General features: G+C 57.6%; 45 protein-coding genes and 4 pseudogenes. 27 read left to right on the top strand and 22 right to left on the bottom strand.

Features of this window, described 5'->3' with window-relative positions; genetic code table 11:
• A pseudogene (locus C7476_RS24805) lies at positions 1-456 on the top strand (homoserine dehydrogenase); the annotation flags it as partial.
• A 229-nt stretch (positions 457-685) separates the two neighbouring features.
• Positions 686-1,045 carry a hypothetical protein gene (locus C7476_RS24810; protein ID WP_114432611.1) on the top strand — a complete coding sequence of 120 codons (360 nt, stop codon included), beginning with the start codon at positions 686-688 and terminating at the stop codon, positions 1,043-1,045.
• On the opposite strand, the gene kynA is transcribed toward C7476_RS24810, so the two are convergent.
• Both kynA and kynU read right to left on the bottom strand, forming a co-directional pair.
• Positions 1,042-1,881, bottom strand: coding sequence for a tryptophan 2,3-dioxygenase (gene kynA, locus C7476_RS24815; RefSeq protein WP_114432612.1), 840 nt, complete (start codon positions 1,879-1,881; stop codon positions 1,042-1,044). The two genes, C7476_RS24810 and kynA, sit on opposite strands and share 4 nt — an antisense overlap.
• The gene (gene kynU / locus C7476_RS24820; RefSeq protein WP_114432650.1) at positions 1,878-3,125 is read right to left on the bottom strand and encodes a kynureninase; all 1,248 of its coding nucleotides are present in this window, start codon (positions 3,123-3,125) and stop codon (positions 1,878-1,880) included. Before kynU ends, kynA begins: the two co-directional genes overlap by 4 nt.
• Before the next feature lie 143 nt (positions 3,126-3,268).
• Here kynU and C7476_RS24825 point away from each other — a divergent pair, with 143 nt between their 5' ends.
• From C7476_RS24825 to C7476_RS24840, 4 genes are all read left to right on the top strand, one after another.
• Positions 3,269-4,243, top strand: coding sequence for an ABC transporter substrate-binding protein (locus C7476_RS24825; RefSeq protein WP_114432613.1), 975 nt, complete (start codon positions 3,269-3,271; stop codon positions 4,241-4,243).
• A 151-nt stretch (positions 4,244-4,394) separates the two neighbouring features.
• Entirely contained in the window at positions 4,395-5,177 is a 783-nt protein-coding gene (locus C7476_RS24830) for an ABC transporter ATP-binding protein (RefSeq protein WP_114432651.1), read from the top strand.
• 4 nt (positions 5,178-5,181) lie between these two features.
• Positions 5,182-6,093, top strand: a complete 912-nt coding sequence (locus C7476_RS24835; RefSeq protein WP_114432614.1) for an ABC transporter permease — start codon at positions 5,182-5,184, stop codon at positions 6,091-6,093.
• A 35-nt stretch (positions 6,094-6,128) separates the two neighbouring features.
• Positions 6,129-6,962 carry an alpha/beta hydrolase gene (locus tag C7476_RS24840; protein WP_114432615.1) on the top strand — a complete coding sequence of 278 codons (834 nt, stop codon included), beginning with the start codon at positions 6,129-6,131 and terminating at the stop codon, positions 6,960-6,962.
• An 87-nt stretch (positions 6,963-7,049) separates the two neighbouring features.
• Here C7476_RS24840 and C7476_RS24845 read toward each other — a convergent pair whose 3' ends face one another.
• Positions 7,050-7,316, bottom strand: coding sequence for a helix-turn-helix domain-containing protein (locus C7476_RS24845; protein WP_114432616.1), 267 nt, complete (start codon positions 7,314-7,316; stop codon positions 7,050-7,052).
• A 266-nt stretch (positions 7,317-7,582) separates the two neighbouring features.
• Here C7476_RS24845 and C7476_RS24850 point away from each other — a divergent pair, with 266 nt between their 5' ends.
• From C7476_RS24850 to C7476_RS24860, 3 genes are all read left to right on the top strand, one after another.
• The gene (locus C7476_RS24850; protein ID WP_114432617.1) at positions 7,583-7,765 is read left to right on the top strand and encodes a hypothetical protein; all 183 of its coding nucleotides are present in this window, start codon (positions 7,583-7,585) and stop codon (positions 7,763-7,765) included.
• Positions 7,766-7,849: 84 nt separating this feature from the next.
• Complete coding sequence (locus tag C7476_RS24855) at positions 7,850-8,116, top strand: type II toxin-antitoxin system ParD family antitoxin (protein WP_114432618.1); 267 nt, start codon at positions 7,850-7,852, stop codon at positions 8,114-8,116.
• On the top strand, positions 8,109-8,399 hold the full coding sequence (locus C7476_RS24860) for a type II toxin-antitoxin system RelE/ParE family toxin (protein WP_114432619.1): 291 nt from the start codon (positions 8,109-8,111) through the stop codon (positions 8,397-8,399). The genes C7476_RS24855 and C7476_RS24860 overlap by 8 nt, the downstream gene beginning before the upstream one ends.
• 33 nt (positions 8,400-8,432) lie before the next feature.
• On the opposite strand, the gene C7476_RS24865 is transcribed toward C7476_RS24860, so the two are convergent.
• Both C7476_RS24865 and C7476_RS24870 read right to left on the bottom strand, forming a co-directional pair.
• Positions 8,433-9,074 (bottom strand): 3-oxoacid CoA-transferase subunit B, encoded by a 642-nt coding sequence (locus C7476_RS24865; RefSeq protein ID WP_114432620.1) that lies wholly within the window; start codon positions 9,072-9,074, stop codon positions 8,433-8,435.
• 1 nt (position 9,075) lies between these two features.
• Complete coding sequence (locus C7476_RS24870; RefSeq protein WP_114432621.1) at positions 9,076-9,798, bottom strand: CoA transferase subunit A; 723 nt, start codon at positions 9,796-9,798, stop codon at positions 9,076-9,078.
• 79 nt (positions 9,799-9,877) lie between these two features.
• On the opposite strand from C7476_RS24870, the gene C7476_RS24875 reads away from it, so the two are divergent.
• Positions 9,878-10,465: a helix-turn-helix transcriptional regulator gene (locus C7476_RS24875; protein ID WP_245426562.1), complete on the top strand. Its 588-nt coding sequence runs from the start codon at positions 9,878-9,880 to the stop codon at positions 10,463-10,465.
• Here C7476_RS24875 and C7476_RS24880 read toward each other — a convergent pair whose 3' ends face one another.
• Together C7476_RS24880 and C7476_RS24885 are read right to left on the bottom strand one after the other, a co-directional pair.
• Positions 10,466-11,575 (bottom strand): Fic family protein, encoded by a 1,110-nt coding sequence (locus C7476_RS24880; protein ID WP_114432623.1) that lies wholly within the window; start codon positions 11,573-11,575, stop codon positions 10,466-10,468. It lies immediately after the preceding gene.
• A gap of 69 nt (positions 11,576-11,644) precedes the next feature.
• Entirely contained in the window at positions 11,645-12,859 is a 1,215-nt protein-coding gene (locus C7476_RS24885) for an ROK family transcriptional regulator (RefSeq protein WP_114432624.1), read from the bottom strand.
• A gap of 180 nt (positions 12,860-13,039) precedes the next feature.
• On the opposite strand from C7476_RS24885, the gene C7476_RS24890 reads away from it, so the two are divergent.
• From C7476_RS24890 to C7476_RS24915, 6 genes are all read left to right on the top strand, one after another.
• Positions 13,040-14,278 (top strand): extracellular solute-binding protein, encoded by a 1,239-nt coding sequence (locus C7476_RS24890; protein ID WP_114432652.1) that lies wholly within the window; start codon positions 13,040-13,042, stop codon positions 14,276-14,278.
• A gap of 76 nt (positions 14,279-14,354) precedes the next feature.
• Entirely contained in the window at positions 14,355-15,236 is an 882-nt protein-coding gene (locus tag C7476_RS24895) for a carbohydrate ABC transporter permease (protein ID WP_114432625.1), read from the top strand.
• A complete protein-coding gene (locus tag C7476_RS24900) occupies positions 15,236-16,081 on the top strand; it encodes a carbohydrate ABC transporter permease (RefSeq protein WP_114432626.1) in 846 nt (281 codons plus the stop codon). Before C7476_RS24895 ends, C7476_RS24900 begins: the two co-directional genes overlap by 1 nt.
• Entirely contained in the window at positions 16,078-17,100 is a 1,023-nt protein-coding gene (locus C7476_RS24905) for an SIS domain-containing protein (protein WP_181872598.1), read from the top strand. Before C7476_RS24900 ends, C7476_RS24905 begins: the two co-directional genes overlap by 4 nt.
• 5 nt (positions 17,101-17,105) lie before the next feature.
• Positions 17,106-18,041, top strand: a complete 936-nt coding sequence (locus C7476_RS24910; RefSeq protein ID WP_114432628.1) for a carbohydrate kinase family protein — start codon at positions 17,106-17,108, stop codon at positions 18,039-18,041.
• The gene (locus tag C7476_RS24915) at positions 18,038-19,114 is read left to right on the top strand and encodes an ABC transporter ATP-binding protein (RefSeq protein ID WP_114432629.1); all 1,077 of its coding nucleotides are present in this window, start codon (positions 18,038-18,040) and stop codon (positions 19,112-19,114) included. The genes C7476_RS24910 and C7476_RS24915 overlap by 4 nt, the downstream gene beginning before the upstream one ends.
• Before the next feature lie 2 nt (positions 19,115-19,116).
• On the opposite strand, the gene C7476_RS24920 is transcribed toward C7476_RS24915, so the two are convergent.
• The 4 genes from C7476_RS24920 to C7476_RS24935 all read right to left on the bottom strand — a co-directional run bounded on the left by C7476_RS24920 (position 19,117) and on the right by C7476_RS24935 (position 21,572).
• Positions 19,117-19,491 carry a YbaN family protein gene (locus C7476_RS24920; RefSeq protein ID WP_114432630.1) on the bottom strand — a complete coding sequence of 125 codons (375 nt, stop codon included), beginning with the start codon at positions 19,489-19,491 and terminating at the stop codon, positions 19,117-19,119.
• A gap of 67 nt (positions 19,492-19,558) precedes the next feature.
• Positions 19,559-19,984 carry a hypothetical protein gene (locus C7476_RS24925; protein ID WP_114432631.1) on the bottom strand — a complete coding sequence of 142 codons (426 nt, stop codon included), beginning with the start codon at positions 19,982-19,984 and terminating at the stop codon, positions 19,559-19,561.
• A gap of 109 nt (positions 19,985-20,093) precedes the next feature.
• Complete coding sequence (locus C7476_RS24930; protein ID WP_147274731.1) at positions 20,094-20,786, bottom strand: hypothetical protein; 693 nt, start codon at positions 20,784-20,786, stop codon at positions 20,094-20,096.
• A gap of 321 nt (positions 20,787-21,107) precedes the next feature.
• Positions 21,108-21,572 carry an Lrp/AsnC family transcriptional regulator gene (locus C7476_RS24935; RefSeq protein ID WP_114432633.1) on the bottom strand — a complete coding sequence of 155 codons (465 nt, stop codon included), beginning with the start codon at positions 21,570-21,572 and terminating at the stop codon, positions 21,108-21,110.
• A gap of 104 nt (positions 21,573-21,676) precedes the next feature.
• On the opposite strand from C7476_RS24935, the gene C7476_RS24940 reads away from it, so the two are divergent.
• From C7476_RS24940 to C7476_RS27935, 3 genes are all read left to right on the top strand, one after another.
• Positions 21,677-22,288, top strand: coding sequence for a LysE family translocator (locus C7476_RS24940; RefSeq protein ID WP_114432653.1), 612 nt, complete (start codon positions 21,677-21,679; stop codon positions 22,286-22,288).
• 1,155 nt (positions 22,289-23,443) lie between these two features.
• A complete protein-coding gene (locus C7476_RS28395; protein ID WP_181872599.1) occupies positions 23,444-23,734 on the top strand; it encodes a hypothetical protein in 291 nt (96 codons plus the stop codon).
• Between the two features lie 296 nt (positions 23,735-24,030).
• On the top strand, positions 24,031-24,216 hold the full coding sequence (locus tag C7476_RS27935; RefSeq protein WP_147274732.1) for a hypothetical protein: 186 nt from the start codon (positions 24,031-24,033) through the stop codon (positions 24,214-24,216).
• A 150-nt stretch (positions 24,217-24,366) separates the two neighbouring features.
• Here the strand turns inward: C7476_RS27935 and C7476_RS24955 are convergent.
• The 3 genes and pseudogenes from C7476_RS24955 to C7476_RS24965 all read right to left on the bottom strand — a co-directional run.
• Positions 24,367-25,087 (bottom strand): annotated as a pseudogene (locus tag C7476_RS24955) (recombinase family protein); the annotation flags it as partial.
• 41 nt (positions 25,088-25,128) lie between these two features.
• Positions 25,129-25,422 carry a type II toxin-antitoxin system RelE/ParE family toxin gene (locus C7476_RS24960; protein WP_114432635.1) on the bottom strand — a complete coding sequence of 98 codons (294 nt, stop codon included), beginning with the start codon at positions 25,420-25,422 and terminating at the stop codon, positions 25,129-25,131.
• Positions 25,422-25,727, bottom strand: a complete 306-nt coding sequence (locus C7476_RS24965) for a type II toxin-antitoxin system RelB/DinJ family antitoxin (protein ID WP_114432654.1) — start codon at positions 25,725-25,727, stop codon at positions 25,422-25,424. The genes C7476_RS24960 and C7476_RS24965 overlap by 1 nt, the downstream gene beginning before the upstream one ends.
• 448 nt (positions 25,728-26,175) lie before the next feature.
• Here C7476_RS24965 and C7476_RS24970 point away from each other — a divergent pair.
• A pseudogene (locus C7476_RS24970) lies at positions 26,176-26,883 on the top strand (IS6 family transposase).
• A gap of 188 nt (positions 26,884-27,071) precedes the next feature.
• Complete coding sequence (locus C7476_RS24975) at positions 27,072-27,308, top strand: hypothetical protein (protein WP_147274733.1); 237 nt, start codon at positions 27,072-27,074, stop codon at positions 27,306-27,308.
• 704 nt (positions 27,309-28,012) lie between these two features.
• Here C7476_RS24975 and C7476_RS27940 read toward each other — a convergent pair.
• Both C7476_RS27940 and C7476_RS28940 read right to left on the bottom strand, forming a co-directional pair.
• Complete coding sequence (locus C7476_RS27940; RefSeq protein WP_147274734.1) at positions 28,013-28,168, bottom strand: DUF982 domain-containing protein; 156 nt, start codon at positions 28,166-28,168, stop codon at positions 28,013-28,015.
• Positions 28,169-29,032: 864 nt separating this feature from the next.
• Positions 29,033-29,161, bottom strand: a complete 129-nt coding sequence (locus C7476_RS28940) for an ABC transporter (RefSeq protein WP_114432639.1) — start codon at positions 29,159-29,161, stop codon at positions 29,033-29,035.
• A gap of 784 nt (positions 29,162-29,945) precedes the next feature.
• Here C7476_RS28940 and C7476_RS24995 point away from each other — a divergent pair.
• Both C7476_RS24995 and C7476_RS25000 read left to right on the top strand, forming a co-directional pair.
• Positions 29,946-32,675 (top strand): aminotransferase class I/II-fold pyridoxal phosphate-dependent enzyme, encoded by a 2,730-nt coding sequence (locus C7476_RS24995; RefSeq protein ID WP_114432640.1) that lies wholly within the window; start codon positions 29,946-29,948, stop codon positions 32,673-32,675.
• Positions 32,676-32,688: 13 nt separating this feature from the next.
• A complete protein-coding gene (locus C7476_RS25000; protein ID WP_114432641.1) occupies positions 32,689-34,386 on the top strand; it encodes an aspartate:alanine exchanger family transporter in 1,698 nt (565 codons plus the stop codon).
• Positions 34,387-34,989: 603 nt separating this feature from the next.
• On the opposite strand, the gene C7476_RS25010 is transcribed toward C7476_RS25000, so the two are convergent.
• The gene (locus C7476_RS25010) at positions 34,990-36,084 is read right to left on the bottom strand and encodes a porin (protein ID WP_114432655.1); all 1,095 of its coding nucleotides are present in this window, start codon (positions 36,082-36,084) and stop codon (positions 34,990-34,992) included.
• Between the two features lie 506 nt (positions 36,085-36,590).
• Here C7476_RS25010 and aspT point away from each other — a divergent pair.
• Positions 36,591-38,282: an aspartate-alanine antiporter gene (gene aspT, locus C7476_RS25015; protein WP_114432643.1), complete on the top strand. Its 1,692-nt coding sequence runs from the start codon at positions 36,591-36,593 to the stop codon at positions 38,280-38,282.
• A 22-nt stretch (positions 38,283-38,304) separates the two neighbouring features.
• Here aspT and C7476_RS25020 read toward each other — a convergent pair whose 3' ends face one another.
• Together C7476_RS25020 and C7476_RS28945 are read right to left on the bottom strand one after the other, a co-directional pair.
• Positions 38,305-38,994, bottom strand: coding sequence for a MarC family protein (locus C7476_RS25020; protein ID WP_114432644.1), 690 nt, complete (start codon positions 38,992-38,994; stop codon positions 38,305-38,307).
• Positions 38,995-39,478: 484 nt separating this feature from the next.
• Entirely contained in the window at positions 39,479-39,760 is a 282-nt protein-coding gene (locus C7476_RS28945) for a hypothetical protein (RefSeq protein ID WP_245426564.1), read from the bottom strand.
• A gap of 1,597 nt (positions 39,761-41,357) precedes the next feature.
• Between C7476_RS28945 and C7476_RS25040 the strand changes: the two genes are divergently transcribed.
• Entirely contained in the window at positions 41,358-44,261 is a 2,904-nt protein-coding gene (locus C7476_RS25040) for an autotransporter family protein (protein ID WP_114432647.1), read from the top strand.
• A gap of 146 nt (positions 44,262-44,407) precedes the next feature.
• On the opposite strand, the pseudogene C7476_RS25045 reads toward C7476_RS25040, so the two are convergent.
• A pseudogene (locus C7476_RS25045) lies at positions 44,408-45,100 on the bottom strand (IS6 family transposase).
• A 150-nt stretch (positions 45,101-45,250) separates the two neighbouring features.
• A complete protein-coding gene (locus C7476_RS25050; RefSeq protein ID WP_114432648.1) occupies positions 45,251-45,508 on the bottom strand; it encodes a hypothetical protein in 258 nt (85 codons plus the stop codon).
• A 995-nt stretch (positions 45,509-46,503) separates the two neighbouring features.
• Here C7476_RS25050 and C7476_RS25055 point away from each other — a divergent pair.
• Complete coding sequence (locus tag C7476_RS25055; RefSeq protein ID WP_114432649.1) at positions 46,504-46,872, top strand: SpoIIAA family protein; 369 nt, start codon at positions 46,504-46,506, stop codon at positions 46,870-46,872.
• A 113-nt stretch (positions 46,873-46,985) separates the two neighbouring features.
• Positions 46,986-47,684 (top strand): MarC family protein, encoded by a 699-nt coding sequence (locus C7476_RS25060; RefSeq protein WP_245426566.1) that lies wholly within the window; start codon positions 46,986-46,988, stop codon positions 47,682-47,684.
• Positions 47,685-47,861: 177 nt separating this feature from the next.
• On the opposite strand, the gene C7476_RS28570 is transcribed toward C7476_RS25060, so the two are convergent.
• Positions 47,862-48,041, bottom strand: a 180-nt coding sequence (locus C7476_RS28570; RefSeq protein ID WP_210207817.1) for a hypothetical protein, incomplete at its 5' end; no start/stop codon positions are given.

Raw genomic sequence — 48,041 nt, forward strand, 5'->3', positions numbered from 1 at the left:
CCGGGCGTCTTCGTCGTTGCCGACATGTCGCATCCGCGCATCTCGGAGCGCATGGAAGACCTGAAGATGGGCAAGGGTCCGTATTTCACCTTCCACAGGCCCTATCACCTGACTTCGCTCGAGGTGCCGCTGACCTGCGCCCGCGTCGTGCTTTACGGCAAGGCCGACATGGTGCCGCTGGCGAAACCCGTGGCCGAGGTCTGTGCCGTCGCCAAGAAGGATCTGAAACCCGGCGACAGGCTCGATGCGATTGGCGAATATTGCTACCGCGCGTGGATCATGACCGCTGAAGAAGCACGAAGCGCCGGTGCCATCCCTTGCGGCCTGTTGCAGGGCGGCAGCGTCACGAAAGCCATCAAGAAGGGTGAACTCATCACCAGCGCCAATGCCGCCCCCGCGCAAGGCTCGAAGATCGTTGAACTCAGGGCGCGCCAGGACAAACTGGTTTATGGATAAGTATCGGCGTTGATGATTTACTCAGCCCCCCGGGCTGGGCTCTGGCAGCTTTTATTTCGTTTTCGTAACGAGATGTATATTGGGTAATTAAAACAAGCACTTGGATAAATCGCGCTCTTTTGCAAAACCGCAAATTTATCTGTGCAAAACTTCCTTCTCCTTGAAAAAGACCGGTTGGCCAACAATATTAATCAATGGTTAACGCTTGAGTCTTTGCTAGGAGCATGGTGTGCCGGCATATCAGGTCAAATTCGCTTATCTGACAAAGTATAAACAGACACGTCATCTGTTTCACCAGCTTGTCATCGCCGATGACGAGGCAATCGCGCTGGCGCGCGGCCGCCAGATGATGAACAAGCGCTCTCCCAATGCGCGTATCGTGCACGAGTCATGCATGCTGCGTCCGGACAGTTCCGAAGTGGAAAGCGCCACGGCGCAAGGCTGGACGCTCAACGACAATTGGTGGTCCCGTCCGATCAAGCCCGACGATGATCTTGCCGCAATCGCCAAGCACGGTTTCGCCCATAGCAACCATATCCACGCCAAGTCCGCGATGGACTGTGTCGCTATCGACAAACGAGCGGCCTAAAGGTTCGTTCTCACGCTCCACAATTCCGGGAACAGAACTACCTCGAGCATTTTGCGCAAGTAGTTGACGCCGGATGTTCCGCCGGTGCCGGTCTTGAAGCCGATGATACGCTCGACGGTCGTCACGTGGTTGAACCGCCAGCGGCGGAAATAATCTTCGAAGTCCACGAGCTTTTCCGCCAGTTCGTAAAGAGGCCAGTGCGCTTCCGGATCGCGGTAGATCACCAGCCACGCGTCGCGCACGCTGTTGTTCGGCTGGTAGGGCAGCGAGCAGTCACGCTCCAGCACCGGCTGGTCGATGACAAAGCCCTTGCGCGCCAAAAGCCGGATCGACTGGTCGTAGATGCTCGGTGCATGCAGGAATTCGGCAAGCCAGGCATGAATATCCGGCTTGTGCTCGTGCGGGCGCATCATCGCGGCATTCTTGTTGCCGGCGAGAAACTCGATCGCCCTGTACTGGAATGACTGGAAGCCGGAAGACATGCCGAGCGCTTCGCGGAAGGTCGTGTATTCGCTCGGCGTCATTGTTCTCAAGACGTCCCATGCCGAATTCAACTGGTCGAGAATGCGCGAGACCCGCGCCAGCATCTTGAAGGAGGGCGCGAGCTCATCCCTTGCGATGTGCTGGCAAACCGAGGTCAGCTCGTGGATAACGAGCCGCATCCAGATTTCGGACGCCTGATGCTGTACGATGAACAACATCTCGTCATGGGCCGCGGAAAGCGGCGCCTGCGCTGTCAGTATCTTGTCGAGCCGCAGATAGTCGCCATAGGACATGCGCCCCTCGAAAGCCATCTGCGCGCCGTCAGTTTCCGGATCGTAGGGTGTACGTGTCATGTGACAGCTCCCCTCACCTGATATTCAGGTTGGTCCCAAGCGCGCGTCGCAACGATTTCCTTGAGAATCGCTGCCGCCTGCGCCACCTCCGCGAAGCTCAGGTAAAGCGGCGTCATGCCGAAGCGAATGATATCTGGCGCGCGGAAATCACCGATCACGCCGCGCGCAATCAACGCCTGCATGATTGCATACCCATTGTCGCAGGAATAGGACACCTGGCTGCCGCGCTGGCCGGAGTTTCGCGGCGTCACCAGTTCCAGCCCAAATTGCTCGGCGAATTCGCCCACTTCCTGAATGAAGAAATCGCAGAGCCCGATGGATTTCGCGCGCACGGCTTCCATGTCGACGTCATCCCACAGCGACATTGCCTCGTCCATGGCTACCATCGCCAGCACCGGCGGTGTCCCGCACAGATATTGTTCGATGCTGCTCGATGGCGAATAGACGGAATCGAAATCGAACGGCGCGCGATGCCCGAACCAGCCGGAAAGCGGCTGGCGGAACCCGCCCTGATGGCGTGGATTGACATAGAGAAATGCTGGAGCACCGGGCCCGCCATTCAGGTATTTGTAGCCGCAACCGATGGCGAAATCGGCCTGCGTTCCGGTCAGGTCAATTGGCATCGCACCTGCCGTATGCGCGAGATCCCAGATGACGAGGATACCCTTGTCATGCGCCGCCCTGGTCAGCGCCGCCATGTCGTGACGATAGCCGTTGCGGTAATTGACATGGGTCAGCATCAGCACGGCAACATCTTCGTCCAGCATGTCCGGGATATCTTTTGGGGTATCGGCAAGCACCAGCCCGTGACCCTTGCCAATCTGCTTGGCCACGCCTTCCGCGATATAAAGATCGGTCGGAAAATTATCGCGCTCCGAAACGATCTTGCGACGTTCCTGATTGAGGTCGAGGGCTGCCGACAATACCTTGAACAGGTTGATAGAGGTGCTGTCGGCTGCGACGACCGTTCGCTCCCCAGCGCCGATCAGCCGGGCGATCTTCTCGCCGACGCGCTGCGGCAGGTGCACCCAGTCAGCGGTATTCCAGCTACGGATCAGCTGCTCACCCCATTCCTCGGCGATTGTCTTCGCCACCCGCTGCCTGACGGACTTCGGCAGTGCGCCGAGCGAATTGCCGTCGAGATAGATCACGCCTTCCGGCAGTTCGAATCTGTCGCGGTATGCGCGCAGCGGATCGGAAAGGTCAGCTTGTGTGGCGTCGATCTTGATAGTGGTATTGTCCATTTCTTCTTTCTTGATCATGCATGTGGTGGCGCCAATTCACGGCTTTGCACAAGTCGCTTAACGGCTACAATTTACTTTGGTATGAACTTGTCAATATAACCAGACCCTGCTCGATAGTGGGGCATAAAAGGGAGAATAACAAAATGATCGGCGCAACATATGCAGTGCGGACCGCGCTGGCTGCAGCACTTGGCCTCGGGCTTGGACTTGGAGCCGCCTCGGCCGAAACCAAAATCGGCATCGCACAATTCGGCAAGCACCCGCAGCTCGACGAAACGGTCACCGCATTCAAGGCAGAACTGACCAAGCTTGGTGTGACAGATGCCGTCTATGACGAATTGCAGGTGAATTTCGATGCGACGCTTATCCCGCAAATGGTGACCAAGCTGGTTTCCAGCAATCCAAAACTTATCCTCGCCATCACGACGCCCGTTGCGCAGGGCGCACGGCAGATCGTCGGCAATTCCGGCACGCCAGTGGTCTTCGCCGCCGTCACCGATCCGGTTGCGGCCAAGCTCACCCCCTCGTGGGAAGCAGGCGATACCGGCATGACCGGCGCTTCCGATCTGCAGGACGTCAGCTCGGTCGTCAAGTTCATCAAGAAGCTGCTGCCGGACGCCAGGCGTCTCGCCTATCTCTACAATCCCGGCGAAGACAATGACGTTGCGGTGCTGAAGCTCATCACCGAAGCCGCCAAAGCTGAAGGCCTGGAACTGGTTGAAGTCGGTCTCGACAACACCAACGACATTCCGATCCGCGTCAGTTCGCTCGCCGGCAAGGCCGATGTGATCTATGTTCCGGGCTCCAATCTGGTCCAGCCTGCGGTTCCGGCCGTGGCTGCAGCCGCGCTGGGCATCAATATTCCTATCGTCAATGCCTCGGCGCAGGCGGTACGCGATGGCCTCGTCGCGGCGGCTTTCGAGGTCTCCTACACCAAGGTCGGCCAGAATGCGGCCAAGCTCGCATCGGAGATTATCGCCGGCAAGTCACCGGCAAGCCTTGCACCGATCAAACCGACCTATGAGGACCACACGGCGCTGATCAACGAGGCTGTTCTGGCAAAAACAGGCCAAAAGGTACCCGATAGCCTCAAAGATTGTGAATGCCTCGTGAAATAGGCCTTCTCCTTTAGCCTGCAAACATATAGTTCCTGCGCCAGCTATTCCAGGAAAAGTGCGAAGCGGTTTTCCGTGAAAACAAAAGAATCTGGCGTGGGAACTATTAACGCAAGCTGTGCGCCGGTTTGAGGGTCAGACCATGACAACCGACATGCTGTCCGTGACGGGCGGCACCAAGATTTTCTATCGCGGCACGCTTGACGAGCGCCGGGCGCTCGATGGCCTCGACGTCTCGCTGAAGCCCGGAGATTTTTGCATCGTCATCGGCAGCAATGGTGCTGGCAAGTCGAGTTTTCTCAATGCTGTCTCCGGCAAGCTGCCGCTGGACTCGGGTCGCATTTCCATTGATGGACAGGATGTCACCCGGTTGAACGCCCATCGCCGTGCCCAGTTCATTGCCCGCGTGTTCCAGGATCCGATGGTCGGCACCGCGCCGACCATGACCATCGGCGAAAACATGCTGCTGGCGGAATTGCGCGGCAAGCCTCGCGGCTTTTCCTATGGGCTTACCGCCGCCCGCCGGGCCAGATACAGCGAGCAACTGGCGGAACTCAATCTCGGGCTGGAAAAGCGTCTCGACATGCAAGTCGGCCTTCTCTCCGGTGGCCAGCGCCAATCCCTGTCTCTGGTCATGGCGGTGTCGACACGGCCGAAACTCCTGCTACTGGACGAGCACACGGCGGCGCTCGATCCGCGGACGGCAAAGCTGGTAATGGATACGACCGTGCGGGCTGTGGAAGCGTTGCAACTGACGACACTGATGGTCACGCACAACATGGAGCATGCGATCAAATACGGTAACAGGATCATCATGATGGATACGGGCAAGGTTCTCGTGGAGATCGGTCAGGAGGAGAAGAACGGCATTACCGTTGCGGATCTTATCGAGCGCTTCCACACCAAATCCGACGCTATCGCGTTGCAGGGGGCTTGAGGCCATGGACGTATTCAACAGTTTCTATGGCCTGATCCCTGTCACCATTGCCCAAAGCCTGATCGTCTCCTTCGTGGTGCTCGGGGTCATGCTGCCTTTCCGCATCCTGAGCTTTCCCGATCTGACTTCGGAAGGCGCCTTTCCACTCGGCGGGTGTGTCTGCGGCACGCTGATTACCGCTGGTGTCAATCCATTTCTCGCCTGCTTCATCGCGCTGCTTTGCGGCTTTGCTGCCGGCTGTACGACCGCGTTCATTCATCTGCGTTTCAAGATCAACACGCTGCTCGCCGGCATCCTGGTCATGACGATGCTCTACAGCATCAATCTGCGCATCATGGGCCGCACCAATATTCCGCTCTTCACCTATGATACCGTCTTCACCATCCTTGCCGGCCCCTCCGCCAATTTCCCCTGGACCAAGATTCTGATCGTGGGTTTGCTGGTTGCGCTCGTCCTCGGCGCCATGCTGTATTTCTTCATGTCCGAGAAGGGTACGGCGATGCGCGCGGTCGGGGCAAGCCCCGATATGGCCGAGGCACAGGGCATCGACGTCGGCACCGCGACGATTATCGGTGTCGGTGTTGCGAGCGCACTTTCCGCGACAGGCGGCAGCATCATGGTGCAGACGCAAGGTTTCGCCGACGTCAATATGGGCTTCGGCATACTCATTAATGGTCTTGCTGCGCTGATCATCGGCGAGGCCATTACCGGCCGCCAGACGATACTTCGGCAGGTTCTGGCCCCGGTTATTGGCTCGCTGGTGTACTACCAGCTGATCTCGTTCTGTCTGACGCTTGGTCTTGCGCCTGCGGATCTGAAATTTGCCACCGGAGCGTTCGTGCTCTTGATGTTGGCTCTGCCGAACTTGCGCAGGACCGGCGGCGGTGTGCAGATAAGGGAAAAGATTCGGGAATAAACATAACTTGCTCTGAGGGCGCGACCGGGGGAGACATGGGTACGACTGCAGCTATCGACTGGGACGACGCCTATTCGAACTTCGCATATATTCCGGACGGCTTCGAATATCCGGCCAGATGGCTGGCGCAGGCCGCGCAATTCCGCGAGGAAATGCAAGAGAAAGGCCTGCTCAAAGCCGACGTCAGCTACGGCCCGCATGCGCGTAACCGGCTTGATCTGTTTATGCCCTGGGGCGACCTGAAGGGTCTCGCGGTCTTCGTGCACGGCGGGTACTGGATGGAAGATTTCGACAAGTCCGCGTGGTCGCATCTGGCAAAAGGCGCCCTCACCCATGGTTTCGCCGTGGCCGTGCCGTCCTATGCGCTGTGTCCGGAGGTTCGCGTCAGCGATATCACCGTACAGGTCGGGCTCGCTATCACCCGCGCTGCGAATGAGGTTTCGGGCCCGATCCACCTGACAGGACATTCCGCAGGCGGGCACCTCGTTGCCCGCATGGTGACGGCGACGTCACCGCTGACCCAGGCGATCCGGCATCGCATCCGCAAGACGGTGCCGATTTCGGCGATAGCCGATATGCGTCCGCTGATGAAAACCGAGATGAACGATACGCTGCATCTCGATGCGGTGGAAGCGCGGCTGGAGAGCCCTGCCCTGCTCGAACCGCAGGAAAGCATCGACGTCACCGCATGGGTTGGCGCAACGGAGCGGCCCGAATTTCTGCGGCAGAATGCATTGCTCGCCAATATCTGGTCGGGGTTTGATTGCCTGGTAGATGCTGTAGAAGAGCCTGGCAAGCACCACGCCAATGTCATTGAAGGATTGAGCGAGCCCGACCACCCGCTGACACGCACATTGTTGTGTTTGTAGCTCGTAGCCCGGAATCAAAAAGCTGTCAGAGTTGGGATATCACTCTGACAGCTTTTTGGGTGCCGATTTATCAGGGGTAGTAGCGTTTCAGGCGCTGAGGCGCTTGGAATCTTCAAGAATCATTGCGTTGCTCGGGAGACCAAGCGCATGTGCAATGCGTTCCAGTTTGTGCGGGTCCGAATTCTGGCCGCTTTCGATCGTTTCGATTTCGAGGGACGTCAGTCCGCATGCAACGGCTAAATCCTCGATGGAATATCCGAATTGTTCGCGAAATGCTCTGACAATATTTGTACCATTGGCAAGCGCCGTGGAAATCGTTTCTGGCAATGAATAGTCGCCGGCGGTTTTGTTCATCGCTTTGCTCCTAACGTGAAAGGTTTAGTTAACAAATCGGAAGGCAGAACTTATACGTCCATCGTCGCGGATCAACCCCTTTATGTCACTTCACATAAAACGTGATCAGGAAACGGAGCAGGAGCCTGCCTTATTGTGGCACCAGATTTCCGTAAGATGTCAAAGATGCCGATCGTAAACTCGACCAATTACTGAAGAATATCAGTGGATTGTTACGCTACTGTGTCACTCGTAACTGGCTATATATAGGAGCGAAGCGAGGAAAAATGAACCCTCTTTATCGAAAATATTCCACAGCTCTGTTTCTTGTGCTTGTAACATTCGCTCCGGTGCTCTCCGGCTGCGCCCGCGTCTATTATGGCAGCTTCCGCTATGATGCCACCTGCGTCGATCGTGATCCCCGCTATCCTGGCGACGGCCCGGTTTGCGTGGTCAGGAAAACGAGATAGCAATTTCCCATTTTCGGTTGCATTAAGAATATTTGTGAATTGTACTTATGCCTGATATTCTCAAGTGCACCAGGAGGAATCAGGATGGCGACCATGACGGTATCATTGCCCGATCAAATGAAAGACTGGATAGAGACGCAAATCCAGAAGGGAGAATATGCCAGCACCAGTGACTACGTGCGCGATTTGGTGCGCCGGGATCGTTCCCGCCGAGGAAAGGAATTCACGCTGGATGAACTGCGTCAACTGGTGGCCGATGCAAAGGCTAGCGGCGTTGGAACACGGAGCATGGACGATATTTTTGCTCAGGCGGAACAGATTGCCAGCGCCCGTGGCTTAGGACGTGAGTGAATATCGGCTGACGGAGCGAGCCGAGACCGAAATTCTCGAAATATTTCTTGATAGCATTGAGATGTTCGGGGTGATTCAAGCTCGGCGATACAAAGACGAACTGGACTACTGCTTCAAATTATTGGCTGAAACGCCGCATATGGGACGATTGGCCGAAACGTTGGGATCTGGTGTAAGGCGGCACGAGCACAAGAGTCATGTTATCCTGTACGAACAGGAAGCAAATGGCATCTTGGTTTTGGCACTTGTACCCGGTCGGAGCGTTCGCCAACTGAAATTATAGAGCGTCATCCGCGAAAGAATGACGCCCAATTCATCAAACCGCGACGTCGAACACCGCCTGGGTTTTCGCCTTGATTTCCTCGACCGTTACGCCGGGCGCAATCTCGATGAGTGTCATCTTGGGCTCGCCGCGTCGCTCCACTGTGAACACGCCGAGGTCAGTGATCACCAGATCGGTGACGCGCTGTCCGGTCAATGGCAACGTGCACTGCTCCAAAAGCTTGGCTTCGCCCTTGGCCTCGTGTTCCATGACGACGACGACCTTCTTGACGCCGGCGACAAGATCCATCGCGCCGCCCATTCCCTTGACCATCTTGCCCGGAACCATCCAGTTTGCGAGATCGCCATTGCGGGCAACCTGCATTGCGCCGAGAATTGAAAGATCGATATGACCGCCGCGGATCATGCCGAAACTGTCGGCACCGTTGAAATAGCTGGTCGTTGGCAGCTGGGTGATCGTCTGCTTGCCGGCATTGATCAAGTCGGCGTCTTCCTCGCCCTCGTAGGGGAAAGGCCCCATGCCAAGCATGCCGTTCTCGCTCTGCAGCTGCACGCTCATTCCCGTCGGGATATAATTGGCAACGAGCGTCGGTATGCCGATGCCGAGATTGACGTAAAAACCGTCTTCGAGTTCCCGTGCGGCCCGTTCGGCCATCTGATCGCGTGTCCAGGCCATCTCAGTTTACCTCACTTGCTGCGACAAGGCGCGGACGGGTCGTCCGTTGTTCGATATGTTTGACGGGGTTGGGCACATGCACGATCCGCTTGACGAAAATACCGGGCGTATGCACCTGGTCGCCATCGATCTTGCCAGCCTCGACCAGATGTTCGACTTCGGCCACGGTGAACCTCGATGCGGTCGCCATGATCGGATTGAAGTTCCGCGCGGTCTTGCGGTAGACGAGGTTGCCTTCCGTATCGCCCTTGAAGGCATGGACGATGGAAAGGTCAGCGAATAGTCCACGCTCCATCACGTAGGATTCACCGTCGAATTCGCGCACGTCCTTGCCCTCGGCGATGATGGTGCCGACGCCGGTTTTGGTGAAGAAGGCCGGAATACCTGCCCCTCCGGCGCGAATCCGTTCGGCGAGCGTTCCTTGCGGGTTGAATTCCAGTTCGAGTTCGCCCGACAGGTACTGCTGGGCAAACAGTTTGTTCTCGCCGACATAGGACGAGATCATCTTGCGGATCTGCTTGGTCTCAAGCAGTACGCCAAGTCCGATGCCATCGACGCCGGCATTGTTGGAGATGACGGTCAAATCCTTGACGCCGGAATCGCGGATCGCGTAAATCAGCGCCTCGGGTATGCCGCACAGGCCGAACCCGCCGGCCATGATGGTCATGCCGTCGAACAGGACGCCATCCAGCGCTTGCGCGACGTTTGATTGAACTTTTTTCAAGAAAAATCTCCCATTTCTCTATCCTCTGCATGAACCGTATGGCTTGTACCGGCGCCGCAGATAGTCGTATTAATACTGCATGACAGCACCCGACTTATCCAGTTCCGCTAGTATTGAACCCGGAGGCGGGAAACTGTTCCGGCTGGCGGACCTGCCGGTGCCGATGGTCTATGCCACGCACCGTATCATACGTGATTGCAATTTCGAATTCGCTGAGACTTTCGGTTATGAACGTCACGAACTGATCGACCAGAGTTTTTCAAGACTGTATCCGAAAATCAGGGATTTCGTCCGCACCGGCGAAATGTGGCGCACGAACTTTGCCGGCGGCAAGGTATATCATGATGAGCGTGTCATGCGGCGGCGGGACGGTTCGAGCTTCTGGTGCCGGGTGCGCGGGCGCAGTCGTAATCTGGCGGATCCCTTCGCCGAAGCGCTCTATTGCTTCGAGCCAATGAATCGAGCGATTGCCGGTAACGCCAGCCTGATTTCCGACCGGCAGAAACAGGTGCTGACACTGGTATCGCAAGGCAAGACCAATGCGCAGATCGCCCAGGAGATCGGCCTGTCGAAGCGGACCATCGAGGCACACCGCGCTCGCATCATGCGCGCCTATGGTCTGCGCAACAGCGCCGAGCTGATCGCCTGGTTTTCATCCTTGCGTTAGTCAAACTCCGTCGAGATCGAGGTGGTAGCGTGTGTGTCTTCGCTCTCCGGTCTTGGTTAACGCTCCTTTGACAACCAGATCTGCCAGGTCCCTCGTTGCCGTTGCGCGTGAGGTTCCGGTGATGCTGATGTAGTTTTCGGCGCTGAGACCGCCTTTGAAACCGTCGACCCCGGCGCGAAACATGCGGGCAATGACTTTTTCCTGACGCGGGTTGAGTTGCCCGCGCACCCGATCGTAAAACTTGGCCTTGACGATATAGAATTCCACCCGCTTCAGGGTCGTACGCTGTGCTTCCAGCACAGTCTCGGCAAAATAGACAAGCCACGCGGTAATCTCGTTGGTTTTGTTGCTGCGTTCGAGCATGTCGTAATAGGCTTTGCGTGCACGCTGAATGGTATAGGCCAAAGCGATGAGGCTAGGCTGGCCGAGGTTCTGGGCGAGAGATTTTTCAGAGATTGCCCGGCCGACACGGCCATTGCCGTCTTCAAAAGGATGAATGCTTACGAAGTACAGATGCGCCAGCCCGGCTCGGGTCAGCGCAGGCAGAGCCGTCTTCCCCTTGGGCGCCGTCGCGTTGAACCAGCTTGCAAAAGCATTCATCTCTTGTGGAATGCGCATCGATGGCGGTGCCTCGAAATGGATTGTCGGTTTGTCGGCGCGGCCTGACACGACCCGCTTCGGCTCCTCGTGCGTGCGGTAACCGCCAATCTGGATGGCATCGCTCTCGCCAGCCATCAACATCCTGTGCCAGTTGAACAATGTATCGTGCTGGAGCGGATCGGCGAAAGTTCGGTAGAGGTCGACCATCATCCCCGAGATGCCGCGCTCTGCAGCGGGAATACGTTGATTGCCGGCCGCCAGGCCGAACTGTTGCCGAAGTGACGTCTGCAAACTGTCGCGGTTGAGGAATTCTCCCTCGATCTCCGAGGTTTTCAATGCCTCGTCGCCGATCAGCTCGATTCGCAGCGTGTCGCGGTCATCGGTATTCACATGGCGAAATGCGCCGAAGAACTCGCCGGAATGCAACAGGAACTGGCGCTCCAGAGGTTCAAGCGCTGTCGCGTCATAGGTAAAATTGGGCCAATCGGCCTGCTGCCAGTTCCAGATCATGAGCGATAGGCCGCCTTTCTATAACTCATCCTGACGCAGATCATGAGCTATAGCAAGGTTTTCTATGCCTCATACCGTCTTGAGTATCGCCGAAAACCTTGGATCGAAAGTCCGCGCGATGGGCTCGGCGGCGGCGCCCAGTGCGGCGGACCACGGATCGGCCAGCCCTGCCTGCAATCGTGCTTCCGGGTAACGGCGGGAGCGCTCGGCGATCGAGGGCAGCAGCGGCTCGACTTTCTCGACAAGGCGATCGATCAGCACTCGCGGCGCGCCACCACAGAGAATGATCGTCTGCGGATCGAAGATCGATTCGAGAATTTGCACGGTCCGGCGCAAGCGCTCGGCGACACTGTCCATCCACTGTTCCAGCTTTGGGCCGCCGCGCAGAATGGCATCGGTGATCATGGCGAAAAGCTCCGGCTCGGATGGATCGAAATCGAGCAATTTGCAAAGTGCCGCCATGGAGGCGTAATGCTCCAGGGGCTCGACGTCGGGACCGTCACCCGGCACCAGCGCGAGAATCATACCAATCTCGCCGGCGTTGGCGTGCGCGCCGCCATAGAGTTCCCCGTTGAGGATCAAGCCCGCCCCGAGACCGTAGCCGAAGTAGATGCAGATTGCATGGTCGAGCCCATGCGCTGCGCCAAGCAATCGTTCGGCAGTTGCTGCGGCTGCCGCGTCGTTCTGCAAAGCAGCTTCAAGCCCCGTTCCTTCGGCGATCCTGTCCATGAGCGGGAAGTTTTGCCACGCCGTCATCATCCATGGGTCGTCGTAGAGCGTGTTGATGCCAAATGGCCCCGGCATGGCAACGCCGAGACCAACGAGCCGTTTTTCGGCCTCTGGCGCCTGTGCCGTCAGCGCGTTGCGCGCCTTCCTGATCAAGTCGAGAATAACCACAACGCCTTGGGCCGGCCCGCCGGGAGGCAGCTTGGCTTCCATCTGGACCAGAACATCGCCGACGAGGTTGACGATGACCGTGCGCGTCACGTGGCGGTCGATCTGCAGGCCGATAGCAAAGGCGCCTTCCGGCACGAGCTGATAGGGCGTGGCAGGCTGGCCCCTGCCCTTGCGCACGCTGGCCTGCGAACGCACCAGACCGTCGCGCGCCAGCTCCTCGATGATATTGGAAACGGCCTGCGGGGTCAGTCCGGTGGCGCGCGCAAGGTCGGCCCGCGACAGCGCACCATTGACGCGCAATGCATCGATCATGATGCGGCGGTTATGCGCGCTGGCACCGCCGAGATTGGTTCCACTCTTTGCCCGTATCGATCGTATGCCGTCCATCCGTCATCCCTCTTGACACCAGAAGAATATTCATCAACTAATAAGTCAAGCGAATTGATTTAATAAAAATCGATCAGGGGAATGTGAGCACAGGTTTGGCGAACGCGTCACGAAAGGCTCTCGATTGCAACGACCAGGCGTCTGTCCATGACGGCCAGCGCTGTCAAACAGGAGGTAATGATGTTGAAATCCGTGACGAGCGCGCTTCTGGGCGCCACACTTCTGGGAGCGGCGCTGTCTTCGCCTGCCCACGCAGAAACCAAGATCAACGCGCTGTTCATGGCGCAAGCCGCCTATAGCGAGGCCGACGTCCGCGCCATGACGGAAGCCTTCACCAAGGCAAATCCAGACGTGACGGTCAATCTCGAATTCGTTCCCTATGAAGGCCTGCACGACAAGACCGTCCTCGCTCAAGGGTCGGGCGGCGGTTATGATGTCGTTCTCTTCGACGTGATCTGGCCGGCCGAATATGCAACCAACAAGGTCCTTGTGGATGTAACTGACAAGATTATGCCGGAAATGAAGTCGGGCGTGCTTCCGGGTGCCTGGACCACCGTTGAATATGACGGCAAGCGCTATGGCATGCCCTGGATTCTCGACACGAAATATCTGTTCTATAACAAGGAAATCCTGGAAAAGGCCGGTATCAAGACCCCGCCAAAGACCTGGGCCGAACTTGCCGAACAGGCGAAGACCATCAAGGACAAGGGCTTGCTTGCAACGCCCATCGCCTGGAGCTGGTCGCAGGCGGAAGCCGCGATCTGCGATTACACCACGCTGGTCAGCGCCTATGGCGGCAGCTTCCTCAAGGACGGCAAGCCGGTATTCGCGACGGGCGGCGGTCTCGATGCGCTCAACTACATGGTGGACAGCTACAAGTCGGGTCTCACCAATCCGAATTCCAAGGAGTTCCTCGAAGAGGATGTCCGCCGCGTGTTCCAGAATGGCGAAGCGGCCTTCGCCCTTAACTGGACCTACATGTACAACATGGCCAATGATCCGAAGGACAGCAAGGTTGCCGGCAAGGTCGGTGTCGTCCCTGCTCCCGGTGTTGAAGGCAAGAGCACCGTATCTGCAGTCAACGGTTCCATGGGTCTCGGCATCACCACGACCAGCAAGCATCCGGATGAAGCCTGGAAATACATTACGTTCATGACGTCTCAGGCAACGCAGAACCAGTACGCCAAGCTCAGCCTGCCGATCTGGTCCTCTTCCTATGACGATCCCGCCGTTTCCAAGAATCAGGAAGAATTGATTGCGGCGGCCAAAGTCAGTCTCGCCGCGATGTACCCGCGTCCGACGACACCGAAATATCAGGAACTTTCGACGGGACTGCAGCAGGCAATTCAGGAAGCTCTTCTGGGGCAGGCCGCCCCGGAGGACGCATTGAAGACTGCCGTCGAGAACAGCGGTCTCTGATAGCATGATGAAGGCGGCTGGCAGTCCCGCCGCCTTCACTTTTCCCAATGATTGATTTTGTGGCAGGCTTCATTTCATGACGAGCACCTGGATCACCACCCGCGCATGGCTCCTGATGCTGCCGCTTCTGATCGTCATGGTTGCGATTATCGGTTGGCCGCTCGTCGATACGGTGCGGCTCTCCTTCACCGATGCCAAGCTCGTCGGCACCGAAGGCAGTTTCGTTGGCATTGATAATTATGTGAAGATACTTTCCGGTTCGAATTTCCAGCGCACACTGATCACCACATTCTGGTTTGCCGTTCTGTCCGTATCGGCGGAGATGGTTATCGGCGTCCTTGCAGCTTTGCTGCTCAACCAGCAGTTTTATGGCCGCTCCATCCTGCGCGCGCTGATGATCCTGCCTTGGGCTCTGCCGACCGTGGTCAATGCCACGTTGTGGCGGCTGATCTATAATCCCGAATATGGCGCACTGAACGCGATGCTGATGCAGTTCGGGCTTATCGATGCCTATCGTTCCTGGCTGGGCGAGCCTGGCACTGCCCTCGCCTCGCTTATCGTGGCCGACTGCTGGAAGAATTTTCCACTGGTGGCGCTGATTGCGCTGGCCGCCCTGCAGGCCGTGCCGCGCGATATCACCGCCGCGTCCATGGTCGATGGTGCCGGTGCCTGGTCGCGCTTCCGCTTCGTCATCATGCCCTATCTCGCCGGGCCCTTGATGGTGGCGCTTGTTCTGCGCACCATCGAGGCGTTCAAGGTCTTCGACATCATCTGGGTCATGACGCGCGGCGGTCCGGCCAACAGCACGCGGACACTGTCGATCCTCGTCTACCAGGAGGCTTTTTCCTTCCAGCGAGCGGGATCGGGCGCATCATTGGCGCTGATTGTCACCCTGCTCGTGACAGTGCTGGCCGTCGCCTATGCCGCCCTGATCCGCAAAAGCGCGGGAGCGTCATAATGGAACGCCGCAGCCTCACCGCAACGATCCTGGTACATTTGGCAGCGCTTCTGCTTCTGGTCGTGATCCTTGCCCCCGTGGTGTGGCTCTTCATCATGAGCATTTCATCGACGCCGGACCTTATCGCCAAACCGTTGCACTGGTGGCCCGATACGGTCGATCTGTCCCGCTACGGTGTCCTGCTTTCTTCGGTCGCCAACAGCGCCGGGGAAGCCTTCGTCGCCTCGCTGTTCAACAGCATCAAGGTGGCCGGCATGGCGACTGTGGCGGCGCTCTTCGTAGCGGTCCCATCCGCCTGGGCCGTCTCGCGCACGCCATCGGTCGGCTGGTCGCTCTATGCGGTTATCGCCACGTACATGCTGCCTCCGGTAGCCTTGGCCGTACCGCTCTACATGACGCTCGCCTGGGCAGGCCTCCTCAACAATGTCTTCGGTCTGGCCCTGGTCTACCTCACAATCCTCGCGCCGTTCACCACATGGCTGATGAAATCGGGCTTCGATTCGATCCCGCGCGAGATTGAAAGCGCTGCAACCATGGATGGCGCACGGCTCGATCAGATCCTGCGGCTGATCACCCTGCCGCTCGCCGCACCCGTCATGGCGACCGCTGCACTCTTCGCGTTCCTGCTTGCCTGGGACGAATTTTTCTATGCCCTGTTGTTCACTTCGGATCAGCGGGCCAAAACCTTGACCGTGGCCATCGCCGACCTCGCTGGCGGACGCGTCTCGGATTACGGATTGATTGCCACAGCGGGTGTGCTTGCCGCCCTCCCCCCGCTACTCGTTGGTCTCTTCATGCAGCGCGCGCTGATCGCGGGCCTGACAAGCGGCGGCGTCAAAGGATGAGCATGTCTTCGCAAATGAACAAACCCATCGGCCTTGTCGCCATCGAGAAGGAAATGGCGCGGCAGAATGCCGATGCGATTTCTTCCTTCGAGGCGGCAGCGCCACTTGCCGTGACCATCGCCCAATCCCTGCGCATGACCGGGCGTCTGCTGCTGCTCGGCATGGGTGGCTCGCATGCGGTTGGCCGTGCGGTCGAACCGCTGTACCGCAGCCTTGGGATCGATGCCGTGGCACTGCCGCTGTCGGAACAGCTCGGACAGCCGCTACCATTAGTCGGCAAAACAATTCTCGTGACCTCGCAGTCGGGTGAAAGCGCCGAAGTCCTGCGCTGGTTTGCCGAGGCTGGCGTGCGGGCCGATACTTTCGGCCTGACGCTCGAAGACGGCTCCACCCTTGCCCGCACCGTGCCGTCACTGGTCGGTTCCGGCGGTACGGAGAATGCCTTTGCGGCAACGCGCAGTCTGACTGTCAGTTTTGCCCTGCATCTCGCCGTGCTCAGTGCGCTTGGCGATGATCCGACTGAGGCGCTCGCCATCCTGAATGCAGAGAGCACGCCGAATGTCGATGCTGCAGTCGCCGCATTGTCCGGCGTATCGGCTGTCGTAACCTCCGGTCGCCGCATGCAGGGTGTCGCGGAAGCCATTGCGCTCGGCCTCACCGAACTTTCACGCATCCCGTGCTTTTCGCTCGAAGGCGGACAATTGCGCCACGGTCCGATGGAAATGCTTGGATCCAAGGTCGGCGTCGTCCTGTTCCGCGCCAAGGATGCGACGTCGGAATTGGTCGCACGCATGGCGGCCTCCGCACTGGACGCGGGGTCTCCGGTTGTGGTGTTCGATGCATCCGGAGAGCCCCCTGTCGAAGGCACGACGACGATTAAAGCGGGCGTGGCGAGCGGGATAGCGGGTGTGTTCGCACTTCTGCCCGCCGCCCAGCACTTCATGCTGGGCTTTGCCGGCGCGCGCGTTGCCGATGTCGGCACGCCCGTGCGCTCGTCAAAGATCACGCGGGACGAGTGAGAGTGATGCAGCCACTCGCCGTCATCGGAAACGTCAATGTCGATTTGATCCTCGGCCCGGCCGATCCATGGCCGACGCCCGGAACCGAGATCATGGTGGACTATGACGAATTGCGCGTCGGCGGTTCCGCCGGCAACGCGGCTCTCACCTGGGAAGGGCTCGGTCTCGATTTCCAGATCGCCGCCAATGTCGGCAATGACCAGTTCGGCGAATGGCTGCGACAGGGTTTCGGCAAGCATTCGGCGCGCTGGCCGGTTGCCCCCATGGGCACGACCCTCTCCGTCGGAATTACTCACCCGAATGGCGAGCGTACTTTCTTTACAACGCGCGGTCACATCGCGGCGTTGTCCTGGCTCGACGTCATTACGACGCTCGACACCGAGCGGCTGAAGGGCGGCACCGCAATCCTTTGCGGCTCCTTCCTGACCGACGCCCTCGTTGCACAATATGACGAGTTGTTCGATTGGGCCGATGCCAATGATATCCGCATCGCGCTCGATACCGGCTGGCCGATCGATGGCTGGACCGCGGCCAACCGCAGCAGGGCCCGCGGGTGGCTGGCGCGCTGCCACATCGCCCTGTTCAATGAGGTCGAGACGACGCGCCTCGCCAACAGCGTCGAGCCTGCCCAAGCCGCGCACAGGCTCAAGGCCCTGATGCCGAGGGACGCCATCGTTGTCGTCAAGCGGGGACCCGATGGGGCGTTGGCAGTCGGCTCCGATGACAAGCTCGTATCTGTACCTGCTCCCCTGGTGCAGGTTGCCGATACGATTGGTGCCGGCGACGTCTTCAATGCCGCCTTCCTCGCCGCGCTCGCAAACGGCCAAACGCTCGGGACAAGCCTTGCGGCTGGTGTTCGCGTTGCGTCCAAAGCCATCTCCACCATTCCCCGCCGCTATGATGGAGCGGATCCGCAAACACCACCGGAGGAAGCTCCATGAGTGCGCTCGAGCTGATCAATGTTCGCAAGCGTTATGGCACCGTCGAAACGCTGAAGGGCATCGACCTGTCGCTTGCCAGCGGCGAGTTCCTCGTCCTGCTCGGCCCCTCCGGCTGCGGCAAGTCAACGCTTCTCAACATTATTGCAGGGCTCGCCGAAGCGACAGAGGGTGACGTGCGTATCGGTGATCGTTCGGTCACCGGCGTGCATCCCAAGGACCGCGACATCGCCATGGTGTTCCAGTCCTATGCGCTTTATCCGAACATGTCCGTGGCGCGAAATATCGGCTTCGGCCTTGAGATGCGCAATGTACCCGCGGTCGAGCGCACCGAGGCCGTGCAAAAGGCGGCAAAGATCCTGCAGATCGAAAATCTCCTTGGCCGCAAGCCATCCGAGCTTTCAGGCGGACAGCGGCAGCGCGTTGCCATCGGCCGTGCACTGGTGCGCGATCCGCAGATATTTCTGTTCGACGAGCCGCTGTCCAATCTCGATGCGAAACTGCGCATGGAAATGCGCACGGAGTTGAAGCGCCTGCACCAGATGCTGGGCACAACAATTGTTTATGTAACCCACGACCAGATCGAGGCGATGACGCTCGCAACCTGCATTGCTGTCATGCGCGACGGTCAGATCGAGCAGCTCGCCACTCCGGATGAGATCTACAATCGACCGGCCACCCGCTATGTCGCGAGCTTCGTCGGTTCGCCGCCGATGAACATGCTGGATGCGACGGTCGCCGACGGCATCGCGCAGATTGTTGGCTCGGTCAGTGGCATCCCCCTCCCCCAAGCATTACGGGAAAATGCCGCAAGGGCTCGCGATGTGATCATCGGCATACGCCCCGAGAGCCTGACGCTGGCGTCATCGGAAGACGCCGGCCTTGCCATCGAGGCGAAGGTGGAAGTGGTCGAACTGACAGGCCCGGAGCTGGTCGTTACCTCGACGATCGGCAGTCAGCGCCTGACAGCAAGCTTGCCTCCAAAGTCGCAAATCGCAGTGGGCGCGTCGCAGCGCTTCAACATTGATGCGAGCGCTTTGCACATCTTCGACAAGGCCACCGGCAAGCGCATCTAGACCTATGCGGCCAAGCTCGGGCGAGTCCAAACGTAAGCGGCGCAGGCGATGAAAAATAGAGCCACCACCCCTCCGAGCAGAGGTGACGGCCGGGCAAAATACATGAAAGTGGCGTAGCCCAATGCCATGCCGGCGCAAGCGATCCATTTTACGCGTTTCGGTATTGCTCTGTGTTCGCGCCACTGCACCAGTGGCGGCCCGAACACCGGATGTTCGAGCAACCACTTTTCAAATCGCGGCGACGAGCGACTGAAACACCAGGCGGCGATGATGAGAAAGATCGTCGTCGGTATGACGGGCAGAAGCACGCCAACGAAACCGAGCGCCACCATCACCCATCCGAGCACGAAATAAAATGTACGTTTTGTGCCGCTCATCCCGCGCGATTCCCGATAACCTTGGAACGGTTTACATGGCCGGACGCAGAATGTCAGCCCGGTGCATTCAAAGGCCTAGATGACCTTTCAGGCCCGGTACAGAATCCAGAAGCTGATCGACAAGTTTTGGATCGGCGTATTTCTTGGCATGGGCCAGCACCGCAGCTCCGGCTTCCTGGATCTGTTCGACGGTCAGCCCGCTCTCTTTGAGAGCGGCCACACCATTGACGAGCGCGCCAACCTTTTCGCCCGCCGCGCCCCCAAGCATGCTGGTTACGCTCGACAGGAAGCCGCCCGACTGCGCCCCGCTTGCCATGACATCGAAGTTTTGAGCAAGTTCGGTAGCACCGGGGATTTTTGCGAATAGTGTTGCTGCTTGTTCGGGAGCCTCATGCTGGAGCACTGAGAGCACTGTTCCTGCTGCCTTCTCCGCCACTTGTGGATCGAGATTGGCTTGCATAGCAATTGAATCGACGAGATCCTGAATAGGCATGATTTTCTCCTGATGTTGATTGATGCGTCGATGAACAGTGAAGGTTCTAGCGAAATCGCCCGGACTGGGTGCCCGGGCGATTCTATCGTATCCCTAATTTCAATCAGGATTATTCGGACTTGAGGCGCGTATTGCAGGCGCTCCAGTATTGGGGCCACGTCATGCCGCGGGTTTTGTTGCTTGCCTTGGCTTGCTGCCACTGATCGCCGCATTCGCTGATGCGTGCCCGGAATGCGACCTGAGCGGGAGACAGAGGCTTGCCATCGGCGGAGGTCTGTGCCTTGGCCACCTGTGTCTTGGTTGTTTTGGTAGCAGCCTTGGTGGGTGCTGGTTCGTCAGGAACGGTCGCATCCGAATCGTCCGATTTCAGACTGTCGCTACAGGCCGAAAGGAACTGCGGCCACTTCTGGCCATTGAGCGTGCCCGCCGTTTTGGCAGCCTGATACTGTGTGCTGCATTCCTTGGTGACGGCTTTTGCCGACATCCCGCCGCCGGTGGCTGCAGTCGCCGTTTGCGTCGTCTTGGCTGGTTTTGTAGCGGTATCCTTTGCCGTCTTTTTGGCAGGTGTCTTGTCGGCGGGCGCGGCTGCCGCTGCACCGTCGTCGGTCTTCAGCTTCGCGCTGCAAGCCGACAGAAAGTCCGGCCATTTCTGGCCTTTGAGCGTACCAGCCTCCTTGGCAGCTTGATACTGTGTGCTGCACGTCTTGGTAACAGATTGTGCCGATGCCGGGAGCGTGAGAAATGCCAGGCCAGCGCTGGCAATCACCGTCGCGGCGAGTATGTTGAAACGAAACAGGTTCATCGTGATCTTCCTTGCGATAGTGTACGCGTTTCCCCCGGGGACGCACCATGCGTTCCGGTTGGCGATGCCGCGATGCGTCCGTCCCTTTGGATAAAATGTTGTGTTGAGGCGTTCCTTCGAAGCCATCGCTTCGAAAAGTGTTCCGTGTGAAAATGTCTTGGGTTTAGCAATTCTGCAGGTGAATGACGCATCAGGTTAACCCGTGTCAGCGATCGACGGCATTGCCAGGGTCAGAATGCCGCTTTCATCTTTTGATTGCAAGCACGGATATAATGCTACCGTAGGTATTAGGCCGCGCCACGGATTGAAGAAATCCCGACCTCATAGCGGCAGAGTGTAGGTTTGCTTGACGATCTGACTTGGCACATCGGTTTTGACATTCTGAATTCCATTTTTCCGTGTCAGATGCGCGGCCTGAAAACGGCGGTAGTCATCCAGATTGGCTACGACCACGCGCAGCAGGGCGTCACTCTCCCCGAGCATGATGTAGCACTCCATCACTTGGGGAAGCTGCTGCATGGCGTCCATGAAGTGATCAATGGTTTCGGCATCCTGTGCGGTCAGCCAGACCCGTGCGAACATCGACAGACTGAGACCGACCTTCGCCGAATTGAGAACCGCGACATAGCGATCGATGATCCCGGCCTCCTCCAGGAGCTTGACCCGGCGCAAACAGGGCGAGGGTGACAAGCCCACCTCTTTGGCAAGTTCCACGTTTTGCAATCGCCCATCGCGTTGCAGGGCGCGAAGGATACGTCGATCTATGTCATCCAATTTTACTGGCATGTGATGCTAACTTTCTGGTCAATGAAGACTCCAATGCCAAATCTAGGTCCCAGAATGGCATCTTCGCAACCAAATTGCGAAACCCCTGCCCTATGATTCCAATCATGGACACAGGGACAATGATTTTCTTCACCGCAACCGTGCTGCCCTTGATATGCACGCCCGGCCCCGACATGCTCTTTGTGGCATCGCAAGCTTTGTCGGGCGGAGCATCCGCCGGACTACGTTCGACCGCAGGCGTTTGCCTGGGTTATGTGGTTCATTCCGCTCTCGCCGCCCTCGGCGTCGCAGCTATCATCGCTGCCTCCCCAATGCTGTTCGAGGCGTTGCGTTGGCTCGGTGTCGCGTACATGATCTATCTGGCTTTCCAGCTTATGCGATCTGCGATGAAGGCGGGGCAGCTCACCCTTTCGGCCGTATCTGCCAATCGTCAGCTCCGGCGAGGCTTCCTGACTGCGTTCCTCAATCCCAAAGGGATGATGATCTATTTTGCGGTCCTGCCGCAATTCATGCAGCATGGCGGAAGCATTCCTCTGCAGGTGCTCATCCTGTCTGCGATCTTCATCGCCCTTTGTGGGACCGTCTACATGAGCCTCAGTCTCGGGATCGCAGCAGTCGGAAGGAATGGTGGCTTCAGTGATTGTCGCCGCAGATGGGTTGAAGGAACAGCAGGCGCCTTTTTGATTGTCGCAGCCGGTCGCCTCGCGGCAATTTGAAGGGTGTGCAGTATCACTGCTATGCCATTCTCGCGGGAAACAGCTTAACCCTAGCACATTGATAATTCACAAACTTCACGTCGAAACGGAAGCGAATATCAGGATGACTTCTGCCAGATGGGCTTCGGATAGCGGATTGCGAGGGGTCGAAAAAGTGGATGAGCGCGCCAGCAATTGAGTTGTGACGATGTCACGGAAGGGTCGCATCTGTCAACGCGCCTTTTCGAAGTTGGAAATCCCTGCCCTTCAGTGTTAACGCCGGATGCCCGGGATAGCCTCGCCGATTCTTGTGGAAGAATCATCGAAATGGAAATGTAAACCCTCCACAAATGAAACGAGTTTCGCTGTATGTGAAAACAAGTGTTGAGCCCGCGCAAGCCTGGCTGTGTAAGGCGTTTGGGATTGTCGCCAAGAGGAAAGTTCTCAGCTGAGAACTTTCCTCTTGGCGTTTCCGCCTCTCGATCGACGAACAGTGATGCCCCTAAAAGTTCTCAGCTGAGAACTCCGTTGTCTTACTCTGACCGTATTGGCAGCCGCGACTTGTGTGCCGATTGCCGTGCACACGCAAATGCTTGGCATGCTGAGTATCGACGAATTCCTTCTGACGTTCGGAGAGCTACTTAAGTCAATCGAAACGGATGGCGTCGATGAGACTCAAGCTCGTTCACCAGCACATAACGCTTCATAGGCGATATCGTCCAACTGATTGGGTCGTCGTCGCGGAAGATGTCTCTGGCGAGTGGACGGCCATCTAGAAGCGGTTCCGGGCGATCGTGGATGTCCGCTCAACCCGCGTCAGGCCATGCCGCGCTGGAGCTAATCCTATGTGATCTGGCGACGCTACATGATGAAGTGCCTGTCGTCGGAAAGGCCAGGTAAGTGGTACAAATGAACGCCAATGAATCTCAGAATGAGCGCAGCAGCAAAATTTAATACCGATCCTAAACCTGATTTTGACCTGGCTTAAGAAACAGCCCTGGGTCCAAACGCGAGCTGGTAAAAGCCAAGGCTGAAGGTGCAGCAAAGGCCTATCCGCTTGGATTTGTGATGAAGGCCTGTCCGGAAATCTCTGACTACGCCACAAGGGGTTATCTCGGTATTTCATCCTCGGCCTACGAGGATGCGCTCGATATCTTCGGCTAGGAGAACACCGCATTGTCATTGCCTGCATCCTGCAGCGAGCCGAGAACATCAATCCGCGGGCGGTTACCTGCGGGCTTTGACCGGAAGGGCGAGGGCAGGGAGTTTTTCGTCGGGCCGATGCTGATGGCGGCGCTGAAGGCAAATGGTGTGCGTCTGCAGCTGGAGACCAGGTCGGGATCGTGGTCCAGTGGGCTGGCTATTCGCCGGTTCCTGGCTGTTGCAGCGGAGTGGTGGGCGTCAGGCTGGGTGGGGCATCTTCGGTTGAACAAAAAGCGAGTGCAGCCAGCAGCGCAAATCCCATGACAAGCACGAGGACGAAAAGGTACTGCTGTCTCATCTGTTTCCACCGTTTGAGCACAGTTCGATGCGCATCCTTCCATCCTCTACCCAGTACAGAACATAACCTCAATGGATAGAAGAGCGCCACTATGTCAAACCGCCCAGTCTTGGTTTGATTGCCTTTTTTGCGGTATCCGGCTTTGACCCCCGCCGGCACAGCCCGGTGTTTCGAGGTAGCACTCGTATATCTTCCGTATCTGGCTTGCGGCCTTTTGCTTCGATGTCTGGTCACCACTCATTATACCTTGGCGGAATTGTGAATGGCCAAGCAGAAAAACCCAGCGCCAGCGACCTTTGAGCGAACCGCCATCGATACGATAGATCCGGCCGACATCAATCCCATTCGGCGCTATCGCCGTGAACTCGTGCGAGGGCTCTTGCGCTTCAGCGCTGGTTTTCTGCCAAATGGTGTTATCCATGACCCTCAAACTCTGTTCTCGCCCTAATCGTTTCATCCAGAACGAGGATACCTTGCAAACGTGTCATCAAGATGTGGTGACGAAAATCTCTGGAGATCGTAGCGGCTCAGGCAAGCATGGGCGCTAGCTCCTTCCATTGTTGCGTTGAGCTCATGCGTCATTTCGATCATCAGGCGCTGGCGTGCGCCGAGGCGAGGGGACAATCAATCCTGGCTCAGCCAGTCTCTTGCGCACCAGCCGTTTTACCGAACGGCGCAGGCGATCAATCGACCATTTCTGTCCTGTCTCGCGGTTGAGACTTCGGGCGTCCCAGGGGTGATCCGGTGGCATGCGCTGCACGATTTGGCAACCACGATGAGATGGGATGGTCGTGGTCAAATCCGCGAGATGGCTGCGTTCTCGTGCCCGCGACGCCTTGGCAAGCGCATCTGGCCGCAGTGCACGGAAACCGGGTCGCCAGGCAGTTTATACCGGGATGTCGCCGCCTCGATCCGAGCTTTCGTGCGTCCGGAAATCAATGAGCGCTCCAATTGCGCGACAGCGCCCAGACCTGCAAAGAAAACACGCCTTGTGGTGTGGATGTATCTATCGGATCGTTAAGCGAGCGGAAATTTGCACCCGCCTCTTCCAATTGCTCGATTACCTGGAGCAGATGGCTGACGGACCGTGCCAGACGATCAAGCCGTACCACGACTAGCACATCGCCGGCTTTGATTTCGCGCACAAGTCCCGCCAGCACCGGCCGGGGGCCTGAAGCACCGGAGCCGTACTCCCCAAAGATTTGGTGGCAGCCGGCAGCCTTCAGCTCTATCAGCTGGGCATCATTCGCCTGCTCATCCGTGGATACACGCGCATAGCCGATGAGGCGGTTGATCGGTTTCTTTTGGCTGTGAATCATCGTTGAATGCGCCTGCAAGTGAACAGAGAGGTGGGCCTCATCTATTTTATGGCAATCTCATCTGGCCATATTTGCGCGCCGTGAAGAATGCGCAGGATGCGGGCCGTATCGGCTGTAACAGCGTAGGCAGCAACGTATGGCGTATGGGGAATAATTAATTCGCGCCGCTGCCCGAAGCGACCGGGTCTTCCGCTCTCTGGAACGTCCAGCACCCGGCGTACGGCCAAGACGATTTGCTCATCTACGCGCGTCGCTCCTCGTGGGTTCTCGGCTTGGGTATAAGTGAAAATGTCATCGCGATCGGAAAGAGCGAATTGCGCCCAAACGAGCTTCATCAGTGACCGGTCGCCGCCTTGCTTAGCGCCGCAGAGCGTCGATTCGCAAAATGAGCCTCGGCATCGGCGTCGTCGATGTCCGGCCGCGTGTCATCAAGGGCTTGTTGCACTTTCGCTCGAAACCAGGCGTCATAGTCGCTGCTGTTGCTGATGAGTTCCAGAGGCAAGGCACCTTCCCTGGCAGTGCGGGTCAATAGGATACGGACTGCATCTGAGACCGTAAGGCCCATGGTCTCTAGAACCGCTGTGGCGCGATCCTTCACCTCTGCATGTATTCGTGTCTGGACCAAAGCGTTTGAGGGCATCATTGAATCTTCTTTATTGCTTCAGGGCATTGTCATACATTGGAATAACAAATGGTAGGTGAGAAGAACTTTCGGCCTTCGAAATACGGCTTTGTATATTATCGGAAGTCGTGGATCACCGGTCGTTTGAAAATGCCGGTATTAGGCGAGCGAGCAACTCCACAGGCGGATAAAACGCCGGAAATATAAGGAAAACGTGCGCCTGGGCCACGTGAGAAGCGCGCCACACGCGGTTCGGGTTTGGCCGGCAACATTTGGCATGGCCGCGTCCCGCTTAAACACCATTTACAGTCCGATAAACAGAAGCTAAGCGTCAGTTAAGTGCGGTGTGGAGAAAAATATTAGCGTAAACAGTACGTTAATGTCCGTCTACAAGCTTCGGAATGAAACTCGCCAAGGGGCACCGTAACGTTAACACAGCATCGATGAAAATGTGATGTCTGGGGTGATGACCAGATTTGCACGTGATCCTCTCTATTGTGGCCACCGGTTTCCAGCGGAAGTGATTGCCCATGCCGTTTGGCTCTATTTTCGGTTTCCGCTCAGCCTACGCATGGTCGAGGATATGCCAGCGGCGCGTGAATCATCGTCTCTCACCGGACCGTGAGACTCTGGGCTAAGAAATTCGGCCGGCGCTTCGCCAATGATATCCGCAAGCGCTCAGCCGGCAGGCTCGGCGACAAATGGTATCTCGACGAGGTCGTCATCACTATTCAAGCACAGCTCTGGCGCGCTGTCGATCGGCATGGTTGGTCCTTGACGTTCTGGTCCAAAGCCGCCGCAGCGCCAAAGCTGCAAAGCGTTTGGTGCGCAAACTCCTAAAAAGACAGAACCGTTCGCCACGCGTGATAATCACCGGCAAGCTCCGATCCTACAGTGCCGCAAAACGCGATATCATGCCCGCGTCGAGCATCGTTCGCCGCACAAAGGACTGAACAATCGAGCGGAGAATTCCCATCAACCCGTCCGCCGGCGTGAGCAGATCATGAAACGCTTCAAGTCACCACGACAGCTTCAGCGCTTCCTTTCGATCCACGATCCGATCGCCAACCTCTTCCAAATTCCCCGCCACGAGACCCCATCTCACCATTATTGCGAGCTGCGAGCATCAGCAATGGAAGCGTGGTACCAAATAGCATGCCTTCGCGCCGCCTGAACCGAAGCGTCACTCCCAGATCTTGTTTTCAGCCGTTAAGTTTACAGTGCCTGCGTGAGGTCGCTGACCATGCCGAGGTTTTCGAGCTGGGTGGATCGGGCGATGAAATAACTTAAACGATGCCGATTTTCAGGGAACATCCGCTCGAGCAGGAAGTTCACCTGCGTGGCGTTGGCGAGGAGAGACGGATGGCACAGATTAAGGGACCGGTATTACCTAATATAGACCCCAATCGATGGCTTGAATGTGAGCGTGCATTGGAAGAACGCTTCACTGAGATTGCAACAGGTGAAAAGCCATCGACTTTATCGTTTGCCGAATTGATCGACGATGCCATTGAGGCTGGTTGGACTGAGCGGGAGGTGGAGCGCGCACTTTTGGATCTGATGGAAGACAGATACGATCCAGACGAAGAGAGTGCCTAATGGCAGCACGAACATCCAATGCTGGACGAAATGTGAGACCCGCTGAAGAGATCGTCGACGCCGAGTCTCTGCTGGTCAAGAAGGACTAACCAGCAGACCGACGCGGGATTCAATGGGCGGTGACACACGCCGGGCCTCGTGCCGGAGCTCTTGGCTAATTAAAACGGCCCGTCAGCCTCACCGCCGGCGGGCTTCTTGGGGATTCCAGGGCTCGTCTGCCAGCATCAGTAATTTGCCATTTCCATCTTGTCGGTCCGAATTGGACCCATTCAGCATCCACGATGCTCGCATGACAGTTCAGTCTGGCCGTAGGGCGTATAGTGTCGATTAAACAGGGGATCGCCTTTGAGGCCCAATATCCAGAAATGCTGCAGATTTGTCATCATGACGCGCGCTCCTTAGTCGGCGTTCCAGTGCAGCCCCGCTATCTTTCCAGACGTGTTTCATTTTCAGCATTATCTGTTCCGAGCTTCGGTGTGGGAATTCTCGGGCGAGCGCAGGAACGAGCTTTAGCACGTCTGTCCTTTCCGGCAACGCATCGCTTGCGAATTTGGCCTGCGCATTGATTTCCAGCTTGAGCCTATCGTCATCAGTCATGGATGAGTATGAGGCTTTACACCAAGAAGCACAATCGCCCGGTCTAGTCCTGGCTTTCCCGCGCTTCCGGTCTCTCGGACGGGGGATGCGCTTTGGCGTCAGCCAATTCAGACATCCTTTTTCTCAAGCTCCGGGCAATCCACGTCGATGGGCCATTCTTCCAATATGAACTTTGCGGCATCGTAAGCCGTACCAATGCCGACCATCATGCCGGGCGTACTGGTGAGCACGGTTACGGGCGCGAATGCTCTGTAATCTTCCATACGGGAAGAGAAGCATAGCGGGGCAGAGGATTCCACTCCATCAATGTTGTTACTGTCAGGCCTTTTCGTTCGTTTTGATTTGCGTGCCTTGGCTGTAGCGCATCGTCTGTTTTGATGGTCCTCCCATGGTCCATGCGGAACACGCCGTCCATCCCACCTTGCGCAATGAAATCGCTTTCAAGTTCGACCCAGCTTCCCATGTAGGCACAGCATTTGGTGCAATGGATTGCGCTGCTCCTGGTCACATTTTCGGCGAGGGTAAGATAAATTGTGTGGCAATTCGGACACTCGAGTTTGCTGTCCAGTTTTTTCGTCAAATCCGTTCCGATCACTTGTGCAGTTTGCGCGATATGAGTGTCTACCTCGTGCTCAATTCAGCTGGTGTGGATCGATAGTGTCGAGATTCATCAGAAGAGTTCGCGCTTGACCGCCATGCCGGCCAGTCGGCCAAAGTCTCGTCACCGCGCTCAAAAAAATCATGATCGTGAGTGTCGTACATCAGCCAGCGGATGCAGAAGCGGATCGCGCCCGAGGAATTGACAAGCCCTGCGGTGTGCCCTTCCCAAGATACGCAGGTCGTCTTGGGTGTAATCGTGGTCAAACGTGCAAAATGGCATAAGGTGCTCCGCCTCTTGGCGGGAGCACAGCCCATCTCTCAAGTGCCGACGGGCCTCTAACGTACCCGGCGATGTGAGGATTGTAGGCCTCTCTGGGTTAATTGCGAGTCTTCTGGAAAGCCCCGCTGCTCCAGGGCTTTGGATGGTCACGGCCACGGACGGAATCGCACGTCGTGTATAGGGCCGGTGTCTTGCGATCGATGGAATGGGAAGGTGTACTCACCTTCCCATAACACAGAAGCAGCCTTTATTTATACACTGGCGCTGCAGTCGGTTCTGCCATTGGCGGAGGCGCTTTTCCTTTGCCGATTGATCCGCAGGCACTTAAACTCATAGCTGTTAGTACGGTAACGACGGTGATCAGAGCTCTATTCATGCGAAGATCCTTTTCATCAAGTTGAAGTAGGCCAACGACTCGAAGGCTAACATAGATAGTGTTAAGCGGTAGGCGTTGGGATCGAGAAACATGTGGGTAGTGCCCCAATAGCCACACCTGAGTTCCGTCGAGGCTGCGCGGACCTATATCGGCTTCTTCTCAATGGACCGCTTCGAGGAGGCGGTAGTCGCTTTCGAAAAAATCAATCCAGAGGGCAAAGAGGGCGAAATATTGGGACTTTTGGGTCAAGTACATTCGGCTGCCGTTTCTCAGTCTTGAAACATCCCGCAATGCTCCTCCGGCCGAGACTATGTTACTGTATCATACACCCGCGTATTTCGCCCGCAACGCGTCCCAGAGGAAGTGCGGCGAATGCCGGCTGTTGCCACCGCCAAGCGGCGTGAGGATCGACAGAGGTGGCGTCTCACCAATGGCGGGTAGACCTACTTGACGTATCTGCGGTGGTGCGTTCTGTCCGCTTTGTTGCTGATATCATTGCCGATTTTCGCCACTTTCCACGGAAGATGTCCTCGTCACCCACCACAATAATCGTCATAGTCGGCACGAATACATGGGCGTGAGACTAGCAGGCGTGCAAGTAGCATGAGTATCAGTCGTCCTTCGCAACTGTTAGATACTGTAACGTACTTGCTTATTCGCGCAGGCAAAAGCCATGATCGGGAGACACGGCTTTGCAACGCGACTGTGCGACCCCGCTGAAGGTGGCCCCAGCTTCGATGATGCCGACTAACTCAACTCGACACTGGAGGCAAGGAGACAGGTGATGACGACGAAAGCCAAGACATCCGAACACCGGATCGACCATTTCTTCTCAATGCCGGCTGCACGCGCCGATCGCTGGCGTGATATCGTGGGCGCTTCGCGGGCCTGGTCGAGCGGGCGGTCCGACAAGGCCACGGTTGAAGCAGCTTTTGCCGAGTTGGGGCCCATCGAGGAGTTCCACGCGTTTCCCGGCCCCGGACTGATGGCGGCGCTGCGCGACAAGTTGCAGAGCGAGAATGCTGTTGGCTTCACCGAACTGGTGCGGCGCGTTTCTGCCGCCATTGTCACACGCGACTTCAAGTACGACGCAGCCGAGTGGGGTACTGCCGAGGACGTTGCCGACTCGCCCGCCGACGTTCTGCCGCCGACGCTGGGTGGCCGGGAGGCAAGGCGTCCCTATTTCGAGATGCTGATGGTCGCACCTGGTGCCACCACGCACGCCGTCTATCAAATCGCGGAGATGCGGAAGTTGCGCCGGCCGGAGGACGCGTTCATCTACGAAATGGTCGCGGTGGAAAGCTTCGAGGATGCGATCTGCGCCGCCATCATAAATCCCTATATTGCCGCCGTGACGATTTTCGAGGGCTTCACCTATACCTCGCGCCACCCGGCTCCCGTGCTGCGGAGTGTTCTGGCAAACCTCGTGCCGGAGGAAGCGAGAAGGGAAGACGCTGATCTGTCGCTGCTGTTGGCCAATTCGCTGAAGCGCTTGCGCCCGGAGCTCGACGTCTATCTGCTCTCGGATCGCCGGGTGGAGAGTTTGGCCGGCGATCCGCGGGCCGCTTCCATACGTCGCGTGCTCTATGCCATCGAGGAACCGTTGGAACTCCATCTATCCGTGCTCGAAGGCATTCAGCGGCGCTTCGAAACTCCTTTCTTCGACAATTTGAAGAAATACGCCCGGCGGCCGATCAGCACTTTCCATGCGCTTCCGATCGCCCGTGGCAAGTCAGTGTTCAAGTCCGACTGGATCCGCGATATGGGCGAGTTCTACGGCATCAATCTGTTTCTTGCAGAAAGCAGTGCGACAACCGGCGGTCTCGACAGCCTGCTTGAGCCGACGGGCAACATCAAACGTTCACAGGAGATGGCCGCTCGCGCTTTCGGAGCGGACCACGCGTTCTTTGTGACCAACGGAACCAGCACGTCGAACAAAATGGTGCACCAGGCGATTGTGGCCCCGGGTGACATTGTCATCCTCGACCGCAATTGCCATAAATCCCATCACTACGGCTTGGTGCTTGCGGGCGGGCAACCGCTCTATGTCGACGCATTTCCGATGACCGAATACTCGATGTACGGCGCAGTGCCTCTCTCCAGCGTAAAAAAGGCGCTTCTGGATCTTAAGGCGGAGGGTAGACTCGATCGGGTCAAGATGGTGGACCTGACAAACTGCACCTTCGACGGCCACATCTACAACACGCGCCGCGTCATGGAGGAATGCCTCGCCATCAAGCCGGACCTCGTGTTCCTCTGGGATGAGGCATGGTTCGGTTTTGCGCGTTTTTCGCCCATATTACGTCCCAGAACCGCAATGGGCGCAGCGTCGGCCATCGGCGCTTGGATACACGATCCCGCTTCGATCAAGGCATACGAGAAGCAACAGGACGAGCTCGGTTCGGACCCTTCGGCCGATAAGTTGCTGGAGACGCGGCTGATCCCCGACCCGCGTAAGGTACGGGTTCGCGTCTATCAGACCCATTCTACGCACAAATCGATGTCGGCGCTGCGTCAAGGCTCCATGGTGCTCGTCAAGGACGTCGACTTCCACACAGTTGAATCGCAGTTCCATGAGGCAGTTTTCACCCATGCCTCGACCAGTCCGAACCAGCAACTGATCGGCAGTCTGGACGTGGCGCGGCGGCAGATGGAGCTGGAAGGCTACGGCCTCGTGTTGAACGCGATCGAGATATCGCTCTCCATTCGTCGCGAGGTCAACTCCCATCCCTTGATCTCGAAGTATTTCAAGGTGCTCGGTGCTGATGGCATGGTTCCGGCGGAATACCGCAACAGCGGGTTCGTAGATTTCCTGGCTCCAGGCACGACATGGGCCGAGCAGGTCCGCAGCATGCACGAAGACGAGTTCTGCCTCGACCCCACCCGGATGACGTTGGTCTGCGGAACGGCAGGTTTCGACGGAACCGAGTTCAAAGCGCTGCTCGCCAATACTTACGATATCCAACTCAACAAAACGTCGCGCAATTCGGTCCTTCTGCAATCCAACATCAACAATACGCGCAGCGATGTCGCGCAGTTGCTCCGCGTCCTGCTGGAGATCTGCAACAGCATTGAGGCCCGCCTGGTTCATGGGGGCAGCGGAGAGCAGGACGCTTTCGCAGCCCGGGTGAAGTCTTTGATGACCGATGTGCCGGACCTGCCGAACTTCAGTCGCTTCCATGAGGCGTTCCGTCAGGACGCGGGGCGGTCCACGCCCGAGGGAGACATGCGCACCGCCTTCTACGGTGCCTACGACGCCGCGGGTTGCGAATACGTGACCCTGCACGGAGAAGAATGCGACCGCCGGCTTCGTGAAGGGCCGGAAATGGTCTCGGCCAATTTCGTCATTCCTTATCCACCCGGCTTCCCGATCATGGTACCCGGCCAGGTGATCACACAAGAGACCATCGAATTTATGCGCAAGCTCGATGTGAAGGAGATCCACGGCTACGAGAAAGCGCGCGGGCTCAAGCTTTTGCGGCCTGATGTCATCTCCGCCAAGTCGAAACGCTAAAGGGAAAAGCGATATGCAAACATTCTTCGAGTTTCTCAATGCCAACCCCTTCATGCTGCTCTTCCTGACCGTAGGGCTCGCGGTTTGGATAGGACGGCAGAGTGTTATGGGCTATGGGCTCGGCATGGTGGCGGCTGCCATAATCGTCGGTTGCGGTCTCGCCGTCGTCGGATCGATTTATGGCGTAAAGTTGGAGTTGAACAATTTTACGAAGAGCATGTTTTATTACCTGTTCATGTACGGCGTTGGACTGCGGGTCGGACCGTCGTTCATGAACAGCTTGGGCGGGGACGGAATCAAATTCACCGTATTGGCCTTTATCAGTTGTATCGTGGGACTGACGATCGTTGTGCTCGGCACAATGATCTTTGATCTGCCGTTAGGGACCGCAGGCGGAATGTTGGCCGGCTCTCAAACCATGTCTGCGGCGATTGGATCGGCCGAACAAGCCGTGACCTCAGGAGCGATAGCTCTGCCGGCCGGCACGACACCCGAGCAGGCGAGCGCGATGATTGCACTGTCTTACGGCATCACCTACATCTGGGGTACGGTCGGCATCATCTTGATCACCAAGTATCTGCCCAAGTGGTGGGGAGTGGATGCCCGTGCCGCGGCCCGCGCATACGAGGCCGAGCACGGGGTGGCGAGCGGCGATGCACCGACGCTGTCCGGCTGGACGGCCGGAGGGCTACGCGCCTATCGGCTCGAGAACGCGGCCTGGAAAGGGCGCACAGTCCGTGAGTTGCTGCACGAGAATCCGGAATACCGCGTAGTGAACGTGGTGCGGGGTGGTGCGCCCCAGGAACTCACTGGAACGCTTTCACTCCAACTTGGCGACGTCATCGCGCTCGGCGGCCGGCGGGAGACGCTCTCCGACAAGATGGGCTTGATCGGGCCGGAAGTCGCAGACAAAATTGCACTCGACATCCCGCTCGACTCTGCGGAGATTCTCGTTACCAACGGCGAGATCGTGAAGAAGACACGCGAGGAATGGCGGGCTCTGCCGGGGGTCGATCAGCTGCAGGTAGCGGCACTGGAGCGAGGCGGAGTGCGGCTACCCATAGGAAACGACACCAAGCTACAGCGGATGGACGTGGTGACCGTGGTCGGACTGAAGGATGCGGTCAACAAAGTTGGAGCACTGTTCGGACGGGTAGTAAGGCCGTCCAGCGCGACCGACCTTCTGACCCTCTCGCTCGGCATGATCTTGGGCTTGTTGATCGGTGCAATCCAGTTCCCTGCGTTTGGGGCATCGATTGGACTCGGCAATGCAGGCGGCCTGTTGGTCGCGGGCGTGATCGTCTCGTCGGTGGCATCCCGTTTGCGCTTCTTCGGCAATACCCCCTCGGCAGCCCGCAACATCCTGGAAGATCTCGGCCTCGTCGTGTTTGTCGCCATCGTTGGAATCAATGCCGGCAACTCGCTCCTTGCTCAGTTGACCGGGGCCCTCGCGCTCAAGATTTTCGTCGTGGGCTTCGTCGCCTGCTCGGTTCCGCCAGTCTTAGTCTGGGCCATCGGGTTCCACATATTCAAAATGAACCCGGCTATCCTTATGGGCGCTGTAGCCGGCGCGCGCAGCCACAGCGGCCCTTGCCGAGAGGCAGCCGTGGAAATCCAATCGAACGTACCCTGGATCGGTTTCCCCGTCGGCTATGCGGTTTCAGGGGTCCTGCTCACGGTGTTTGGTTACTTCGCGATGCTCTTGTCTTGACAGCCCCCTTTGGACGATACGGATGCTTTGGCGATGACGACGGCTGAGTGTCGAGCAGAATCAAAGAGAGGACTACTTGGTCAATTGTCTGGAGGCTTGAACATGAATAGAAATCAGCTTCTGACTTCGCTACAAACGACCAAACGCGATGGACCGGGTTTCGGGGATACTCGTTACGTCCGACGCCTATAATGTCTGCTTGCCGTTGACTAAGAGGCGGTGAAAGCGAACAACTCAATCAGGCTCGGGCTAAACATCGGTGGGCAAAGACCAAACCGCTTCGGCACATCCAACTGTCGGTATATTCAGGCCTTGGGGCAGGGTAACTCAATCCGCTCACGTGACGACAGCAGAGGCCAGGCTCAGTCGTCCACTCAAGCCGGTCAACGTTGCCGGCGTGGCTCGGCGCTGCGCGACTGGCGTTATAATTGCCGAGGCTGTGAACCGAGAGCAATACCCAGTTGAGCGACAAGGTTCGTCGTTCTCGCACGCGACGCAGTGGGCCTTACTGTTCGCGTTTGCCATTTCGCCGCGGAATGCAGGGCCGGTGGAAAGACATAGCGGTTCCACGCACCCTCCCGGCGTCCTATCCACGCCCTGCACTTAGAAATTGCGTTGGAAGCGCACAATACCCCCGACCGCATCGTCCTCTCCACTATCAAGGAGGGCTTCCTCTTTGCGTGCGCCGCCGAACTTAGTGTAGTTGACTTCCGGTCTGATCATGAAACCCGGAACAAGCTCGTAGTTCACGTTGAGGGCAAGCGCCCAGGTCCCTTGTTCTTCATAGGCGGCTTGCGCGTTGATGGTTGCCTTGTCGGTGACCTTGGCGGCAAACCCGCCCCACGCAGCCCAATCGCCTTCCCATGGCCCATACCAGTTGCGATTTTGATTGGTGATGAACGAATCCTCGTCGTAGTCGGATTGATAGCCGCCCATTATCCAGGCGGATAACGCGTCAGTAAAATTGACGTCCAACCGCGCTTTGACCCCGATGTCTTCCTGCACCGAGTCGTAGCCGATGACCCCGGCGACCGTCCCCCAAGACTGTTCATATTTCACGCCGGCGAGAACGTGGGGCATATAATCATCGATGACGTAATCGTAACCATTCGTCTCCGAACCTTGCTCGGCGGCGATGATGGCAGAAAACCCGTTGCCGGCCTTATATGTATAGCTGATTGCGTTGCTGGACATACTGTCGGCACCGTATTGGATGACGTCGTCCCTGATGATGTTGCCAGCATAATTCAGCCAAGAACCGAAGATGACGTCATTGACACCGATCTGGAAACCGCCGAGTTCGATGAAGGCCTGATGAAGGAGGCCGCCTGCATCGTCGCCATTGGTGTATTGGAACCGACTATCGATGTAAGAGCGCAAAGTGCCAAGTTCTGTTTCGGTGCGCGCATCGAAACGCAGCTCGGCACGTGTGCGGGCGTACCACGTGTCGTTCTCACCGCCGACATGTCTGCCGGTGTAGACATTGTCGCCGCCGGCCACTTCAAAACGCAGATAGCCGCCAAATTTCAGGCAGGTTTCTGTGCCGGGGATATAGAAGAAGCCCGCGCCATAGGCATCGCAGACCCGGACATACTCGACCGGTTCGGGTTCAGCCACAACCACTGCATCCGCAGCATGCGCTGCCGATACGGCAATAATTGCTCCAGCAGAGGCTAGAAGAAGAGTTCGAACATCCATGCGGTCCCCCATCGGCGCTTGTATTTTGGCAACGTTCGAGTTGGTTCGAGTCCTGCAGTTTCAATGAATTTCGCAGCCATCCCTCAACCTGGATAAGAAATACCACGACAGGATTGTCATTGCTGTCACTCAAGGGCCACACTATGCCGCATTCCACCGGAACCTTAAACAAAAGACAGCCTGGCCACTACCTATGATGGAGCCTCACCTCGTGTCGTTACTGTAACGTACTTTCTTTTTGTTTCGACGGCTCGCATGCTTGGTGTGGACGACCGGCCTTGAGATAGCGGCCGCGGCAACCTTTGTCGGGCAAGCTGCTGACCCAAGAGACGATCGACTGCGAAAACTTGATGTGAAGGAAATCCACGGTACGAGAAAGCCAAGGCCCTCAAACTAATGCCACCTGAATGCGATCGCTGCAAAAGCGTTGAACGCGTTCTCCACGGCGCCTTGATACTGAACTGATCGTGTTCAAGCGCGAAGGTCGTCGCGGGGGAGATATGGCTATGGTTTGGTTCGAGCAATTCCTAGTCAAGTATCCGGAGCTCGCCGTGTTTCTTGCGATCAGCATCGGCTACTTGATCGGTGGCGTGAAGGTCAGAGGCTTCGGCCTTGGGCCTGTTACCGGCTCCCTCTTCGCCGGTATTTCGATCGGTCAATTCGCCCACGTTCCGATTGCCGGCATGGCGAAGTCGTTGCTGTTCCTTCTGTTTCTTTTTGGCATTGGCTATTCGGTCGGGCCGCAGTTCCTGCAGGCCCTCAAACGAGACGGGTTGAAGCCCGTACTGCTCGCCGTGGTTGTGTGTGTGACGGGGCTGCTCACTGCCATCGTAATCGCCAAGGCCCTGGGGCTTGATCCGGGCTTTGCTGCGGGACTCGTGTCGGGGGCGCTCACGGAGAGTCCGGCGATGGGCACGGCGACCGAAGCCATCAACGCGCTCCCGCTTATGGAGGATGAGCGTGCCCGGCTGGTCGCACATGTCGCGGTAGCCGACGCGGTCTGCTACGTCTTCGGCGCCGTTGGCGTTATTTTGTTCTGTAGTGTGCTGGGCCCAAAATTGCTTGGCATCGACCTGGCGACCGAGGCGCTTAAGCTGGAGCACGAGCTCGGCATTACGCGGACGGCGGCGGGGGTCGCGTCCGCTTGGCATAGGTTCGAGTTGCGCGCCTACAGGATCGCGGAGGGCGCGCCAATCGCGGGACTATCCGTAGCTGCAGCTGAGGCTAAATTTCCGGAGCACCGGCTGTTCATTCAGCGCGTGCGACGCGGCGAGCGAGTTATTGAGGCAAGCCCGGAGTTCGTCTTGAGCCCAGGAGATGTTGTCGCGGTGTCTGGCAGGCGAGAGACCCTGGTGGAGTTGCTCGGTCAGCGTGCCGCCGAGGTAGAGGATCGCGACCTCCTCGATATCCCAGTGTCAGTCGCCGACGTCCTTGTAACAAGCCGGCACCTTGACGGCCGGAGTATCGCGGACGCGGCCAAGGAGGACTGGACCCGCAGCCTCTATCTGCGAGCCATCACGCGCGGGAGCCAGAACCTTCCGCTTGCACCTGGGATCTTGATGCAGCGCGGCGACATTCTGCGGTTGGTGGGGCCGGAGGCTGTCGTCTCGCGCGCCGCCAAGCGGGTAGGTGTCATTATCGCACCGACGGCCGCGACTGACTTCTTCGTTCTCGGCCTCGCAATCTTCCTTGGAGGGCTTGTCGGCGTTCTCGTCACCTTTCCTATCGGGGATATGCGGATCTCTTTGAGCACCAGCGTGGGAACCTTGCTGGCGGGGCTGGTCGTGGGGCATATGCGCACGCGCTTTCCGCTCTTTGGCCGCATACCGGACGGAGCCGTCTCGCTGATGACGGCACTTGGTCTTGCCGCCTTCGTGGCAATGACCGGCCTCCATGCCGGCCCCATCTTCTTCTCAGCCATCGCGGAGGCGGGCATCGGCCTGCTGTTCGGCGGCGTGGTCGTTACTCTGATGCCCATGTTCGTAGGACTCTACGTCGGGCGCTACCTGCTCGGCATGAACCCCATACTGCTCCTCGGCGGGCTGGCCGGTGCGCAGACGATGACCGCCGGCATGGCAGCTGTGCAGGACCGGTCGGGGAGTCCGGTTGCCGTGCTCGGCTATACACCAGCGGTCCCCATTGGACATATCCTGCTTACAACCTGGGGAACGGTGATCGTGGGGGTCATAGCCGGCTAGATTCGACTTACCCTATAACCGATTATGGCGTGGGTAGCGGTGGAGAAGAACCTGCGTAGAGAACGGATCTCAACAGCTCGCTTCCGCCCGACCAGAGGATCTGCAAGCCGAGGCAAAACAGAATGAATGCCGAAAGCCGCACGGCGATATCGGTGCCGCCAGGGCCCAGAATCCTTTGGCTGCGATCCGCATAGCTGAAGCAAAGCAGGATGGTCAATGCCAGAACGGCTATGGCGACGACGCTTGCCATGACGAATGTGAGCCTTTCGGCAGGACCCGTAACCGTCGCCTCCGAAAGCCCGATGCTGATCACCACGGCCATGGAGCCTGGCCCTGTCGTGAGTGGGAGGGTCAGCGGATAGAAGGCCTGATCCAGCAGATTGGTGCGCGGAACTCCGCCTGCCGGCGCTTCCAGTTCCTTCTTGCTTCCTTCATTGAGGAGTTTCCAACCTGAGACAGCGACAATGAACCCGCCAGCGACGCGAAGTATGGGAATTGAAATTCCGTAAAACTGGAGGATGAGCGCGCCAAGCAAGAACGAACAGACCAGGAGGACGAACGAGTTGAACGCGATCCGCCGCGCAAGGACAGCGCGGATCTCAGGTGTTGCCCCACGGGTCAACCCGAGGAAGACGAGTGCGGAACCTGGCGGATTGACCACCGGGAAGATCGATGCCAAGACGAGGACGAACGTATTTATGGTCGCGTTCATTTAGGCGGGTCCATCTTGATGAGCCGGCGGTGCCGGGACTTCGGGATGTTTTCATGGCGATCCCGGCTGGACGTCTCGGTCATCCATCGCCTTTCGAACCATGCGCGGTTTAACGACTCGGCCGTTCTCTTGCAAAACAGACCATACATCGATCCTGATCAGCTTGCTACGCTATGTTTGTCGAGGCAGTACGGGCCAAATGGATCCGGCGGTCCGGGTTGCTGTTTCCAATGGTTAAAGCCCTTCGAGTCGACTGGGCCGGTTTGCCCTATCGCAGGGGAAAATCAAATGCACGAAGGTGGGCCTTGGGTTGACAAAATGACCTTGTTACCTAGGGAAAGTCCCGATTGTGGCAAGGCCTCTTTACGACATAATTAATTGTCCAATCGTGTCCATACCCGTCCCGATTGGTTACCCCTACCCGTCGTTGTGCTTGAACCCCAACGGCGGGTCTTTTGCGCCAGTGCTCGCTACGAGCGTCCGGTCAATGCTTGAGGCACTTTTTTCCCGCTGCCATTGCCTTGAAAGTCCCCTTCAGATCGACGACGAAGGTCCCCTTGGTTTCGGGAAACACGGTCATTTCATATTTCTTTGCTACGTCTCGCTTGAGATTCGGGTCGTCTGTCAAGATATAGCCGCCAGAAAGTCCGCCTTTGAGTTCGCCGCTCGTGCTGGTAGCCACACCCTTATAAAGATTGCGGTCGAGGGCGACGAAGATGTCCGTCGTGTTCCCGTTCTTAAGGCCGATATCCGCCTTAGTGAACACGCCCGAGATACCCGACCTCCTGATTTGCGGTAACGCCCATTTGCACCGAACCTTGGCCAAAGTCGCGCACGATCAAACAATCTCCGCGAGTTTGATTTGTATAGATGGTTCAGCCCTCGATGTCCTTCCCATATCGGACGAGCACATCGCTCGCCTTAGGGAGGGGATTTTGGCTTTGTGCGTTAGCTGCTATCGCAGACGAAAGTGCTATTGACGCAGCCGCGATGATTGTCAGGAAGTTTCGCATGAATGTTCCCCTTTGTGGGTGCCCGTTGCATCTTGTTTAATTGCTGAGGTTTGTATGATGGTCGTCGTCAACTGCGCTAACGACTAACCGGTCTCGATGGTTAGACTAATGCGTGATCCGGCTATCAAAAAAAGGCTCGACTGAATGCCGAGCCTCCACCCTCAATACTTTATGTCTCGGCCGTCTTACGAGCGTCCTGCTTGGTATGTCGCTTGTCCTGACGGCACGCAGCGTTGCTTTTCTGGTTGGCCGCACGACAATCATGCTTCGTTTGTCGAGCTTCGGGGCGAGCTTGTTGGTGGACGTCAAGGGCTTGTTGGCGCTGTTGCGCGCTCCGATGGGGCGGGCGGCAATCAGGAGTTCCCCTGAGGCGGGCCGGGATAGTTCCTTTTCGAAGGGGAAGGAAAAGACCCAGCCCCCGCATGGCTTGTGGACTCTGCGGGGCTGGGTCGGTACGTTCGCTTGCGACAAACGTCAACGGACAATTAATAACCGAGTTGCTACTGATCAACAGCCATTTCGACTTAAGGTTACTGTTGGATAAACGAGCAGTTCCAACAATGGCGATTCTCCATCGCACCGCAAAGCCACCGTCCTGCCACACCGCGGGCCAAGGAACGCGATTGAGAGTAATTACGGTCAACCCGCGTAAGTAGCGGGTAGAGCGGCATGCCGCCACTGAACATCCTCAAACGAACAGCGAACATCTCGCGTTTCGGTGCTGGCCAAATCAGGAACACCTGAAAGTCAAGGCGAGATGCATCCCCAAAAAGTTGCACCGGCAGCGCGAACACCACCAAAGGTGGTTTTGGCGAGCCTTCTTCCGAAAGCTTCCGACCATGCGGCATCGTAGATTGAGGCCGGTTTCAGGATCAAACGAGGGCAGAAGGTGCAAGGAAAGGTGCAAGCGTATTCAGAGGCCATCTAGAAAATATTGCAAAAACAATACTATATCGTAAAGCGATGGCGGAGAGGGAGGGCGGCCGTGCTCCAGTAGGTTTTCACGCCGACGCGCACTTGAGCTCGGACTGTCGCATATTTAGGGATACCGGGTACGAGCAAGCCATTTCTTGCGAGCACGCCGAACCCGAACGAAAGAAGTCCTTGGTTCGTGGCCAATGCATTTGGGCCAACGACCTCAACGCGCTCTTTGCGTGATCACCGCCTGCCGCGGGCGAGGCGAGGGTGATCGATGATACCAGTCTGCAACAGCGGCAGCCAAAACGCACGGCCTGCCTCGTCGTCCATTGACCAATCCGTAACTGTCGATTCTTATTTTGCGGGCGAATGAAATTAATTCGCTTCCGCGGAAAGTGGGGATGTCCGACGGCGCAGCGAGAGGGGAAGGCTATGACCCACCATGGGATCCACGGAACCGTTACCCGTATCCGCATCCCCACGCGATCAGCGACAGCACTCGCGGCTCTTGTCGCACTATGCGCCTGGTGCGCCCCGCAATCGGCACGCGCACAATGCGCTCCATCCAGCAATGGTGGCGTTTTGCAAGATGGCGGGGCACCTTGCACGGCCGGCCCTGTAACCGTTGGCTACGGCACAGCCATCGACGCGCGCAACGGTGCCAACGTGACGGCAAACGGCGCCGTGACCGCGCACGGCTTCGGGACAGGGATCAGTGCCACAACTAACGCCATCGTCACAGCCAACGGTACGGTAACAGCCAGCGGTCAAGGGTTGAGCGCCAGCAACGGTGGCCAGATCGTAGCGAACGGTATCCTGTTGCAGAACGACGGCGGCGGCGGTGCGGTAGCCATGATCGCTAACAACGCCACCATCTTTGCAAATGGCATCACCGTGAGTTGGCCCAACGGCGGCGGCCAGAGCCTTGTGCAGTCCTTGGCGGGAGGACTGATTCAATTTACGAGCGGTTCGTCGCTCACAATTCCCGGTGGTGGCGTGCCCTCCGCGCTGTTGGCCGATGGCGCGCGGAGCCGCATCATCGCCGATGGGCTGTCTCTGTCGATGGGCGGTTCGGGCGGCATTACGGCGGCCAAGGCGCAGGCCGGCGGCAATATTCGGCTTACATCCGGCAGCATCGGGTTTTCCGGAGGCGGCGGCAACACCGGTCTCTCGGCGACGGGCACCAACAGCTCGATTACGGCAAACGGCGTAGTTATCTTGGTGGGTACGGGTGGCGGTGACGTCGGTGCGAATGCCGATTCAGGCGGCCACGTGGCTCTCACGGGAGGTAGTGTTTCCGTTCAGGGCGGCGGGGGGGAGAAGGGACTTCAGGCGAACGGCGCCGGCAGCCTGATTACCGCAAGCGATGTGGCCGTCAACATCACGGGAAGCAACGGGAATGCGGGTGTGTATGCCCGGAATGGCGGCGGCATCGAGACAACAGGCGGCTCGGTTTCCGTCGTCAACGGCGCGGGCGGTCTTCTGCAGAATGGTGGCAGCCTTACAATGGACGGCACCCATGTAACAGCATCGGGAAATGGAGGCTTCGGGTTTCGTTTCGACGGTGGTGGCAATGCGAAGACACAGTACAGCAATGGCACAATCACGGCCAGTAGCGCATCCTTCTCGGTGCAGGGGGCCGCGGCCAACATCGGCCTCACTAACACGATAGCGACGGCGAACAACAACACCCTGCTCGATACCAACTCCTCAGGTAACACGATTTTCGACGCACAGGAATCGACATTGCGGGGGGTGATCTCGACAAGGGGCAGCACCAGCACAGTCACCCTCGGACAAAATACCGTTTGGACGATGACCGGCAACTCGACGGCTACCACCGTCGCTAATAGCGCCAGCCAGATCATCTATGCCCCGCCGACCGGGGACCCGACGCAACTGTCGAGCTACAAGATGCTGACTCTCAGCAACTACGTCGGCGCCGGCGGTCGGATGGCCCTGAACACCTATCTCGGAACCGACGGATCACCATCGGACCGGATGGTGGTCAACGGAGGTGCGGCGACCGGCACGACCCGGATGAGCTTCACCGACACGGGTGGAGGCGGCGCCCTGACAACCGCCGACGGCATTCTAGTCGTTGACGCCACAAACGGCACGACCGAGCCGCGTGCTTTTGGCGGATTTGCCGCCGCAGGCCCGTATGACTACCTTCTCTTTCGTGGCGGTTCCACCCCGGGAAGCGAAAATGACTGGTTCCTGCGCAGCAATATTCAGCCGGGGCCAGATCCTGGGCCGAGTCCCGAACCGGGGCCAGGTCCTAGGCCGAACCCTGAGCCGCCGGCGCCGCCCGGACCGCCCGTGCCACGCTATCGCCAGGAGGTTTCACTCTATGCGGCCATGCCGGTAATGGCCTCGATCTATGGCCGCCATATCATCGACACACTGCATGAGAGGATGGGGGGCGATGCCCAATTGCTCGGTCCGGGCAAGCAGGACATGCCCGACGGAATGTGGGGCAGGATCATCGGCTACTGGGGCCACCGCGACGGCGATCCGATCGGCATCTATGGTCGCGACGGTCCGCCGTTCGACTACGACTTTGGGGCGATCCAGACCGGCCTCGATCTCTATCGAAACGAAGACGCCAACGGCCAGCGCGACAATGCCGGCCTTTATGTGGCAGTCGGCCGTGCCACTGCCGATGTCGAGCACAGTCTCCTCGGGCGTACCTTTAGGGGAGGCCAAGATAAATTTAACGCGGTTACCGTCGGCGGCTACTGGACGCGCTTCGGCGAGCGTAACTGGTACCTTGATGGTGTTTTGCAGGGAACCTGGTACGACATGGACATGACGGCAGCGCGGGGCTTGCGCGACGGTGACACGAACGGCTTCGGTCTGGCAGCCTCGCTCGAGGGAGGATATCCATTCCACCTTGGCAACGGCTGGCTGCTCGAGCCGCAGGCGCAGCTGGTCTACCAGGCGCTCAACATCGACGATTTCAACGACGGTGCGGCAGATGTCAGTTATTCCGACACCGATTCATTAGCCGGCAGGCTCGGCGCGCGGGTGGCGCGCGATTGGGGAATTGGTGCGGTCGACGCCAGTGGCCGGGCGCCCCGCACCTTCAGCCTGTGGGTCCGCGGTGACATCTGGCACGAATTCCTCGGCGACCCGACGACGGCGTTCTCCTCGGCGACCGGTTCAATCCCCTTTACCGCCGACCTGGGCGATACGTCAGGCAGGCTCGGCATAGGCGCTGCCATGCAGGTCACTGATGCCGCGACCGTATACGGCAACGTCAACTATGAAAGCAGTTTCGATGGCGATGCCGATGCCTGGGCCGGCAAGGTGGGCTTCAAAACGACCTGGTAGGACAACGCGGGCCACTGCCGGTTAACTTAATGCAGAGCTGAATATCGCTCGATGCGGTGCAGACCCGACCCTAGGACCGACCGCAGAAGTAGCGGTTTTGTTGCAACGCCTGAATGGACGCGCAAAGAGGCGTGATACGAGGCCAATTATGCGGCAAGAATTTCGAACTGCTCAGCCAGGGACGGATTCGGATTGTAGGCAAACCTCGCCTGTCGCTTGCGCATCATGTGGACCATTCCGATGCCGGACAGGATGATCGCGGCTGTTGCCTGTGATTTGAAGCCAAGCATTGGCCGGCCGCGGCGCTTGATGCGCCGATGGTCCTGTTCAATCCGGTTATTGAGGTATTTACTCTTGCGGATTTCGATCAGCTTCAGCCGGCGTCGAGGGCGATACTGCAAACGATTTGTGGTGTGAGGAAACGATAGCCTCCAGTTGGTCAGACTACCGTCGATGACAACGCGGTCGGGTCGGCCATGACGTGCCAGCGCCTTTCTGAAGAACCGCTTGGCCGACAGCAGGTCACGCTGCTCGCTGAACCAGAATTCGACCGTGTCGCGGACATTGTCGATGGCGCGGTTGGTACATCCACTGGCCGCGGACCTTGATGTAAGTCTCGTCTATAGGCCATTTGCCGGTCACGCACCGCCTGCGTCGGTTGAAACGCTCCAGCAGGTGCGGGCATAACGGACCGTCCAGCGGTGAATGGTCGTGTGGTCGACGGCAATGCCCCGCTCGGCCATCATCTCTTCCAGATCACGCAAGCTCAGACTGTAGGCCAGGTACCAGCGCACGCAAAGCAGGATCACCGACTGGTCGAACCGGCGGCCCTTGAACATTTGATCCTCCGAAATGTCAGAGGTCTTCCTTGTCACAGTGCCGGTATTCACAACGTTGCAACACAACCCCTCCAGCGCCGTCTCAATCTGTTGGGCACGATCAATCAGGATCGCTAGAACTTGATTGGGCAGAACGCCTATCCTCTCAGTCTAATTGTTGGTCCTCTTATTAGCCTGTTCCATGGCTTCCTCAAGCTCATCGTCCACTTTCGTGCGGGCAGCAAACAGTTCATCGAGGGCGAGCACCGCCTCTTCGCGACTCCAGCCTGCTGCCGTGGCCTCGTCCAAAACGTCCAACACCTCGACTTGCTTGTTGAGTAGCTCATTGAACCGCGGCTCCAGCGCTTTCTGGCAATCAATGGCTCGATCGGCATATTCCTCGCAACTGGGTGGCCCTTGAATCGGCATCTGTTTTCTCCTCTCCCTATCGGCCTTTGCAGAACGCCTGTGTAGTTCCCATCCTCAATATCTAATCGTCTATACCAAGATCACCGGCAGCTTTGGCGGCTATAAGCCCACGCAAAGCAAACCGAACCTCACTCTCATGCCAGCCGGCTGCCGTGGCCTCAAAGATTACTCGTTCACATCCCCGGTATCGAGCAACTCAAGGAAACGCGCCTCCAAGGCTTGTTCACATGCGAGAGCTCTGTCCGGATGACTCTCCGGCACTTTCGGTCCTTCAATTAGAGCCATAGGTCTCTCCAGGCTATGTTAACATTCTGCTCTCCGATGACAATATAGCGTTACGGCAGGGCCTGAATCAGAGCTCCAGGTTTACAAATTATGTAAAAGTCCCCATGGCCAAATAAGAACAATGTTTACCTGAAGCACCGGCAATCTCCGAACAGCTTCTCAGCGCAAACATCACTGGATAGCTCTGACGACAAACCTCGAAGACATATGACTCCAACAAAGCACTAATCAAACCAGCACACCAAGGGAAAGAAACGTATCGAAAGCGCTCTGAACCATAGAGACGCACAGAGACCGAACCACCCATCCGATATTTCCATCAGCTTCGATTTAACGTTACGGTGCCCCGTATCCAGTTAATTACCAACTTCTGCATAGTACGATTGGTCACCTTTTGGTGGCCGCAGAGTTCATGGCTTTCCGGTAACGTGGGGTCGAAGAGTTTGTATCCTCCCCATCTCCGGCCAAATCAGGCCAATGACGTTGGCCACGGCCGAAGTTTCTGATGACCACAGGAAACTGCGCTGGAAAACTCCCGACGAGGACACACATTCTTGCTATCCGCGTCGAGCGTCCCAAATCGAAGCTTTTGCAGATATAGAATAGGGATTAAATTAGAATTGGCATTTGATAGGCTGTTTGCTGTTAAGATCATCCGCCTGATTTGTTTTGTGCGGACATAACGCCAAGAAGAGAATAGAGGTAGGGCCATGATTCTACTTGAACCCCTGCGCGACCAAAACATCCTGGTCATTACGCCGCAGGGGCCGCTTGAACAGGCCGACTTCGAGACGATCGCAAAAGCGGTTGATCCCGTCATTATTTCGAAGGGCAAGGTCACCGGTCTGATGATCCGTATGAAATCATTCCCCGGATGGCGGAACTTTGCGGCTTTTGCAGCGCACCTGAAATTTGTCGCCCACCACCATCGCTCGATCGAATGCATTGCGGTTGTAACGAGCGGTGGGCTTCTGAAGATCATTTCGGGCATTGCCGGCTATTTCGTTCACCCCAAGATTCGGCTATTCGGCTTCAATCAACGGGAACAGGCGCTCTCGTGGCTGGAGACTGGTCGTTGATGACGTGTCTACAGGACATGATTCCGCCGGCTGCTTTATCTTTTGCGCTCGGCCCTTTTCGTTCGCGACAATCAATCCGTCATGAAGAATCCCGGCTGCGGCGCGCTAGCCGATTGATTCTCCTAATCCCCATTCTGGCGATCGTCCTTCCCATGCAATCCTTTGCGCAATCGCCGCTTGGAGCGGGGATGCCGGAGGTGGGGTTCGGCGCGCGCAAAATGTTCCTCATGCTTTTTCTGATGCTTGGCCCGATCCAGATCCTGGTGCCCTTCATGGCCATTGCAGGCAACTGCGCCCCAAGCTTTCGACGACGGATGGCCACGAGAGCGATCCTTTTTTCGGCGGCGGCTTTGGCTGTCGCCGGTCTGCTTGGCCGCACCATGCTTGAGAATTTCGAAATCTCAGTGCCTGTACTGGCGATGACCGGAGGTATTATCCTACTTCTCGTGGCTTTGCGCACCATCTTGCAGCAGTCTGTCGGCCTGCCGAATCGAATGGCGGAACCAGGACAGACGCCAGATCTGGGATTAGCCCTCACACCGCTAGCGTTTCCTACGATCGTCACACCTTATGGTATCGCGGCGGTAATCGTGTTCGCGACGTTGGCGAGCGGCCGCCAAGCGGAGGGCCTCACCGTCACCGCTATCGTGTTGCTCATCCTGGCTCTGGACTGGGTGGCGATGATTTTCGCGGAGACCATTCTTAGGTGGATCGGAACGGCACTTCAGGTATTGGCAGTCGTGCTCGGGGTTACCCAGGCAGCTCTCGGTCTGCAGATCATTCTGCATAGTTTAAGTATGATTACCTGGTAGATTGGCCGTTTCTGGCGAAAGCGTGGTAAACTAAATCGTTAAAGATCTGCTCATGGCGCGGACATCGACACCAGGATGGGTAACGAATAACGGCGGGGAAAAGGAAACGATCAATGGAACACTTCGCATTGAGAGTAGGGCTTCGCGGAAGCGCGCGCGGACTGGAGGGATTCATGTCTATTTCTGCGCTTGCGCTGTACTTGTCGCCTCCTGCCGCGTGCCTGGATTTCCAACTGCCATATATCCGGCCAACAAGTTGGATACCGAAACGTCGCCGGGTGTAAGCCTGAATTCATCGAGCTCGCACTTGTATCTCTCCATTGACCCGCGGAACGCTTGCTCGACCGCAGCGAACTT

It is taken from the genome of Phyllobacterium bourgognense (genome assembly GCF_003337575.1).
Taxonomy (GTDB): Bacteria; Pseudomonadota; Alphaproteobacteria; order Rhizobiales; family Rhizobiaceae; genus Phyllobacterium; species Phyllobacterium bourgognense.

Excerpts from the sequence above, each read along its gene's own strand:
- kynA (WP_114432612.1), bottom strand. The coding sequence starts at position 1,881 with ATGACACGTACACCCTACGATCCGGAAACTGACGGCGCGCAGATGGCT.
- kynU (WP_114432650.1), bottom strand. The coding sequence starts at position 3,125 with ATGGACAATACCACTATCAAGATCGACGCCACACAAGCTGACCTTTCC.
- C7476_RS24825 (WP_114432613.1), top strand. The coding sequence starts at position 3,269 with ATGATCGGCGCAACATATGCAGTGCGGACCGCGCTGGCTGCAGCACTT.
- C7476_RS24830 (WP_114432651.1), top strand. The coding sequence starts at position 4,395 with ATGCTGTCCGTGACGGGCGGCACCAAGATTTTCTATCGCGGCACGCTT.
- C7476_RS24835 (WP_114432614.1), top strand. The coding sequence starts at position 5,182 with ATGGACGTATTCAACAGTTTCTATGGCCTGATCCCTGTCACCATTGCC.
- C7476_RS24840 (WP_114432615.1), top strand. The coding sequence starts at position 6,129 with ATGGGTACGACTGCAGCTATCGACTGGGACGACGCCTATTCGAACTTC.
- C7476_RS24845 (WP_114432616.1), bottom strand. The coding sequence starts at position 7,316 with ATGAACAAAACCGCCGGCGACTATTCATTGCCAGAAACGATTTCCACG.
- C7476_RS24850 (WP_114432617.1), top strand. The coding sequence starts at position 7,583 with ATGAACCCTCTTTATCGAAAATATTCCACAGCTCTGTTTCTTGTGCTT.
- C7476_RS24855 (WP_114432618.1), top strand. The coding sequence starts at position 7,850 with ATGGCGACCATGACGGTATCATTGCCCGATCAAATGAAAGACTGGATA.
- C7476_RS24865 (WP_114432620.1), bottom strand. The coding sequence starts at position 9,074 with ATGGCCTGGACACGCGATCAGATGGCCGAACGGGCCGCACGGGAACTC.
- C7476_RS24875 (WP_245426562.1), top strand. The coding sequence starts at position 9,878 with ATGACAGCACCCGACTTATCCAGTTCCGCTAGTATTGAACCCGGAGGC.
- C7476_RS24880 (WP_114432623.1), bottom strand. The coding sequence starts at position 11,575 with ATGATCTGGAACTGGCAGCAGGCCGATTGGCCCAATTTTACCTATGAC.
- C7476_RS24885 (WP_114432624.1), bottom strand. The coding sequence starts at position 12,859 with ATGGACGGCATACGATCGATACGGGCAAAGAGTGGAACCAATCTCGGC.
- C7476_RS24890 (WP_114432652.1), top strand. The coding sequence starts at position 13,040 with ATGTTGAAATCCGTGACGAGCGCGCTTCTGGGCGCCACACTTCTGGGA.
- C7476_RS24895 (WP_114432625.1), top strand. The coding sequence starts at position 14,355 with ATGACGAGCACCTGGATCACCACCCGCGCATGGCTCCTGATGCTGCCG.
- C7476_RS24900 (WP_114432626.1), top strand. The coding sequence starts at position 15,236 with ATGGAACGCCGCAGCCTCACCGCAACGATCCTGGTACATTTGGCAGCG.
- C7476_RS24905 (WP_181872598.1), top strand. The coding sequence starts at position 16,078 with ATGAGCATGTCTTCGCAAATGAACAAACCCATCGGCCTTGTCGCCATC.
- C7476_RS24910 (WP_114432628.1), top strand. The coding sequence starts at position 17,106 with ATGCAGCCACTCGCCGTCATCGGAAACGTCAATGTCGATTTGATCCTC.
- C7476_RS24915 (WP_114432629.1), top strand. The coding sequence starts at position 18,038 with ATGAGTGCGCTCGAGCTGATCAATGTTCGCAAGCGTTATGGCACCGTC.
- C7476_RS24920 (WP_114432630.1), bottom strand. The coding sequence starts at position 19,491 with ATGAGCGGCACAAAACGTACATTTTATTTCGTGCTCGGATGGGTGATG.
- C7476_RS24925 (WP_114432631.1), bottom strand. The coding sequence starts at position 19,984 with ATGCCTATTCAGGATCTCGTCGATTCAATTGCTATGCAAGCCAATCTC.
- C7476_RS24930 (WP_147274731.1), bottom strand. The coding sequence starts at position 20,786 with ATGAACCTGTTTCGTTTCAACATACTCGCCGCGACGGTGATTGCCAGC.
- C7476_RS24935 (WP_114432633.1), bottom strand. The coding sequence starts at position 21,572 with ATGCCAGTAAAATTGGATGACATAGATCGACGTATCCTTCGCGCCCTG.
- C7476_RS24940 (WP_114432653.1), top strand. The coding sequence starts at position 21,677 with ATGGACACAGGGACAATGATTTTCTTCACCGCAACCGTGCTGCCCTTG.
- C7476_RS27935 (WP_147274732.1), top strand. The coding sequence starts at position 24,031 with ATGGCCAAGCAGAAAAACCCAGCGCCAGCGACCTTTGAGCGAACCGCC.
- C7476_RS24960 (WP_114432635.1), bottom strand. The coding sequence starts at position 25,422 with ATGAAGCTCGTTTGGGCGCAATTCGCTCTTTCCGATCGCGATGACATT.
- C7476_RS24965 (WP_114432654.1), bottom strand. The coding sequence starts at position 25,727 with ATGCCCTCAAACGCTTTGGTCCAGACACGAATACATGCAGAGGTGAAG.
- C7476_RS24975 (WP_147274733.1), top strand. The coding sequence starts at position 27,072 with ATGGCACAGATTAAGGGACCGGTATTACCTAATATAGACCCCAATCGA.
- C7476_RS27940 (WP_147274734.1), bottom strand. The coding sequence starts at position 28,168 with ATGGAAGATTACAGAGCATTCGCGCCCGTAACCGTGCTCACCAGTACG.
- C7476_RS28940 (WP_114432639.1), bottom strand. The coding sequence starts at position 29,161 with ATGAATAGAGCTCTGATCACCGTCGTTACCGTACTAACAGCTATGAGT.
- C7476_RS24995 (WP_114432640.1), top strand. The coding sequence starts at position 29,946 with ATGACGACGAAAGCCAAGACATCCGAACACCGGATCGACCATTTCTTC.
- C7476_RS25000 (WP_114432641.1), top strand. The coding sequence starts at position 32,689 with ATGCAAACATTCTTCGAGTTTCTCAATGCCAACCCCTTCATGCTGCTC.
- C7476_RS25010 (WP_114432655.1), bottom strand. The coding sequence starts at position 36,084 with ATGGATGTTCGAACTCTTCTTCTAGCCTCTGCTGGAGCAATTATTGCC.
- aspT (WP_114432643.1), top strand. The coding sequence starts at position 36,591 with ATGGTTTGGTTCGAGCAATTCCTAGTCAAGTATCCGGAGCTCGCCGTG.
- C7476_RS25020 (WP_114432644.1), bottom strand. The coding sequence starts at position 38,994 with ATGAACGCGACCATAAATACGTTCGTCCTCGTCTTGGCATCGATCTTC.
- C7476_RS25040 (WP_114432647.1), top strand. The coding sequence starts at position 41,358 with ATGACCCACCATGGGATCCACGGAACCGTTACCCGTATCCGCATCCCC.
- C7476_RS25050 (WP_114432648.1), bottom strand. The coding sequence starts at position 45,508 with ATGCCGATTCAAGGGCCACCCAGTTGCGAGGAATATGCCGATCGAGCC.
- C7476_RS25055 (WP_114432649.1), top strand. The coding sequence starts at position 46,504 with ATGATTCTACTTGAACCCCTGCGCGACCAAAACATCCTGGTCATTACG.